This is a genomic window from Longimicrobium sp. (genome assembly GCF_036399935.1).
Taxonomy (GTDB): domain Bacteria; phylum Gemmatimonadota; class Gemmatimonadetes; order Longimicrobiales; family Longimicrobiaceae; genus Longimicrobium.
The window spans coordinates 1-57012 of record NZ_DASWMD010000044.1 but is presented as its reverse complement, the minus strand read 5'-3'; the positions used below and the strand labels follow the sequence as shown (position 1 = coordinate 57012).

Annotated in this window: 50 protein-coding genes; 14 read left to right on the top strand and 36 right to left on the bottom strand. The window is 68.5% G+C overall.

Going from position 1 to position 57012, the window contains the following annotated elements:
• Positions 1–3 precede the first annotated feature (3 nt).
• The 4 genes from VGB24_RS13920 (at position 4) to VGB24_RS13905 (ending at position 3594) form a co-directional block, all read left to right on the top strand.
• Entirely contained in the window at positions 4–831 is an 828-nt protein-coding gene (locus VGB24_RS13920; RefSeq protein ID WP_331073553.1) for a hypothetical protein, read from the top strand.
• Positions 832–888: 57 nt separating this feature from the next.
• Entirely contained in the window at positions 889–1737 is an 849-nt protein-coding gene (locus VGB24_RS13915; RefSeq protein ID WP_331073552.1) for a caspase family protein, read from the top strand.
• A gap of 170 nt (positions 1738–1907) precedes the next feature.
• Positions 1908–3008, top strand: coding sequence for a serine hydrolase (locus VGB24_RS13910; protein WP_331073551.1), 1101 nt, complete (start codon positions 1908–1910; stop codon positions 3006–3008).
• A 31-nt stretch (positions 3009–3039) separates the two neighbouring features.
• Positions 3040–3594: a carboxymuconolactone decarboxylase family protein gene (locus tag VGB24_RS13905; protein ID WP_331073550.1), complete on the top strand. Its 555-nt coding sequence runs from the start codon at positions 3040–3042 to the stop codon at positions 3592–3594.
• A gap of 37 nt (positions 3595–3631) precedes the next feature.
• Here VGB24_RS13905 and VGB24_RS13900 read toward each other — a convergent pair whose 3' ends face one another.
• The 5 genes from VGB24_RS13900 to VGB24_RS13880 form a co-directional block, all read right to left on the bottom strand.
• A complete protein-coding gene (locus VGB24_RS13900; RefSeq protein ID WP_331073549.1) occupies positions 3632–3910 on the bottom strand; it encodes a hypothetical protein in 279 nt (92 codons plus the stop codon).
• A 79-nt stretch (positions 3911–3989) separates the two neighbouring features.
• On the bottom strand, positions 3990–4766 hold the full coding sequence (locus VGB24_RS13895; protein ID WP_331073548.1) for a M90 family metallopeptidase: 777 nt from the start codon (positions 4764–4766) through the stop codon (positions 3990–3992).
• Between the two features lie 48 nt (positions 4767–4814).
• Entirely contained in the window at positions 4815–6242 is a 1428-nt protein-coding gene (locus VGB24_RS13890; protein WP_331073547.1) for a peptidylprolyl isomerase, read from the bottom strand.
• Positions 6243–6297: 55 nt separating this feature from the next.
• A complete protein-coding gene (locus tag VGB24_RS13885) occupies positions 6298–6648 on the bottom strand; it encodes a VOC family protein (protein WP_331073546.1) in 351 nt (116 codons plus the stop codon).
• Positions 6649–6720: 72 nt separating this feature from the next.
• A complete protein-coding gene (locus VGB24_RS13880; protein WP_331073545.1) occupies positions 6721–8082 on the bottom strand; it encodes a solute carrier family 23 protein in 1362 nt (453 codons plus the stop codon).
• 565 nt (positions 8083–8647) lie between these two features.
• Between VGB24_RS13880 and VGB24_RS13875 the strand changes: the two genes are divergently transcribed.
• On the top strand, positions 8648–10060 hold the full coding sequence (locus tag VGB24_RS13875; protein ID WP_331073544.1) for a hypothetical protein: 1413 nt from the start codon (positions 8648–8650) through the stop codon (positions 10058–10060).
• Between the two features lie 306 nt (positions 10061–10366).
• Here the strand turns inward: VGB24_RS13875 and VGB24_RS13870 are convergent, their stop codons facing one another.
• The 9 genes from VGB24_RS13870 to VGB24_RS25480 form a co-directional block, all read right to left on the bottom strand.
• Positions 10367–10714, bottom strand: coding sequence for a hypothetical protein (locus VGB24_RS13870; RefSeq protein WP_331073543.1), 348 nt, complete (start codon positions 10712–10714; stop codon positions 10367–10369).
• Between the two features lie 317 nt (positions 10715–11031).
• Complete coding sequence (locus VGB24_RS13865) at positions 11032–11868, bottom strand: thermonuclease family protein (protein WP_331073542.1); 837 nt, start codon at positions 11866–11868, stop codon at positions 11032–11034.
• A 133-nt stretch (positions 11869–12001) separates the two neighbouring features.
• Entirely contained in the window at positions 12002–14557 is a 2556-nt protein-coding gene (locus VGB24_RS13860) for an excinuclease ABC subunit UvrA (protein WP_331073541.1), read from the bottom strand.
• Between the two features lie 4 nt (positions 14558–14561).
• The gene (locus VGB24_RS13855) at positions 14562–16190 is read right to left on the bottom strand and encodes a sensor histidine kinase (protein ID WP_331073540.1); all 1629 of its coding nucleotides are present in this window, start codon (positions 16188–16190) and stop codon (positions 14562–14564) included.
• Between the two features lie 194 nt (positions 16191–16384).
• On the bottom strand, positions 16385–17440 hold the full coding sequence (locus VGB24_RS13850) for a serine hydrolase domain-containing protein (RefSeq protein ID WP_331073539.1): 1056 nt from the start codon (positions 17438–17440) through the stop codon (positions 16385–16387).
• 201 nt (positions 17441–17641) lie between these two features.
• Complete coding sequence (locus VGB24_RS13845) at positions 17642–19117, bottom strand: protein adenylyltransferase SelO (protein ID WP_331073538.1); 1476 nt, start codon at positions 19115–19117, stop codon at positions 17642–17644.
• A 132-nt stretch (positions 19118–19249) separates the two neighbouring features.
• Positions 19250–20449: a serine hydrolase domain-containing protein gene (locus tag VGB24_RS13840; protein ID WP_331073537.1), complete on the bottom strand. Its 1200-nt coding sequence runs from the start codon at positions 20447–20449 to the stop codon at positions 19250–19252.
• 301 nt (positions 20450–20750) lie between these two features.
• A complete protein-coding gene (locus VGB24_RS13835) occupies positions 20751–21905 on the bottom strand; it encodes a toll/interleukin-1 receptor domain-containing protein (protein WP_331073536.1) in 1155 nt (384 codons plus the stop codon).
• Positions 21886–22086, bottom strand: coding sequence for a helix-turn-helix domain-containing protein (locus VGB24_RS25480; protein ID WP_414676728.1), 201 nt, complete (start codon positions 22084–22086; stop codon positions 21886–21888). The genes VGB24_RS13835 and VGB24_RS25480 overlap by 20 nt, the downstream gene beginning before the upstream one ends.
• Before the next feature lie 210 nt (positions 22087–22296).
• On the opposite strand from VGB24_RS25480, the gene VGB24_RS13830 reads away from it, so the two are divergent.
• Entirely contained in the window at positions 22297–22503 is a 207-nt protein-coding gene (locus VGB24_RS13830) for a hypothetical protein (RefSeq protein ID WP_331073535.1), read from the top strand.
• Between the two features lie 263 nt (positions 22504–22766).
• Here VGB24_RS13830 and VGB24_RS13825 read toward each other — a convergent pair whose 3' ends face one another.
• Positions 22767–24464: a hypothetical protein gene (locus VGB24_RS13825; RefSeq protein ID WP_331073534.1), complete on the bottom strand. Its 1698-nt coding sequence runs from the start codon at positions 24462–24464 to the stop codon at positions 22767–22769.
• Between the two features lie 464 nt (positions 24465–24928).
• Between VGB24_RS13825 and VGB24_RS13820 the strand changes: the two genes are divergently transcribed.
• On the top strand, positions 24929–25459 hold the full coding sequence (locus VGB24_RS13820; protein WP_331073533.1) for a hypothetical protein: 531 nt from the start codon (positions 24929–24931) through the stop codon (positions 25457–25459).
• 21 nt (positions 25460–25480) lie between these two features.
• Here the strand turns inward: VGB24_RS13820 and VGB24_RS13815 are convergent, their stop codons facing one another.
• Together VGB24_RS13815 and VGB24_RS13810 are read right to left on the bottom strand one after the other, a co-directional pair.
• A complete protein-coding gene (locus VGB24_RS13815; protein ID WP_331073532.1) occupies positions 25481–26005 on the bottom strand; it encodes a hypothetical protein in 525 nt (174 codons plus the stop codon).
• 54 nt (positions 26006–26059) lie between these two features.
• Positions 26060–27580 carry a hypothetical protein gene (locus VGB24_RS13810; RefSeq protein WP_331073531.1) on the bottom strand — a complete coding sequence of 507 codons (1521 nt, stop codon included), beginning with the start codon at positions 27578–27580 and terminating at the stop codon, positions 26060–26062.
• Positions 27581–28046: 466 nt separating this feature from the next.
• Here VGB24_RS13810 and VGB24_RS13805 point away from each other — a divergent pair, with 466 nt between their 5' ends.
• From VGB24_RS13805 to VGB24_RS13795, 3 genes are read left to right on the top strand one after another with little or no spacing between them, the layout of a single operon-like run.
• A complete protein-coding gene (locus VGB24_RS13805) occupies positions 28047–29420 on the top strand; it encodes a S41 family peptidase (protein WP_331073530.1) in 1374 nt (457 codons plus the stop codon).
• 5 nt (positions 29421–29425) lie between these two features.
• Positions 29426–30532: a sensor histidine kinase gene (locus VGB24_RS13800; protein WP_331073529.1), complete on the top strand. Its 1107-nt coding sequence runs from the start codon at positions 29426–29428 to the stop codon at positions 30530–30532.
• Between the two features lie 5 nt (positions 30533–30537).
• Positions 30538–31257 carry a LytTR family DNA-binding domain-containing protein gene (locus VGB24_RS13795; RefSeq protein WP_331073594.1) on the top strand — a complete coding sequence of 240 codons (720 nt, stop codon included), beginning with the start codon at positions 30538–30540 and terminating at the stop codon, positions 31255–31257.
• A gap of 81 nt (positions 31258–31338) precedes the next feature.
• On the opposite strand, the gene VGB24_RS13790 is transcribed toward VGB24_RS13795, so the two are convergent.
• The 5 genes from VGB24_RS13790 to VGB24_RS13770 form a co-directional block, all read right to left on the bottom strand.
• A complete protein-coding gene (locus VGB24_RS13790) occupies positions 31339–33264 on the bottom strand; it encodes a hypothetical protein (protein ID WP_331073528.1) in 1926 nt (641 codons plus the stop codon).
• 188 nt (positions 33265–33452) lie between these two features.
• The gene (locus tag VGB24_RS13785) at positions 33453–35093 is read right to left on the bottom strand and encodes an amidohydrolase (protein ID WP_331073527.1); all 1641 of its coding nucleotides are present in this window, start codon (positions 35091–35093) and stop codon (positions 33453–33455) included.
• Positions 35094–35161: 68 nt separating this feature from the next.
• Complete coding sequence (locus tag VGB24_RS13780; protein ID WP_331073526.1) at positions 35162–36433, bottom strand: hypothetical protein; 1272 nt, start codon at positions 36431–36433, stop codon at positions 35162–35164.
• A 106-nt stretch (positions 36434–36539) separates the two neighbouring features.
• Complete coding sequence (locus VGB24_RS13775) at positions 36540–37088, bottom strand: hypothetical protein (protein ID WP_331073525.1); 549 nt, start codon at positions 37086–37088, stop codon at positions 36540–36542.
• Between the two features lie 89 nt (positions 37089–37177).
• A complete protein-coding gene (locus VGB24_RS13770) occupies positions 37178–37438 on the bottom strand; it encodes a hypothetical protein (protein WP_331073524.1) in 261 nt (86 codons plus the stop codon).
• A 200-nt stretch (positions 37439–37638) separates the two neighbouring features.
• Here VGB24_RS13770 and VGB24_RS13765 point away from each other — a divergent pair, with 200 nt between their 5' ends.
• On the top strand, positions 37639–37854 hold the full coding sequence (locus VGB24_RS13765; RefSeq protein ID WP_331073523.1) for a hypothetical protein: 216 nt from the start codon (positions 37639–37641) through the stop codon (positions 37852–37854).
• A 26-nt stretch (positions 37855–37880) separates the two neighbouring features.
• On the opposite strand, the gene VGB24_RS13760 is transcribed toward VGB24_RS13765, so the two are convergent.
• From VGB24_RS13760 to VGB24_RS13695, 14 genes are all read right to left on the bottom strand, one after another.
• Positions 37881–38504, bottom strand: coding sequence for a hypothetical protein (locus VGB24_RS13760; protein WP_331073522.1), 624 nt, complete (start codon positions 38502–38504; stop codon positions 37881–37883).
• A gap of 133 nt (positions 38505–38637) precedes the next feature.
• A complete protein-coding gene (locus VGB24_RS13755; protein ID WP_331073521.1) occupies positions 38638–39342 on the bottom strand; it encodes a hypothetical protein in 705 nt (234 codons plus the stop codon).
• A gap of 3 nt (positions 39343–39345) precedes the next feature.
• Positions 39346–40401: a ParA family protein gene (locus tag VGB24_RS13750; protein ID WP_331073520.1), complete on the bottom strand. Its 1056-nt coding sequence runs from the start codon at positions 40399–40401 to the stop codon at positions 39346–39348.
• A gap of 103 nt (positions 40402–40504) precedes the next feature.
• Entirely contained in the window at positions 40505–43393 is a 2889-nt protein-coding gene (locus VGB24_RS13745; RefSeq protein ID WP_331073519.1) for an FAD-binding and (Fe-S)-binding domain-containing protein, read from the bottom strand.
• Positions 43394–44121: 728 nt separating this feature from the next.
• Entirely contained in the window at positions 44122–45372 is a 1251-nt protein-coding gene (locus tag VGB24_RS13740) for a GGDEF domain-containing protein (RefSeq protein WP_331073518.1), read from the bottom strand.
• A 74-nt stretch (positions 45373–45446) separates the two neighbouring features.
• Positions 45447–46136: a DUF1707 SHOCT-like domain-containing protein gene (locus tag VGB24_RS13735; protein WP_331073517.1), complete on the bottom strand. Its 690-nt coding sequence runs from the start codon at positions 46134–46136 to the stop codon at positions 45447–45449.
• Positions 46137–46270: 134 nt separating this feature from the next.
• Complete coding sequence (locus VGB24_RS13730) at positions 46271–47251, bottom strand: NAD(P)H-quinone oxidoreductase (RefSeq protein ID WP_331026075.1); 981 nt, start codon at positions 47249–47251, stop codon at positions 46271–46273.
• Positions 47251–48879, bottom strand: a complete 1629-nt coding sequence (locus VGB24_RS13725; protein ID WP_331073516.1) for an N-acetylmuramoyl-L-alanine amidase — start codon at positions 48877–48879, stop codon at positions 47251–47253. The genes VGB24_RS13730 and VGB24_RS13725 overlap by 1 nt, the downstream gene beginning before the upstream one ends.
• A gap of 145 nt (positions 48880–49024) precedes the next feature.
• Positions 49025–49390 carry a DUF5615 family PIN-like protein gene (locus VGB24_RS13720; protein WP_331073515.1) on the bottom strand — a complete coding sequence of 122 codons (366 nt, stop codon included), beginning with the start codon at positions 49388–49390 and terminating at the stop codon, positions 49025–49027.
• Positions 49391–49630, bottom strand: coding sequence for a DUF433 domain-containing protein (locus VGB24_RS13715; RefSeq protein WP_331073514.1), 240 nt, complete (start codon positions 49628–49630; stop codon positions 49391–49393).
• A 68-nt stretch (positions 49631–49698) separates the two neighbouring features.
• On the bottom strand, positions 49699–50157 hold the full coding sequence (locus tag VGB24_RS13710) for a hypothetical protein (RefSeq protein ID WP_331073513.1): 459 nt from the start codon (positions 50155–50157) through the stop codon (positions 49699–49701).
• A gap of 3 nt (positions 50158–50160) precedes the next feature.
• Positions 50161–52791, bottom strand: a complete 2631-nt coding sequence (locus tag VGB24_RS13705) for a M1 family aminopeptidase (protein WP_331073512.1) — start codon at positions 52789–52791, stop codon at positions 50161–50163.
• 31 nt (positions 52792–52822) lie between these two features.
• The gene (locus VGB24_RS13700; protein WP_331073511.1) at positions 52823–53005 is read right to left on the bottom strand and encodes a hypothetical protein; all 183 of its coding nucleotides are present in this window, start codon (positions 53003–53005) and stop codon (positions 52823–52825) included.
• 87 nt (positions 53006–53092) lie between these two features.
• Positions 53093–53530, bottom strand: coding sequence for a HigA family addiction module antitoxin (locus tag VGB24_RS13695; protein ID WP_331073510.1), 438 nt, complete (start codon positions 53528–53530; stop codon positions 53093–53095).
• Positions 53531–53612: 82 nt separating this feature from the next.
• Here VGB24_RS13695 and VGB24_RS13690 point away from each other — a divergent pair, with 82 nt between their 5' ends.
• Genes VGB24_RS13690 through VGB24_RS13680 form a run of 3 tightly spaced genes read left to right on the top strand, consistent with a single transcriptional unit; the run spans position 53613 to position 56478 of the window.
• The gene (locus VGB24_RS13690; protein WP_331073509.1) at positions 53613–54428 is read left to right on the top strand and encodes a hypothetical protein; all 816 of its coding nucleotides are present in this window, start codon (positions 53613–53615) and stop codon (positions 54426–54428) included.
• On the top strand, positions 54425–55447 hold the full coding sequence (ligD, locus tag VGB24_RS13685; RefSeq protein WP_331073508.1) for a non-homologous end-joining DNA ligase: 1023 nt from the start codon (positions 54425–54427) through the stop codon (positions 55445–55447). The genes VGB24_RS13690 and ligD overlap by 4 nt, the downstream gene beginning before the upstream one ends.
• The gene (locus VGB24_RS13680; protein ID WP_331073507.1) at positions 55444–56478 is read left to right on the top strand and encodes an ATP-dependent DNA ligase; all 1035 of its coding nucleotides are present in this window, start codon (positions 55444–55446) and stop codon (positions 56476–56478) included. Before ligD ends, VGB24_RS13680 begins: the two co-directional genes overlap by 4 nt.
• Positions 56479–57012: the final 534 nt, after the last annotated feature.

Here is a 57012-nt window from a genome sequence, read left to right as displayed (position 1 = left end):
ACCATGGCCTTCACCCTCCGCATCACCTTCTCGGGGCTCTGCCTGTTCGTTCCCGAGCCCGCCGGCCGCAACGGCACGGGCCGCATGCACGTGCTGATGCCCGGAATGTTCGGGCACGAGCACGGAATGGAACGCCACGTTCCCGTGGTGTCGTACGACGCGGGATACCTGGTGCAGGGCGGGCCCTCGCTCGGGGTTCCGGCGCTGGCATCGCTGGCCGGCCTGACGTTGGCCCCGGTGCCCGGCCAGGCGGCCAGCACAGCCCTGTGCGGCCACATCGTGGACCTCAAGGACGTCACCCGGCGCCCGGTGGACCCCGACCACCTGGGGACCGATTCCAAGAAGAAGCTGGTATCGCGGATTACGCTGGGCGCGGGAAAGATCACGCGCGTGTCGCCCGGAGTGTGCTGGGAGTGGCGTCCCGGCGAGTTCCGCCCCATCGCGCACCGGGTGGAGTGGGAGATCCCCGGGGTGGAGGGAGACCGCCTGGAACTGGTGGGCCAGCCCCTCGGGGGCGGCGGCGTGCCCAAGCGGCTGGGAACCCTCTTTCCCCGGGACAGCCGCATCAGCCTGGACGTTCTTCACGACACGCCCCAGGAGCTGCCGCCGGTACCGATGCCGATGGATCACGGGACGCCGCCGGAGCCGGGCGACCCGCCCAAGCACTTCTCCGCCTACTACGGGGTGTTCGGCGGGCCGGTCCCGGTGGTGCTGCCCCGGTACTGGGGCGCCCTGGCCGATGCTCCCCCGCTGGCCAACGGGTGCGCGGAAATTCCGCCGGAAATGGGCGGCAGGCCGTACACCTGTGTGATGGCGGGCGTGTCGGCCTGACGTATCAGCATTCCGCTCGAAGGAAAAGGCAATCGCTCACAGGGAGAAGCAAACGACATGTCACGGGCCGTTTCCATTCACATCGGAGTCAACCGGCCGCGGGGGCGCCACGCCGGCCGGCCCCTGCAGTACGCCGAGAGTTCCGCCTGGCGGATGGCGGAGCTGGCCAGCCAGGCGGGGTTCGGCTCCATCCTGGTGCTCCGCGGCCGCGAGGCCACGGCGCAGGCGCTGCACGAGGCACTGGCGGGGGCCGCGCAGACGCTGAGCGGGGGTGACCTGCTGCTCCTGTCGTTCTCGGGGCACGGCAGCCAGGTGCACGACTGCAGCCGGGACGAAGGGTTCGGCTGGGACGAGACGTGGTGCCTGGCCGACGAAGAGGTCCTGGACGACAAGATGGCCGGGTACTGGCGGCTGTTCGACGCCGGCGTGCGCATCGTGGTGGTGTCCGAAAGCTGCTACGGCGGAGGGATGGGCCGGGACGACGACGGTGCGCCTCCGGCCACGCCCCGGCACCGCCCGCCGGTGATGCGCGACGGGTGGGGGACCGCGCGCGGCTTTCGGGCAGAGCCGGAGATGGAGGCGGCGGCACCGTGCATCGCCTCGGCCCCGGCCGACGACCTGGGCATCCGCGCGAGCCTGCTGCTGATCTCCGCCTCCAGCGAAGACCAGGTGGCGCGCGACGGGCTGTTCACCCGCTACCTGCTGGACGTCTGGAACGACGGAACGTTCCGCGGCAGCTACTGCGACCTGTACCGCCGCGTTCGCAAGCACGTGATGGACGAGACGTGCAGCCAGGAGCCGCAGATCCTGATGCTGGGCGCGCCCGACCTCGCGTTCCCCATGGAGCGCGCCTTCCGCCCGGGCGAGCGGGCACCCGCCACCCGCGGGGCGCCCGTCTACCGGTAACCGGCGTTTTCCACCGCGTCGGGCGGCATCATCGCAGGACCCTTCATGATCGGCGGCTTCATATCGAGCGGGGCAGGCTCCTTCGGGCGCCTGCCCCGCCGCACATCGCGCCACCAGGCGGGTATCATCCCCCGTTCCCGTCGTTCCGAAGGCCCGGATCTGCTCCGCCCATGATCGCTCGATCGATTCTCCTGCTCTCCCTGCTGCTCGCCGGCTGCGAGCCCCCGCCGGAGCGCGGCGCCGAAGCCGGCACCGCGCCGCCCGCCGCCGCCCGCACGCTCGCCTCCGCGCTGGCCGTGGAGCGTGGAGACACCGTGCTGCTGGCCCGGGCCCTGGCGCGCGCGGCGGAGCTGCCGAACCTGCGCGGCATCGTCGTTTCGCAGCGTGGGCAGATCGTGCTGGAACGCTACACCGGCGGCGCGGGCGCGGACCGGGTGACCAACGTGAAGTCCGCGTCCAAGAGCGTGCTTTCGGCGCTGGTGGGCATCGCCATCGCCGAGGGCCACATCCGCGGCATCGACCAGCCGATCTCCGACTTCTTTCCCGCGTACTTCGCCCGCCCCGGCGTAGACCCGCGGAAGCGCGGCATCACCGTGGGCCACCTGCTGTCGATGCAGTCGGGGCTGGAGTCCACCAGCTTCAACGAGTACGGCGCCTGGGTCGGCAGCCGCCACTGGGTGAACGCCGCGCTGGACCAGCCGATGGTGGACGAGCCCGGCGGGCGCATGCTGTACAGCACGGGGAGCACGCACCTGCTTTCCGCCATCCTCACGCGCGCCACGGGCCGGAGCACCTGGGCGTACGCCAACGAGAAGATCGCGGAGCCGCTGGGCTTCCGCATCCGCCCCTGGCAGCGCGATCCGCAGGGCATCTTCTTTGGCGGCAACGACATGTACCTGACGCCGCGCCAGATGCTGCGCTTCGGGCAGATGTGGCTGGACGGCGGCATGTACCGGGGTCGGCGGATCGTCCCCGAGGCGTGGGTGCGGGAAAGCGTGAAGCCGCGGACCACGTCGCCCTTCAACGGGCACGGCTACGGGCTGGGATGGTGGAGCCGCGAATCCGGCGGGCGGCGCGTGTCGTTCGCATGGGGGTACGGTGGACAGTACGTTTTCGTGGTGCCGGGTCTGGAGCTGGTGGCGGTCTTCATCTCGCGGTCCGACGGCCCCCGCGCACCGGGCCATCTTCCCGCCATCCACAGCATCGTGGACGAATTCCTGGTTCCCGGCGCCGCGGCGCGGATGTTCGCGCCCGCCGCCGGGGTATCGTGAACGCGGGTTCCCCCCAACGCTGACGAGACCCATGCACCTGAGCCCCATCGAAAACCCATCCAGCTCGTGGCTGAAGCTGGCGTACAAGGCGTCGGCGAAGCGGTTCGGAAAGGTGATCGGCCCGCTGAAGGTGATCTACGCCCGCAAGCCGGGGCTGATGTTGCTGGCGCTGCACATCCAGCGCACGATGGAGCACGGGCTTTCGCTGGAGCCGTCGCTGCGCCGGCTGGTGCAGACGCAGGCCGCGCGGCAGAACGGCTGCACCTTCTGCGAGGACATCACGCTGGCCGAGGCCATCCGCCAGCGGGTGGGGGCGGAGAAGTTCGCGGCCCTCGCCAATTATCGCACGAGCCCCGTCTTCACGGAGCGGGAGCGCGCCGCCCTGGCCTTCGTGGAGGAGGCGACGATGCACCGCTCCGTGTCGGCGGAAACCGTGGCGGCGCTTCGGGCCCACTTCAGCGAGGTGGAGATCGTGGAGCTCACCTGGCTGAACGCGGCCGAGAACTACTTCAACCTGCAGGCGGCGGTGCTGGGCATCGAGTCCGACGGGCTGGCGGCGCTTGCGTCGACGCCCCGGAAGGGCTGAATCGGCCTGCGGGGACCGGTCGCGGCGGTGCAGGCGCTCACGGCCCGCACTTGGGGCAGCGCGCGAGCAGCTTTCCGTCGGTCGGCAGCTCGCGGGCGAGCCACGCGCGCAGGGCAGACTTGGTGTCGGCGCACACCTGGCGCGCGCCCTTTGCCCCCAGCCGGCCCGGGTGCACGTCGCGGTCTACCTCCGGGCACGTCGCGCGGTGCAGCAGCGGCGCCGAGCGGGTGCGCACCGCCAGCACGAACCCGTCGGGGTGCGTATTGAGCCACCAGCCGTATTCCGCGTCGTCCGCGAACTCTTCCGTCGCGGTCATCGGATCGGGTGAATCGGTCATTCGTATCCAAGGTAAGGACCAGGCAGATTCGGGGATCCCGCAATCGGACTCCGCGCCGTCACGCCGGCGTCGCCGCGCCGGCCGGGTCCTGGCCGTAGTAGCTCGAAAGCTCGTCGTACAGCTCGGGATGGCGCGTGCGCAGCTGCACCGGGCGCTCGAAGAAGCACTCGCTGGCGACGGCGAAGAACTCGGCCTCGTTGGTGGCGCCGTACTGGTCCAGCAGCGTCTTGCGCCCCGTGCGCGCCGCCTTGCGCAGCGCCAGGTAGTGCTCGCTCAACACCCGTGCCCACGGCGCATAGAACGCCAGGCGCTCCAGCTCCGGGGTGCCGTCCGCGGCGCCGTCTTCCTGGTCAAGCTGGTGCGCGAACTCGTGCAGGATCACGTTCTTGCCGTCGCGCGGATCGGCGGCGCCATGGCGGGCGCTGTTCCACGACAGCACCACCGCCCCGTGCCCCCACGACTCCCCCAGGTGCACCGCATCGTGTTCCCGCACGATCTCGCCGGCCCTCTCCTCGCGCGGCACCTTGTACGCCGAGGGATACACGACGATGGACCGGAGCCGCGGATAGTAGTCGTCATCGTCCAGGCGCAGCAGGAGGATGCAGGCCTGCGCGGCGATGGTGACGCGCACCTCGTCCGTCATCGCCAGCCCGCCCGCGCCCTCGAAGTTCTTTTCCGCGACGAACACCAGCACCCGGCGGAGCAACTCGTCCCGGTCAGCCTCGAGCAGGCGGGCGAACATCGGGACGTTGCGCTGGATGATCGCCAGCCACGCCGGCGGAAACGGCTGCGCCTGGATGCGCGCGCGGCGGCGCCTCTTCAGGAATCCGAACACGATGAACCCTGGTGTGCGGGGCGGATGGAGGCCTGCGCGGGGCGGTGATCAGCGGCGGCGCGCATCCGGCTCCACGCGCATGGACGCGACGACGTCGCCCTCCATGATGCCATCGACCACCTCGATCCCCTCGATCACCTCGCCGAAGACGGTGTACTCGCGCACCAGCCGGGGATTGTCCTTGAGGTTGATGAACCACTGCGCGTCGCCCGTGTCGTGCCCGCGCGTGCTCATGGCCACGGTGCCACGGGGATGCGCAACGGTGCCGAGCTCGTCGCGCAGGTAGTGGTGATGGCCCACGTACTCGTTGGTGCCCGGGGCGCCGCCCTGGATCACGAAGTCCGGCTCCACGCGATGCCAGTTCCCGCCGTCGTAGTAGCCGGCGCGGACCAGTTCCATGACGCGAGCCGCCATCATCGGCGCCACGTCGCCGCGCAGCCGCACCACGAACGAACCGCCGCCCGCGTCGGGGGACATCGTCACGCGGACGCGTACGTCCTGGCCGAGCGCGAGCGCCACCGCGTCCGGCGGGAGATCGAACCACCGCGCGGGCGGGCGGTCGTCGCTGGCGGGGCGCCCGGCGGCTTCGAGCAAGGCCACGCGCACGTCGCGCTCCGACTCGTTCGCGCGCCGCACCCATCGATCGAACGCGGCGTTCGCGGCCTCGCGCACGCCCGGCGCGGGGGAGCCCTTCAGCGCGATGGCGGCGGCGCGGACGGCCTGCGCCTGGTCGCCGTTCAGCGCGGCCAGGTACACGTCGTCCGCCGCGTGGCCCACCAGCTTCGACAGCGCGTCGATCGCCGCCTCCTGCACGTTGCCGTCCGGGTCGCGCGCGAGGGTGCGCAGGCGGGCGGTGTCGGCCTGGATGGCTGCGGCGCGCGCGGCGTAGAGGCGCACGTGCCAGTCGGAATGCGTGGCGAGCCCGCCGAGCCGCGCGCGCGCCTGCTCCGGAGCGATCCGCGCGAGGGCGAACATCGCGTGGGCGCTCGCGTGCCATGACACGCCACCCGCGGGGCGACGGCGTGTGTCGCCCGGCAAAGAATCCACCCATGCGGTCAGCACGCGCACGAAGGCTGGATCGGCGCCGCACGCCGTGTCCGCCACGGTGGCGGCGCGGAGGCGCACGTGCCACACGCTGTCGTCCAGCGCGGCCCGGAGCGCTCCGCAGTCCGCACGCTGGGCGGCGAGCGCACGGTAGCGGAGGCGCCACGCGGGCTCGGGCCACGCGGCAGGCGCGGCGACCGACGGCAGCGAATCGCGCGCGGCGAAGAGCGGGTCGCGGATGCGCCCCAGCGCGCGGCGGGCGATCAGCCGAACACGCGGATCGGTGTGCCGCAGTCCGGACGGGATCGCCATCGTGGAGTCACGCCGGTCTTCCGCGACCAGGATGCGCCCGATCAGCGCCGAGTCGGCGCGCGACTGTGCGAATCCCGGTGCGGGCGGGAGCAGCAGGAGCAGGATCCAAAGCTTTTTCATCGATCGAGAACCCATTCCGGGAGGCGCTTGCGGGGAGGAAGGAGCGCCCCGGGGCTCACTCCGGCTGCCACAGCTCGATCGCGTTTCCCTCCGGATCATGGATGCGCGCGAAGCGGCCGACGCCTGGCATGTTCCACTCAGGCTTGGTGATTACCTCGATTCCCGCCGCGCCGAGCGTCGCGCACAGGCCGTCGAGATCGTCCACGCGCAGGTTGAGCATCCACTGCCGGTCCGCGGCAAAGTAATCGGTGTCGGCCTTGAACGGCGCAAAGACGCTGGGCCCGGCCTGTGTGTCCCACGAGCCGTACGGCGCCGACCCCACGCCGAGATGCTCGGCATACCAGGCCTGCAATGCCTTCGGATCCTTCGCGCGGAAGAAAAATCCGCCGATCCCCGTTACGCCCATTCTCGCCTCGTCGTTGAGTTTTGAAGATCCCGCCGCCCAATCCGGTCGGTCATCCCGTCCCCGTGCTGAACCTCAGTGTAGCGCCGCGGATGGTGCCGTCGCGAGGTCCACGCCGGAATCCGCGGTGGCCAGGGCATCGTGGCGCCCGGCCGGCTCGCGCAGCAGCTGGTAGATGATGATCGCGCCGAACGTCGCGGTGCCGATGCCGCCGATGGAAAAGCCCCCCAGCTTCAGCACCAGGTCGCCCGTGCCGATGATCAGGGTGACCGAGGCCGTCACCAGGTTGCGGTTGTTGGAGAAATCCACTTGGTTCTGCACCCAGATGCGCGCGCCGGTGACCGCGATCAGCCCGAAGAGCACCAGCGACAGCCCACCGAGCACCGGGCCCGGGATGGTCCCCACGAGCGCGCCGAACTTGGGTGACAACCCCATCACCACCGCCGCGACCGCCGCCACCACGAAGATGAGCGTGGAGTAGATGCGCGTCACCGCCATCACCCCGATGTTCTCGGCGTACGTCGTTACGCCCGTGCCGCCGCCGGACCCAGCCACCATGCACGCCAGCCCGTCGCCCAGGAACGCGCGGCCCAGGTAGCGGTCCAGCGACTCCCCCGTCATGGCGCCCACCGCCTTCACGTGCCCCAGGTTCTCCGCCACCAGCACCAGCGCCGCCGGGGCGAAGAGCAGCGCCACGTCCCAGCGAAAGACGGGACGCGCAAAGTTGGGAAGGCCCACCCACGCCGCCTCGCGCAGCGCCGCGAAGTTCACCGCCGGCCCGAGCCCCATGCCGTTGGCCAGCACCAGGTACAGCAGGTAGCCGATGACGCCGCCCAGCAGAATGGGCACGCGGCGCAGCAGTCCGGGCGCGTAGACGGCCACGGCGCACGTCGCCAGCACCGTCGCCAGCCCGATGGCCGTGTCGAAGCCGCTGCCGCTGATGCCGCGCACCGCCACGGGCGCCAGGTTCAGCCCGATCACCGCCACCACCGCGCCGGTGACCACGGGGGGCATCAGCCGCTCGATCCACCGGTATCCCGTCGCCATCACGATCAGGCCGATGATGGCGTACAGCGCTCCCGCCGCGATGATGCCGCCCAGCGCCACGCCGATGTTGGGATTGGGACCCTTGCCGGCGTACCCCGTGGCCGTCGCCGCGACCGCCACGAACGCGAAGCTGCTGCCCAGGTAGCTCGGTACCCTGCCGCCCACCACCACGAAGAAGAGCAGCGTTCCGATCCCCGAAAAGAACACGCTGGTGTTGGGATCGAACCCCATGAGGATGGGCACCAGCACGGTGGCGCCGAACATGGCGAACACGTGCTGCACTCCCACAACCAGCGTCTGTCCCCAGGGCAGGCGCTCCTCGGGGCCGATCACCCCGCCGGCGGCGGGCGTCCAGCGTGGGAAAAAGCTATCGCGTGCGGGCGGGGGCATGGCCGGGCCGGTGTGGGGATGTGGACGGGGCAGGGCGGGAGGCAACAAACAAGCACACCGGAGGCGGCCCGCGCAAGACGGATCGCCCTTCCGCCGGCACGGACGCCCTCGCCGGTGGCGCCGTGGGAATGCGGGTGAAGGACAAAACGTAGACAGCCGGGTTTGCGGCCGTCCTGGAAAGTGGCCGCGGAAGGTTCCTTACGAGCCAAAGCCCAGGCCAGGCTCTGGATGTCCGGAGCCGGAACGTTTCTCACGGCCAGTTTACGGCCAGCGCGTGGTCAACCCTGTAAACCATTGCAGTTGGCGCACTTACGCAGAATTTTAGCATTGCGGAAGCGGGCCGGCTTCTTTACATTGGCATCGTGCGGTACACGATGCGTCGAGCCAGCTAGTGCCCTTTTCACAAACCTTTTCGGACCTAATGTATTATTTGAAGTGCGTTTATCCCAGTGAAGGAAAGGAGGTCGCGGTACCATAGGCCGACGCCTTCAGGAAGCAGAAGGGCCCGCGGCGCCTGACGGCGCTGCTCCGATCCAGCATCCATCCATTTGCACGAGAAAAAGACATGTCGAATTCAAGTAGCTCCATCGCCAGCACGGCGGCTCAGCAGGCGTTCGTGACCGCGCTCGAAGGCAAGGTCAACAGTACCTTTTCCAGCCAGCTCGATGGCGAGTTCTCCGTGGTCGGCTACCCCGCCGGCTTCCACTGGGGCATCCAGTTCGGTCCCAACAACTTCTACAACCAGGCCGCTCTCAACGACCTGGACCTGCAGCTGGAGATGGCGAGCAACGGCGTGCTCGCCCTGGGCGGCTCCAACTTCTCGACGCTGTACATGCAGGTGCTCAACAACGTGACCTACGTGATCTCCGACGCGGACAACGCGGTGATCCAGCAGCAGTCCCAGGCCGCCGCGTCGCAGATCTCGTCCGTCATCACGGAGTGGGAGAACAACTTCGGCACCATCAGCTCCACGCAGATGGCCACGGCGGTGCCGCCCACCAAGCTCGGCTACATCGAAACGCAGGTGCAGACCCTCTGGGGCGGGGACATCAGCAAGATTCCCAGCTCGCTCGCCACCTTCGAGAACGCCTACCAGAGCTACCAGCTGGCCGCCGCGCAGATGAACACCATCATGCAGGCGTCGGCCGCGGCCAACACCAGGCTGGCGGCCGCCAAGGCGAATACCCAGAACCCGACGGCGTCGAACGGCGGGCTGCAGACGGGCGCCACCGCCTTCTACGTGGGGTACGTGGGGATGCCCGCCCAGACGGTGATCAACAGCGGGCTCCAGACGTCCACGAACCAGGTGTCGGTCAGCCTCAGCCTCAGCGACTTCAGCGGGTCCTCCAGCAACCTGTCGGTGAACGGAGGAGCGCAGGGAACCCTCGACGTCGCCGACATCTTCACCGTCTCGGTGGGAGGCTCGGCCTCGTTCGACCTGTCCAAGTACACCTCGTCGTCGTCGTCGGTCACCATGACGATCACCTACCCGGGCATCACCATCGTGCCGGCGGCACCCCTCAACCTGAACGGGGCCGGGCAGATGGGGTGGTACGACAACCTGATCCTGGCCGAGGCCGTGAACAACATGGGGAAGGGCAGGCAGGTCACGGGATACCAGGTGCAGGGCAGCCAGTTCCCCGCCAGCTTCTTCGGCCCGGGCGGGGGCTTCTCCCGCCTCAAGACGTACGTCATCAGCCAGATTCCCACCACCTCCATCACCTTCACGAACGCGGACAGCAGCCGGGTGCAGTCCGATTTCCATGAGCAGTCGTCGGTCTCGGTCGACCTGTTCGGCTTCATCCCGATCGGCGGCGGGTCGCAGAGCTACTCGGTGCAGAGCGTCGATGCCTCTTCGTCGTCCGGCTCGGTCACGGTCATGCTGGCGCCCGCGGTGCAGCAGGGCACCGTCCCCTCGAACCAGGCCACCGCGTTCGTGCTCGGCGGTGTGGCCTCGTACCCGCCGAACAACGGCTGATTCACGCCGCGGCCGGTGACCGGCGGCCCGCGTCGGGCCGACGATGTCGTACTCGCGCGCGGGCGACGCCCCAGCTCGCGCGTGAGGTACGGCGCCGTACGGCTTTCCGACGCGGCGGCACGGTGGCAAGCGGACCAAGGCGGTGCAGGGGGTGCTGGGCTCGTCCAGCACATATGGCGACAGGCCGCGCTGCGTACGCTGCAGCGCGGCCTGTTCCCGCTGACACTACTCGACACTTTCGCGGATGGAACGGCGCTGGACGGTGAAGCTGGCGGCGCCCACCGGCAGCCCACGCGACGACGAGGATCAGCCCAGCGCGAGCACCAGCGCGATGATCACCGCGATCGCGACGGCCAACGCGGCGAACATCCCCGCTCTCGGCTGGGAGGGGGAGGAGGCAGCGGCCTCAGGCCGGGGAATGGCGCCGCCGGCTTTTTCCACCATCACCTCGTAGAGCGGAAACAGGTCGGCCGCGGTGAACTCGGTCGTGTACCCGCCGCGCTCCAGGGGCTCACGAACGTCCGGCGCCTGTAGAATCCAGGCATCGAGCTCCTCCGGCGTGCCCGCCACCGTCCCGTTACGTACGGTGTGGGCGGCCATCTCGCGTGTAGCGGAGCGGACTTCGTCGGGAAAGTGGTACCGCGGCGGTCGCATGGATGATCTCTTCTCTCGGGTTCGCCCCGGCTGCGCGATGGTGGCCGGGTAATCCCGACAAGCAAGAACCCCACCGCCTAAGCGGCGGACTGCCCTCACGCCAACTCCCGCGCGACTGAGCGACGGCGGCGGGCGGACCGGCGGCGACGATGAGGCCGCCTTCCTTGCGGGTGCCGGGCCCAATGTCGATCACGACCAGCTTCTCCACACGGGTGCAGACTGGTGGTGGGGCTGTGCAGCACGTAGAACGAGTAGCCGCGCTGCGTACGCTGCAGCGCGGCCATGCTTCCCCCTGACACCCCTGAGCCGGCGAACTGCTAGCCGACGAACATCAGGTTCTCCGGCGGCTCCGTCATCCGGACGGTGTCCCCGGCTACCTGCACGATCGTATCGAAATGCGTGGCATGCGTGGTAGAAATGATCACGACGCTTTCCTTCTGCGCCGCGAGGAATTCCTTGAACCCCTGCACAGTGCCTCCGCCTTCCAGATAGCTGGCGAGGCGGCGGAACAGCTTGGGCAGGATCACGTGTTCGTCCGTGATCGATTGCAGACCCGCGACGGCGAACCCTGCGTTGGTCCGGTCGTCGGGCCAGAGGCCGCGATTCGCCTGCCGTGCGCCAGCGGCGATCGCGGTGAGCGCGGAACGAAGATCGGAGAACAACCCCTTGTAATACGTGGGATACGCCAGCCCTGAATCCAGCATCTGGGCGTTCACGCTCTGCTGCACACGCGCGACATCCAGGAAGACGCCTGCCCCATCGCTTTCCGGCGGGGTGCCCGTGAACGCGAATGCAACGGGGCGCCGGTTCTTCTCCACCTCGCGGGCGATGATGTAGCCAGGGGTTCCATCGTTCGCCTGGGCGATGGAGGTGCCCTGCGGATTCCACTGCACGCCCGTGATCCCCACCAGCGCCATCAGGTGATCCATCGCCTGTTTGGCGAAAGCAATGGGCTGGTGCACGTTTCCGTAGTGGGTCTCCAGCGTGTCGATGGCCTCCAACCGGAGCTGAACGTGGCCCCGCGCGTTGAGCTTTGCCGGGGGGCCACCCAGCAGCGCCCAGTTGGTGCTCACGTCCGCCTGGAAGCGAATCGAATCACCGTCGGGTGAATATCCCTTGACATAGAACTTGCCGCGGATCACGTGAAATGCCATGACACTGTCTCCAGGAGAGGGGAGGAGGCGAATGACGCTCAGTCCCCGATCTAGATGGACACCGTTTGGCGCTTTCCCGTGGATGGAAACCGTGCCGTATGGGCGATGCTGGCTTGCTGACGGAGGCTCGTTCCTATCCCGTTCGTTGCGCTAGCACCAGCGCGAGGTACGGGGCGGTGCGACTCGCGGGCGAGTGCGCCACGACCCCAGGCGGGCCGGCGGCGACCACGCGGCCGCCTTCCTCACCAGCGCCGGGGCCGATGTCGATCACCCAGTCGCTACCGGCGATCACGTGCATGTCGTGCTCCACCACCACGACCGTGTTGCCGGCGTCCACCAGCCCGTGCAACTGCGCCACCAGCTTCTCCACGTCGGAAGGGTGCAGGCCCGTCGTCGGCTCATCAAGCACGTAGAGCGAGTGGCCGCGCTGCGTACGCTGCAGCTCGGTGGCGAGCTTGATCCGCTGCGCCTCGCCGCCCGATAACTCCGTGGCGGGCTGACCCAGGCGCAGGTAGCCCAATCCCACCTCGCGCAGCACGTGCAGCGAGCGGCGCACGGCATCCTCGCCCGCGAAGAACTCGTAGGCAGCGTCCACCGTCATCCCCAGCACCTCGGCGATGCTGCGGCCCCGCAGACGGATCTCCAGCGTCTGCGCGTTGTAGCGTGCGCCGTGGCAGGTGGGGCACGGCGCGTAGACGCTGGGGAGAAAGAGCAGCTCCACCATCACGAACCCCTCGCCCTCGCACGTCTCGCAGCGCCCCTTGGCCACGTTGAACGAGAACCGGCCCGCGTCGTAGCGCCGCTTCTTTGCGTCCGGCGTGGCGGCGAACAGGCGGCGGACGTGGTCGAACAATCCCGTGTACGTCGCCAGGTTGCTGCGCGGCGTGCGCCCGATCGCCTTCTGGTCCACCTGCACCAGGCGGCGGATGCCCTCCATCCCGCCCGCGATCCGCCCGCCGACGGGTACGGAGGACGGCTGATCGGCATCGTCCTCCTCATCCGCCGCCGTGGGCAGCTCGTGGCCCAGGTGCGCGGCGACGAGCTCCACCAGCACCTGGCTCACCAGGCTGCTCTTGCCCGATCCGGAAACGCCGCTGACGCTGGTGAACACGCCCAGCGGAAAGCGCACATCCAGCTCGTGCAGGTTGTTGCGGGTGACGGCTTCCAGCGCCAGCCATCCCTTCGGCTCGCGAGGTGCGCGCGCGGGCGGCCGCGTGTCGCCAAAGAGGTGGCGGCGCGTCTGCGACTCCTCCACGTTCGCCAATCCTGCCGGAGGGCCGCTGTAGAGCACGCGCCCGCCCCCCTCGCCGGCCGCGGGGCCCACGTCCACGATCCAGTCGGCGTGGCGGATGACATCCATCTCGTGCTCCACCACGAAGAGCGAGTTGCCCGCGGCCAGCAGCCCGTCCAGCGCGCGGAGCAGCGCCTCGGTGTCTGCCGGGTGCAGGCCGGCGGAGGGCTCGTCCAGCACGTAGACCACGCCGAACAGGTTGGATCGCACCTGCGTGGCCAGCCGCAGCCGCTGCAGCTCGCCGGGGGAGAGCGTGGGCGTGCTGCGCTCGATGGACAGGTATCCCAAGCCAAGGTCCAGCAGCACCTCCAGCCGCGCCGCCAGGTCCTGGGCGATGCGCCGCGCCACCAGCGCCTTTTCGGGATGATCCGCATCCGCCGATCCCCCCGCCGTCCCTTGCGCGTACGGGCGGACGAGCGCGGCCAGGCGGGCCAGCGGCAGGCGCCCCAGCTCGGTGATGTCCATCCCCGCGAACGTCACCGACAGCGACGCCGGGTTCAGCCGTTTGCCGCCACACGCCGGGCAGTCGGTGCTGAGCATGTACTGCATCACCCGCCGCCGCATGGACGCGCTCTGCGTGTTGGCGAAGGTGTGCAGCACGTGCCGCCGCGCGCTGCTGAAGGTGCCCATGTAGTTGGGCTCCTCCCTGCGCTTGAGCGCCTTTCGGGTCTCCTCCGGCGTGTAGCCGGGGTAGACGGGGACGACGGGCTGCTCGTCGGTAAAGAGAATCCAGTCGCGCTGCTTCTGCGGCAGATCGCGCCAGGGGCGATCCACGTCGTAGCCTAGGGTGACGAGGATGTCGCGCTGGTTCTGCCCGCCCCACGCCTGCGGCCACGCGGCGACGGCGCGCTCGCGGATGGTGAGCGACGGGTCGGGCACCATGGACTGCTCGGTGACCGTGTAGATGCGGCCATGCCCGTGGCACTCGGGGCAGGCGCCCTCGGGGGTGTTGGGGGAGAACGCCTCGGCGTAGATGATGGGCTGGCCGGGCGGATAGTCGCCGGCGCGCGAGTACAGCATCCGCAGCAGGTTACTGAGCGTGGTGACGCTGCCGACCGACGAGCGCGTGGTGGGCGTGCCGCGCTGCTGCTGCAGGGCCACGGCGGGCGGGATGCCGTCGATCTCGTCGACGTCGGGGATGCCCATCTGGTGGAACAGCCGCCGCGCGTACGGCGCCACCGACTCCAGGTAGCGCCGCTGCGCCTCCGCGTACAGCGTGCCGAACGCGAGCGACGACTTGCCCGACCCCGACACGCCCGTGAACACCACCAGCGCGTCGCGGGGGATGTCGACGTCCACGTTCTTGAGGTTGTGCTCCCGCGCCCCCCGCACCCGCACGAACTCGTGCTGCCGCGCGCCCGCCGCTTCCGCCGTCCCGCCGTGCTTCCCTGCCTGCATGCGGTCAGGCTCGTGGCAGTGTCAGGGTGAAGGTGCTTCCCACGCCTGGGGTGCTCTCCGCCGTCAGGTCGCCTCCCATGCCGCGCGCCAGCTCGCGGCTGATCGCCAGCCCCAGCCCCACGCCCTCGTGCTGACGCGTGAGCCCCTGGTCCACCTGTACGAAGGGCTCGAAGATGCTCGCCAGCTTCTCGGCCGCGATCCCCACCCCGGTGTCGGCCACCGCGATCGCGACGTGAGCTTCGCGCTCGGCGCAGGTCACGCGCAGCTCGCCTCCGGTCTCGGTGAACTTCACCGCGTTCGTGAGCAGGTTGAGCAGCACCTGCTGAAGCTTGTCGGGGTCTGCCCGCGCCACGAGCCCGGGCGGGCATTCCCCGAGCGTAAGGGTGAGCCCGCGCGCCCGGGCCTGCGGGAGAACGAGTGCCTCCGCCCCCACGAGCGCGTCCGCCAGCGGCACCTGGGCCAAGTCGTAGCGCACGGCCCCCGCGTCCACCCGCGTGTAGTTGAGCACCTGGTTGATCAGCCCGAGCAGGTGCTTCTGGCTCGCCTGGATGCGCGCGAGGTCGGCCCGCTGCGCGTCGGTGATCGGGCCGCGGATGCCCAGCTCGAGCAGTTCGGCGTAGCCGCCGATGGCGTTGAGGGGCGTGCGCAGCTCGTGGCTCATCACCGCCAGGAACTCGCCCTTGGCGCGGTTCGCGGCCTCCGCGGCCGCCTGGGCGCGCTCGGCCGCCGCGCGCGCCTCGCGCTCGGAGGTCACGTCGGCGTTCGTGCCCACCCAGCGCACCACCCGTCCGCTGGCGTCCCGCAGCGGCACGACGCGCGTGAGGAAGGGGCGGAACTGCCCGTCGGCGCCGCGGAGCGGAAAGGTCATCTCGAACACCGCGCCGGTCGCGATGGAGGCCTGCCAGCGCGCGATCACGCCGGGGAGCGCCGCCGGATCGTGCACCGACTGCCATCCCCAGCCTTCCATCTGCTTGGGCGTGGTTCCCGTGTACTCGTACCAGCGCGCGTTGTACCAGTCGATGTAGCCGTCGGCCTGCGCCGTCCAGGCCAGCGTGGGGATCGCGTCCGCCAGCATACGGAACTGCACCTCGCTGGCCGCGAGCGCCGCCCGGGCGGCCTCGGCCTCGGCGCGGGCCCGTTCGCTCCGGGCGAGCAGCTCCTCGACCGCGCGCCGCGCTCCCACCTGCTCGGTGACCTCGACCGCCAGGTTCAGCACACCCACCACGCGTCCCTCCGCGTTGCGCACCGGCTCGAAGCGCAGGTCGAACCAGGTGTCCATCACGCCCGTGCCGTCGCGGTCGAAGCGCACCAGCGTCTCGGGCCCCACCCACGGCTCGCCGGTGGCGTACACCTGGTCGAACACCTCGTGGATGCCGCTGCCCGCCAACTCGGGAAACGCCGTGCGCGGCGTGAGGCCCGTGACGTCGCGCCCGCCGCCGCTGATCTGCTTGTACGCCTCGTTGACGAGCGTGAACCGGTGGTCCGGGCCCTCCGTCAGCGCGAGCGGCGCCGGCGTGTGCAGGACGACGGCCCGCAGCCGCTCGCGCTCGGTCGCGAGCTCCGCGACCAGGCGCGCGCGCTCGGCCGCCTCCTCACGCCCGCTGCCGTCTCCTTCGGTGGTGGTGCGTGGCACGTCTCCCCGCCGTCCGATTGGCTCTGGTCTGTGTCCCGCCGCCGGCACCTCCGGCTGGCTGCCTGGACCGCCGCCGCGACCCTATGGCATGCCCGGCCCGCTCGCGATGCGCACGAGGCGGGCCGCCGACGCTTACGGAACCCGCATCCCGAGCTGCCTTCCCGGCCCGGCTCGGGGCTTCGCTCCGATGACGGTCAGGGGGCGGAGAGGATGATCCGGAGTGCTCCACGGCTTACCTGGCCGGCGAGCTCTTCCGGGGAGTTGGAAAGGAGCACCAGCGTCAGGCCGCTGGCGGGAAGCACGTACACCCAGCCGTAGTGGTCCAGTCCAGTCTCCGCGCCGGAGTGGGTGACCAGAGGAACGCCGCTTCGTTCCGCGAGGAACCAGCCGTATCCGATGTCCGAGGCGTCGCCGGACCGGTCCACCTGCGTGCCCATGGCGCGGGCCGCCGACCCCGGCGAAACGATGCGCCCACCGCGCAGGGCACGGGTGAACGCCAGCAGGTCGTCCACGGTGCTGTACATCCCGGTGGCGCCGCGATACCCCCAGTTGGGCCGCGCGATCTCCGGCCGCGGCATGCTCCCAACCGGCGCGATGGAACTCGCGGGACCCGGCCAGAACCCGCTGTGCGCCATCCCCGCGGGGTTCAGCACCGATTGCTCCACGAACTCCTCGTAGGGGCGGCCCGACGCGATCTCCACGATCGCGGCCAGCAGCGTGAAGGCGTCGTTGCTGTAGGAGACCTCCGCACCCGGCCGCGTCTTCAGCGGAAGGGCAAGGATGGTCCGCACCGCTTCGCCGCGGTCGGTGATTCCCTCTGCGGCGTAGGCGTGGGGAAGCCCGGAACTGTGCGTGAGCAGGTGGTGGATGGTGATCTCCCGCTTGTCCGCGGGCACATCGCCCAGGAACCGCCCGATGGAATCGTTCGTCGAGAGCCGCCCTTCGTCCACGAGCTTGAGGATGGCGGACGCCGTGATGGGCTTGACCAGCGATCCGATCCAGAAGGCGTTCTCCGGAGTGATCGTCCCACCGGGTGAATAGCCCGCCCTCAGCACCGTCTCGCCCTCGCGCGCGACCAGCACCGCGCCAGAGAACCCGGAACGGGCCGCCGCCTGGAAATGTGCATCGAGCCTCGTCCGGAGGTCGGTGGCCGGCGCCGGTTCCACGCGGGACGCCACGTCCGCCGCGGGTGCCGAGCAGGCCGTGACCGCCAGCGCGCAGGCGAGGGTGATGAGGGAGAGACGCCGCATGCTTTCACTCCAGGAGGAAGCTCGAACCAAAGGACGCCCAAGATGCCGGGATTAGGCGTGGCGACAACCGGTGTGCACCAACTTCAGGTAGCGCCGCTGCGCCTCCGTGCACGGGGCTGCCGTACGCGAGCGACGACTTGCCCGACCGTTTCCCGCGTTGCCACCGTTGCCGCTGGCCAGCGCTCGTCCCCTGGTGCGTGCCTACGTGCCGCAGAAGGTCTGGGCCACCCGCTCGTGCGCCGCCGGAGGTTCCATGTAGTGCGCGTAGGCCGGCTGCGAGTCGTACGGCTTGGCCAGGACCGTCAGCAACTCCTCGAAGGGAGCGAAGTCGTCCCGGTCGACGGCCGCCCGGATCACTGCCTCTATGCGATGGTTGCGCGGGATGAAGGCGGGGTTCACGGCCAGCATGGCTTCGCGGCGCGCGGCGGCGTCGACCGGCTCCTCCCCCAGCCGCTGCCGCCACCGGGGCGCCCATGCGTCGTATGCGGCGGGGTCGTTGAAAAGGCTCCGCACCTCCGCATCTGCCGCCTCATCCGCCGCCGCCTCGCTCAGCCGGCGGAAGGTGAGTGTAAAGTCAGCGAGGTTCGCCGCCATCGCCGTCAGCAGATCCTCCGCGAGCGCGGCGTCACCTTCGCGTTCGGTGAAGAGGCCGAGCTTGCGCCGCAGGCCGCCCTGGTAGGCCCGCTCGAACGCCGGGCCGAATGCCTCCAGCGCCTGGATGGCATCCGCGGCCGCGGCGTCGGCATCGTCCCCCAGCAGCGGCAGAAGGCACTCCGCAAGCCTCGTCAGGTTCCACTGGGCGATCGCCGGCTGGTTGGCGTAGGCGTAGCGTCCGTACATGTCGATGGCGCTGAACGCCGCCTGGGGATTGTATTCGTCCAGGAAGGCGCACGGCCCGTAGTCGATGGTTTCGCCGGCGACCGACGTGTTGTCCGTGTTCATCACGCCATGGACGAAGCCCACCAGCAGCCACCGGGCGATGAGTTCGGCCTGCGCGCGGACCACCGCCTCGAGCAGCGCGAGGCGGGGGCGCTCGGCCTCGGCGGCGTGCGGATAGTGCCGCGCGATGACGTGGTCCGCCAGCGTGCGTACGCCCTCCACGTCGCCACGGCTGGCGAAGAACTGAAAGGTGCCCACCCGGATGTGGCTGGATGCCACCCGCGTCAGCACCGCGCCCGGAAGCATCGTCTCCCGGATCACCCGTTCCCCCGTGGTCACCGCGGCCAGTGCGCGGGTGGTGGGGATGCCCAGCGCCTGCATGGCCTCGCTGACCAGGTACTCGCGCAGCACCGGGCCCAGCGCCGCCCGTCCGTCGCCGCGGCGCGAGTAGGGGGTGGGGCCCGCGCCCTTGAGCTGCACGTCGCGCCGGGTGCCGCCCCGGTCGATGACCTCGCCCAGCAGGATGGCGCGGCCGTCGCCCAGCTGCGGAACGAAGCCGCCGAACTGGTGCCCGGCGTACGCGGTGGCGATGGGCGTGGCGGTGTCGGGAACGCGGTTCCCCGCCAGCACGGCCACGCCTTCGTCACTGGCGAGCCAGTCCGGGTCGATGCCCAGCTCCGTCGCTAGCGGCGCGTTCACCCGGATCAGCCGGGGTGCCTTCACCGGCGTGGGCGTGACCCGGGCGAAGAACCGGTCCGGGAGCCGCGCGTAGGCGCTGTCGAAAGCGGGTTGAGCCATGCGAGGAGCGTTGCGATTCGGGTGCCGGGCTCACACCGCTCGATTCCCATCGGACGGTGCGGAATGCCGGGTTCCCTCGCACAAGCCACGCCTAACGTGATGCACGGCGCGCGGTTCCGCCTCCTCGCCGTTCTATTCCCTATTTCCCAACGCGGAGTAGACCAGCTCCTGGAACGTCGCCTCCAGCGGAACGCGGCTTCCGGGGGAGAGCTGCGTCCAGACCATGGCGATCAGGTCGTTTTCCGGGTCCACCCAGAAATACGTTCCCAGGTACCCCGACCAGCGGAAGATGCCGACGGGTCCCGGCCGCGTCGCCCGCGCGGTGTCTACCTTGACGGCCACCCCCAGCCCGAAGCCGTACGTAGGGTCGCGCAGCACGCCGCTCGGCACTGGGGTCAGTTCCGGCGGCAGGGTGTTGTGGGTCATCAGCGCGACGGTCTCCGGCCGCAGGATGCGCGTTCCGCCAAAGACGCCGCCGTCCAGGAGCATCTGCGTGAACCGGAGCATGTCGTCGGGCGTGGAAAGCAGGCCGCCGCTCCCCCAGAAGAAGCGCGCCTCCGGCTCGAACATCGCCATGAGCCCGTCGCCGCGGACGGGCTGCAGCGTGCCGTCTGGGCCGGTGGTGTACACGGTCGCGAGGCGGTCCCGCATCTCCGGGCGGATGCGGAAGCCGGTGTCGCGCATGCCCAGCGGCCGAAAGAGCTGCTCATCCAGAAAGCGGTCGAGCGTCTGCCCCGAGGCGACCTCGATCACCCGTCCCGCGACGTCGAGGCCGGAGCCGTAGCTCCACTGCGTTCCCGGCGAAAAGAGCAGGGGAATGCGTGCGAGGCTGTCGGCGAACTCCTCGAGCGTGCGGCCCGCATCGTACAGCTTTGCCCGGCTGAAGATGGTATCGACGGGCCCGGGCGTCAGTCCGTAGGGCAGGCCGGAGGTATGGTTCAGGAGCTGGCGGATGGTGATCGGCGAGTCGGGCGCGCGGAGGATCGGGGCATCCGCCGTTCCCCCGGCGAACACCTTCACGTCCGCGAACGACGGGATGTACTTCGACACCGGATCATCGAGCCCCACCCTGCCCTGGTCCACGAGGCGGAGGACACCGACGGCGACCACCGGCTTGGTCATGGAGTAGATGCGGAAGATCGCGTCGGGGCGCATGGGCCTGTCGCGAGCCACGTCCATCCGGCCAAAAGTCCGCTCGTAGCGGATGCGGCCGTGGCGGGCGATCACGGCATAGATGCCGCTCACCTTCCCCGAGTCGACGAACGCCTGGAGAGCGGGGTCGATCCGGTCGAGCGCCGCCTGCGAGAAACCGAGCGTTTCGGCGCGCGCCATGGGGAGCGCGGGCGTTCTGCTCGCGGCGCAGGAGGCGAGCGCGCCCACGCACGCGATCACCACAGCCGTCCTCAGAAGCCGGTTGGCGATGCCTCGGCGCGAATTCGGTTCTTGTGTCACTCGTCGTGCGCCTCGACGCGGATGGCTTTCTGTTTCCCCCTACTCACCCCAACTCCTGCTCGAACTCATACCTGCCGCGGATGATCCGCCCGTCCGCCATGCCCCCCGTTCTTTCCTGCCTTCATCCACCCATTCGCCCATTGTGTTCTGGTCATGAGGAGTGCGAAAACCGGACAAGTGATTAGTCTTGCCGCCTGTCTACCTTCTGCCGAATCAACTCTGCCAGCTTCGCCGGTGTGAGTACTCGCAAATCCAAATATCCAACTGTGGACGGAAGACCAGGGATCTCAGTGTCATCAAAGCGGACAGGTAGAACGCGCTCCTGCCCAGTGCTGATCTGACTTGCCAGGGCGAATTGCTTCTCATGACGAGGCCAGGCTTTCGCCGCGTACGCTCTCGACAAGAAGAGCACGACGAACCGGGCGTCCGATCCGTAGACCTTGCCCAGGTGCTCGGCCAAGTCTTTGCCCCAGAGCTCGACCTCCTCAAAATGATCATAGAAGACAGTCACGCCCAAGTTCCGAAGTTCTTCCGCTACTTCCTCCACGTAGTCTCTGTTTTCTCCAGCGAAAGAGAGAGCTACATCATAGGTGCGTCTCGCTGTCTCTCGTGTTCTCGCCCTCTCTTCAGTTTGTTCTCGACGAGACGGTGCTGTTGGTTTCGGCGCTTGCTCTGGCGTTCTCACTTTGAACCCAAGCGAACTGAGATCGTCCGCCGTCTGCTCCAACTCACGTCGTCGCTGAGCAACACGGTTGCGGGCAGCCGCCTCCACCGAGGAGTTATACGCTTCAACCTGACTATTCACCCATGGAAGCCATTCCTTTACTCGGGCAAGTTCTTCCTCGAACGACCGCTTCGTGCTGGCAACGTCGCGATCTGGTTGTTGAACAGGGAAGCGCAGTTCTCCAGGCGCGATGACTGCTTGTGGCGGATTGAACGTGAATCGGCTGGGCAGGCACTGCAGCAGCTTTTTCTCTCCCCGAAAGGGGACGTGGTATGTTACCTCGATGCCATCAACGTAGGCCGGACGACTGCGGTCAAACACGGCGCGCCGAAAGTCTTGGCTAACATCTACTTTTACATCACGCGACGACACCGAGATGTCGTCCTCAACCAACTCAAGTGGGGCGACGACCAGTTCAGATGCGATGTCCGCGGCCAGCATCTCGTCTGACTCGGCTCCGAAACGGCGCTTATCGAGCTTAATAACTCGATCACTAACCGAGCGTAGCAGTTCCTCCAGCATAGCCCGAAGGTCGTACTTAGAAAAAAGGAGATCTGGTTCTCTCACGGTCAGGTAGAGTGAAGGTGAGTCGCTACTGAGGATCAGCGGCACGGCGAAGTCGCTCCGCTAATTTGCGCAACGCATCAGACCGACTTTCCAGTCCCTCAGCCAGTTGAATGAGGCTGTCTGTCCTTGGCGAGCGCGCGCCGATGATCCAGGCGTGCAACGCCGCGTAGCTCAACCCCGCATCGCGCGCGAGCTGAGCCTGCGAAATCCCGCTTTCCTCAACCACGCGCCGGATCAGCGCTTGGGAATCCTCTTCTGAGCTGTTCAGGGTGCACTCCTCCGCGTAACTAATAGACCTTGACGTGCTTCGTCAAGTAAATTAGGTTACACACAGACGCGAGTAGCGCTGTGCGAGCGCCCAAGGTAGGCGGAGGAACAGCAGAGGCGCAACGAAGCGCGGAGAATGATTGCCACGCTCAGGAGAAGAGGAAAAGCCATGAGAGAGACGAATGCCTCACCCGCGCGCCTGCTGGAGATGCTGTCGGACCGCTTCGGCGCTCTGGAAGCCGTCGCGTACTCCTCGATCAAGCTCTCCCGCTACGTCTCCGAGTGCGAGATGTCGATGGATCTGCTGGTCGCGGAGGCGGTGCTGGAGTTCGGCGACGACCTGCGCGAGGCGTGCAAGGCGATGGGAGGTGGATAAACACGCACGTCTTTCAGAGCTGGACGAGAGCGGGACAGCGCGGATGCGGTCCGCCCGAATGTGAACGCCCCATCGGCGCGTTTAGGGGAAGGCTATTGGAACGCTTCCGCGCCAGTAGCGTCGCGTACTCCTCGGCCCGAGCACTCCGCTACGTCTTCACCACGAGCTGGCGATGCTGGTCGCAGATCAGCTAGTGTTGAGATTTCAGACGATCTGCGGAATCAACAGCAACATCAGCGCGTGAGAGGATCCTCACCACGCGATCAATACCCAAAGCGGATAAAGTGACTACAGAAGGTACCGAGAACGTGGGGAGGGATGCCCTCGACCAAAACTTCGGCATTTACTCCCCTAATCGAGGTGCTCTGCTCTTGGGCCCACTCCCTAAATCGCATTACACTTAGCTCTGAACAATGGATCATAATCAGATATTTGCTATCAACTTGAGAAAGCACCATGAGAGTTGTGCTCCAGTGGTCTGAGCGGATTACACTCCACTGAACGTCCGTGCGGGCGGCCAATCCAGATGCCAATTCGATGATGTCATTCGTCGTGCCTGCTCGAGGGTATAGAAATACGTGGTTGCTGTCGGTCAGTTTCTCGACAGCGAGCGCCCGGATCTCGGCATCCGCGTGTGATTCCCTGTCATCTTGAGGAGGAGCCAGATCACTGAACACGTCGTGCAACGCGGCGGATATTGCTACGCGCCCACTGAGCAGTGGATGCGCAACCAGTTCTGGGATGGCGCCACCTTTCACTCTAACGATGAGTTCATCGGAAGTGGTTGCTGAATGGTTAGGAGCATAAGGTCGAATTATGATAACATGATCGGCATCTTCTTCGTATTCGCGGTCGATCGGAAGTTTCAGTAGGCGCTCAGGTAAGAATACATGAATGTAAAATATAGTCTGTGGTCCCATTTCTTCGAGGTAATGAAAACACCAAAGTAGAAGGTTCTTAGGATCTTCTTCGTCAAACGCACGATTAAGTAAGGGAAATTCATCTGGGACGTAATGGATCTGCGCTTCTCTCTCCAGGGCCCAGTCCCATGCTTCGTCGTGCGCTTCTGGAACAAGATTGAGAGCGAAGCTGAATCCATTTAGCTGGAGTTGTTTGCGCTCGCGTTCCAAGGCGTCGACGACACTCTGAATCTCCCGGCGGAAAACAATAGGATACTCATCACTTCCATACACCGTCAGGTTGCAGCACGCGTCTATCTCCTTCAGCAGAATAGCCCACGCATCCGCATATTCGACCGATCTTTCCGGAAAGGGGTGCGTCTCATGTTTGTCCCGTAATTTCTCCTCTATTTCCTTCAAGTAGGGCTCTTGTGCAAGGCGTTCTGAAATACGCTGAAACCGACGATTAGGGCTATCATTGGTCATTGCTGCCGCGACCGTGGCTGTACCGTGCGAAAGGAACTCGGGAAACACGTTCCAAATAGTGGTATTCAGTGCTGCTTCAGCCAACAACAAACCCACCGCACTTGGAGTAAGGATGCTAATAGCAGCATCATTTACTGCAGTCCGGAACGCTGCGCAGGCAGAGCGGTAGAAGTTGTTCATTCCACCGACGTAAGCCTCGGCAGCGTCCTGAGATATCGTTAGGCGAATCCACTCATATTGGCGAAAAGTTGCTGCACCCTCGTGAACGAAGAGACTTTCCCGTTCGGCGACATCCAGTAAGTCGCGAGCAATGCCGTTTAAATGTGGCGGAACGGCGGTGTGCTCGTGAGCAACGAAGTACAGGGTTTGCTGTACAAACCCGAACGTTGTGCTTCCAAAGAGATAGCGATGGGTGTTTTCGTGGATCACAGTTGACTCAAGCGTTGCCTCCTGTGACATCCCAGGAAGCATGATCTCAACCCGCCCGCCTGGTGAATACCGACCGCGCGTACGCCGCTGTTCCGCATCGTAGATCTTACCACGTATGGATTCCGGGATTTCAGGAAGGTCTCTCATCGTCCTTGCATGTTGGGGTTAGTAATCAAGCTGGGGGTCTGGGTACGCTGTTTTCGCAGAGAGTCGGCGATCTGTTGGGGGCATCTGAAGCAGGCGGCCACATCAAGGCATCCGCCGCGTCCCCCCATACCGCCGATGCGCGCGTCACTCAGGCCCGACTCACCTCGTAGTGGGCGCCGGCTCTTAGCCAAAGCTGCCTGCCGTCCCACAGCATCCGCTACCCAGGACCGTAACTCCGGCCGCTCCACCTTCGGACAGCAACATGGCGTGTGCGCGCCATGCGGCCAATCTATCATCCCCGATCCGCTCCGGCGACACGCCGATGTCGCGCCCGCCACCGAGCGCCGATACGGCCCGCTCGGGCGCGCGGGCGGCCGGTTGGGCGAACGACGCTTGAGCACGGCGCGGGGACACGCCACCGTTGGCGCACGTGGCCGTTCCGATCCCCGCACCCGTTGAGACCGATGATGAATTCTCTCAGCCGTCTTCTGATCCCCCTCCTGCTCACGCCCGCGCTGGCGTCCGCCGCCCCTGCGCAGGAGCGCCCCGAACTCGCAGGCAACTGGCTGGTGCGCGTGGCCGGCCCGCAGCCGTTGACGACCGTGCTGTCGCTGGACGACCGCGGCGGCGTGCTCACGCCCCGCGCCTTCTCTTGGCAGCAGATCGTCGTGCCCACCTCCGCCGTACGGACGGACTCGGGGCTCGTGGTCGCCATGACGGCGAGGGGAGTCGAGTCCGTGCTGGACGTGGCCGTGCGAGGCGATTCCCTGCGCGGCAGCTGGCGCGCCGCTGGCCAGGCGCCCCGCTCCGTGTCCGGCATGCGCCTGCCGCGAGAGACGCTGGCCCCGTTGCCCGGAACGGCGGTGTTCGACAGTGTTGTGGGGGTGCTGCAGCGGCACTTCTTCGATCCCGGGTACAACGGCGCCGACTGGACCCGCCTGGTAGCCGAGGCGCGCCCCCGCGTCGCTGCCGCCGGCTCCGACGGCGAGTCGTAGTCGGCGGAACCTGCCCCGTGGTCAGGGAGCGGTGGCGCCGACCACCAGGGGACGGGCCGCCGTGCGCAGGTCAGCCGACTCGTTGGTATCCACCAAACCGTAGACGGAATAGGTGCCGGGGGGTACCGGGCGCCCCGTGTTGTCGCGTAGATCCCAACGGTCGGTAAAGCGCATCGTGCCGCCGGGCGGCACAGTGCGCTCTATGAGCACCAGCGGGATCTCCTCAATGGCGTGCAGCCGGTTCCACACCACGCGGCCGCCGCGGCCGGTGACCACGAGGTCGAACGTCGTAGCGCTATCCCCCGTCCCCAGCGCGGCAGGCGCGCGCCCCACGTTGCGGACCACCAGCTCCAGCGGCACCGGCCGCCCCTGGACCACCGGCGGATTGTGGAGCTCCACCCGTAACGGCGCGGGTGGCGTCGCGGGCGCCCCGGCAACCGCGGCGATCTCCACCGCGGCCGCGGGCTCGTGGTCCTCCACCGCACCGCAGCTCAGGCAGGCAAGCGCCATCACTCCCCAGCAGCTCGGCGGGATACGCACTGTCATTGCAGGATCAGGTGGAGAGGCGGACCGCTCTGCCGGGGAGCGGCCCTCGAGGGCTCAGTAGGTACGCAGGTCTCCGGCCTGCGCTCCGGTGGCGTTCAGGTACGTGCGGATCTGGCTCATGGGGTTCATCCAGAAGCCACCATCCGCCTTGGCGTACACCATCCCCACCAGCAACACGCCCTGGTTGGCGCCGTACCAGCGCAGCACGGGTGCGCCGCTGTCGCCGTGATCCGCGCCGGCCTGAACCCAGGTGGCGCAAGAGTAGGTGCTCGTGTCGTAGCACACCTTCTTGGCGTACCCCGCCGTCCAGCCGGTGGTGGCGCCCACCTTTTCGAAAACGTAGTTGTACCGCGGCGCCCCCTCGCCGGTGATGCGGAACCAGGGCTCGGTCGTAGAGACCAGCGTATCGCCCTTTACCGCGTAACGGCCACGCGGGTGCGCTACGTACCCGAGGTACACGTTGGTTCCCGACACCGCGCGCCCCAGCGCCAAGTCCGCAATCCGTCGGCTCCAGGTGCGGCGGTACGAGTCTACGTACTCGCGCGCTACCTCGGCGTGGGACCAGCTGGGCTGGTAGAACGGCGAGTTGTCGTTGTACTCCTCCGTGAGCGTGCAATGCGAGTTGGTGGCGATGGCGGCCACCCCCTTGTAGATGGCGGCAAAGCCCAGCGTGCACGCGGACGGCTTGCCGTAATTGCGGATGCGCATGGCCCCCCCCAGCCCGGGGAACTTGGCTCCGAGCGAGTACGTGCCCGTATTCCCCGGCCGCACGATCGAGTAGCTGGGATCCCCCGGAGTGATGATGTAGGAGGGGTCGGTGGGCTCCACGGGGCATTCGGTGGTGCAGGGTTCCGGGTCGGGCGCCGGGCAGCTGGACGGATCGATCGCGCACGGGTCCGTTTCGCAACTGGCGGGATCGACGGTGCACGGATCGCAGCTTTCGCTCTGCACGGGGCAAATGACATCGGTGAGCGCGACCAGGATGGCGTCATCCGGAATCCCGAGGGATGCCGCCGTGCGCATTACGTGCGCGCGGACGGACTCGCCGCGCTTCCGGTCTACGCCCACCTCCAGGACGTTGTCCGGCTCGTTGAGCCCGTTGTAGACCACACCCGGCACCTTGAGCACAGGCTCGGTCAGTCGGTTGCGCCAGTCCGCCAGCTGCGTGAACTCGAACTTCGCCGCGTGCACGATGATCTGCGGGTTTGCGGCCGGCCCCTCGGCGGCGGCGCCCCTGGCCTCGCGGCGCGACTCCGCCAGATCCTGCGCCACGGCCGCACGCGCCAGCCCTTCGTTGGCCATGTCGCGCACATAAACGTGCAGGTTGCCGCCCTCGTCGAAGTAGAACCCGCCGAACCCGGGCACCTCGCGCGACAGCGCGGCAGATCGCGCCTCACTGGATCGGAAGCGCTCGTCCTGAATCACGCTGGTAGCGGGGTTGGCGCTCTGCAGCAGCGCCGTCGTTTCGGTGGGTACGGCTGCCATGGGCGTGTCTGCCTGGTCGCGGCAGGCACCGGCCAAGGGCAGGAGCAGCGCGAGCAGGTGCACGCTGCTGCGGCTTGCGATGGGGTGCATGTGCATGTCTTTCAGGGAGAGTGTAGATGATGGTGGGACGGAGTGCTGTGAGGACTGTGTGCTGCTCCTTTGCTGCCGACGTGGGCAGGGATGGGGAGGAACAAATGAGTTCTATGCCTCAGAGCATGAAATTGTTCCCGACATAAATCGCAGAACCCGCATGTGGTCGTATCCGACCCGCCCCGGGCAACGTGGCGCATGTCGGCGCGCGCGAGACCGCAGCACGTTCTCGCCGCAGCGTCCCACCCCGCACCTTCGACAGCGCCTGCCGAATGGGCGCTATGCGGCCAATCTGTCATCCCCGGTCCGCCCCACCCACCAGAGATGATTCCCCTGCCACCCGGCGCCGATACGGCCCGGTCGGGCGCGCGGGTGGCCGGTTGGGCGAACGACGCTTGAGCCCGGCGCGGGGACACGCCACCGTTGGCGCACGTGGCTGTTCCAATCCCCGCAACCGTTGCCATCGATGATACATTCTCTCAGCCGTTTTCTGATTCCCCTCCTGCTCACGCCCGCGCTGGCGTCCGCCGCCCCTGCGCAGGAGCGCCCCGAACTCGCAGGCAACTGGCTGGTGCGCGTGGCCGGTCCGCGGCCGTTGACGACCGTGCTGTCGCTGGACGAGCGCGGCGGTGTGCTCACTCCCCGCGCCTTCTCCTGGCAGCAGATCGTCGTGCCCACCTCCGCCACGCGGACGGACTCGGGGCTCGTGGCCGCCGTGGCGCTGAGGGGAGTCGAGTACGAGCTGGACGTAGCGGTGCGAGGCGATTCCCTCCGCGGCAGCTGGCGCGCCGCTGGCCAGGCGCCCCGCTCCGCGTCCGGCGTGCGGCTGCCGCGGGAGGCGCTGGCCCCGTTGACCGGGACGGCGGTGTTCGACAGTGTTGTGGGCGTGCTGCAACGGCACTTCTTCGATCCCGGGTACAACGGTGCCGACTGGGCGCGGCTGGTGGCCGAGGCACGCGCACGCGTCGCCGCCGCCGGCTCCGACGGCGAGGCGTACGCGGTCATCAGCGGGCTCCTTCGTGCGGTGGGTACCTCGCACCTGGGCTTCACCCCCGTCGTGCGCCTTGCGGCGCCGCCGTCGGCGAACACTGCGGCCCCGCCGGCCCCCGCCGCGCCCGTCCCGTCCGTGAGCTGGCAGGTGCTGTCGCCTTCGATGGGGTACCTGCGCATCGCGAGCTTCAGCCCGTCGGGCGCGGCGCTGATGCCCGAGGTGATGCGGATGGACAGCGCCTTCGCGGCGATGGCGGGGCTGCCGGCCATCGTCATCGACCTGCGCGGAAACGAGGGCGGCTCGGTAGACCTGGCCTACCGGCTGGGGCAGCACCTGAGCGCCAGGCCCGTGCCCGCAGGCTACTTCGTCGTTCGCCGCGGCTACGACAGCCGGGGCATGCGATCGGCGGCCGCGCTGGACCCGGCGACGATCCCTCCGCTGCCCAGCGACGGCTCCGTGAGCGGCGCCATGCTGACGGGCGCGGTGGATGCCGCCGGGGGCGCGGCCATGCTGTACATCGGCGGCGGCATCGCGCGGCCGTACACGGGGCGCATCGCCATCCTCACCGACCAGAATACCGGGAGCGCCGCGGAGGCCGTGGCCGCCATCCTCAAGGAATCGCGTGGAGCCGTCATCATCGGCGAGCGCACCGCGGGCGCCATGCTCTCGGCGGTGGACGTGACGGTGGCGCCCGGATGGCGGCTTCGGTATCCCGCGATGGACTTTCGCACCGCCGCCGGCGTCCGCGTAGAAGGGAATGGCGTGGCGGCGGACGTGCCCGTTCCCCCCGCAGACCGCGCCGCGCTGCTCCGCGCCGCTGCCCAGGCCCTGCGCGTTCCCGCACCCTGATCCGCATGACCGTGGCAATGACCACCGGCTCCGGCCGGCGCCGCTGGACGCTGTACGCGGTGGCGTGGCTCCCCATGCTCGCCGCGTACTTCGGCGCCATCATGGCCGCTGGCGGCCCCGTGGGCCCCATCTTCATGCTGGCGGTGAGCAACACCCTTCCGGCCGCACTGGTCGGGATCGGAGTGGTGCACGCGTGCGCGCGCATCCCGTGGGGCAGCCGCGGCCGCGTCGCGTTCTTCGGCATCCACGTTGGGCTGGCCATCGCCTATTCGCTGGCGTGGTGCGGCGGAATGCTGGCCGTGCGCACCCTCGTGGAGTCGCTGTGGATGGGGCGGCTGCAAGTCGCCACGCTCACCTTCGAGGAGCTTCGCTGGCAGTTGGGCGCGGGCGTGCTGCTGTACGTGACCATCGCGGCCGTGCGCTACGTGGCCGAGGTGGGCGATCGCCTCCGCCAGCAGGAGGCGCGCGCCGCCCGGGCCGAGGCGCTGCGGACGCGCGCGGAGATGCAGGCGCTGCGCGCGCAGATCAACCCGCACTTCCTGTTCAACACCCTGCATTCGCTGCTGGAGCTGGTGAGCGCGGGCGACGGACGGGCCGAGGAGGCCATCGAACGATTCGGCGCGCTGCTTCACCGCACCTGCGACGTTCGCCTGGACGCGGCCGACGACGTGCCGCTGGATGAGGAGATGCAGCTCGTCCGCGACTACCTGTGGATCGAGCAGCTTCGCCTGGGCGCGCGCCTGATCGCCGAGCTGGAGGTGGATGACGACACATTGCGGTGCACCGTGCCGGCGTTCGTGCTGCAGCCGCTGGTGGAGAACGCGGTGAAGCACGCGGCGTCCCTGCGCGTGGCGCCGACGTGCATCCGCGTCCGCGCGGCGCGGGACGGCGGCCGGCTGCAGCTGTCGGTGGAGGATGACGGGCCGGGCGCCATCCTCGAGCAGGTGGAGCGTGCGCCGGGCGCGGGGCTGCGGCTGGTGCGCGGCCGGTTGGAGGCGCGCTACGGAGACGGCGGGCAGATTCGGATCACCACCGCGCCCGGGGCCGGGTTCCGCGTCGATGTGGGGCTTCCCGCGGCCGCTCCCGCGTTGGCCGCGGCGGGGCAGGGGTGAGCGCGATGGCGCTGCGGACGGTGATCGCCGAGGACGAGCCGCTGGCCCGGCAGCGGCTGCGGCGCTTCATCGAGCGCGACCCGCGCCTGGAACTGGTGGGCGAGGCGGAGAGCGGGATGGCCGCGGTGGAGCTGATCGATCGGCTGGCCCCCGACCTGGTGTTCCTGGACGTGCAGATGCCGGAGTGCACTGGGCTGGAGGTGCTGGAGCGCGCCGCGCATCGCCCCGCGCCGGTGTTCACGACGGCGTACGCGGAGTATGCGTTGCGCGCCTTCGAGGTAGAGGCGTACGACTACCTGGTGAAGCCGTTCGGATGGACGCGCTTTCAGGCGGCGGTAGACCGGGTGGCGCGCCGCCTGTCCGCCTCGCCGTCGACGCCGGCCCCCGCGCCAGAGCCGTACCTGGACCGGCTGTTCGTGCGCAGGCGCGGCGAGATGGTGCCGGTGAGCATGCGCGACGTGCACCGCGTCGAGGGCGCGGGAGACTACGTGACGCTGTGCACCGACGCCGGCCAGGTGCTGGCCGACATCAGCCTGAACGAACTGGAGCGGCGGCTGGACCCGGCGTGCTTCCGGCGCGTGCACCGGGCGCACATCGTGAACCTGGACCACGTGTCCGCCATCCGCCCGTACGACGAGCGCCGCCTGTCCATCCGCTTCGCCGACGGCTCGGAAGTGGTGGCCAGCCGCGCGGGCTCGCAGACTCTGCGCGAAATGGTGCGCTGACGGGCCGGTCCGCGTCGCCCCCGCAAGCGCACGGAGCTCCGCGGGCCGTCGCGAAGCCTGGCTCGGGTGGAGAAACCCGGTTCAGGAGGATGTCTCGGCCCAGGGCCACGCGGGGGGCTTGGCGAGGCCGATGAAGATGACGACGCCGTCACCACCCGGGTTGCCCGTGTCGGGCGGAAAGTTCGTGCGGAAGCGCGGCTTCCAGTTGTTGACCACCCACACGTTCCCCGCCTGGTCGATCTGGCAGCTGGTGGCGCGCATCAGCGGGCTGTAGCACTCCGTTCCGTCCTTGTAGACCGGATCGCCATCGTGCAGCAGCACGGGCTGCCCGGCGCTCGGGAGCGTGTAGCCGGTGAGGGGAGAGATGGGGTCGCCAGCGTTCAGCCCCGCAGGACGCGTGGCGGGATTGGCGCCCGCCAGCCGGGTGAGCCCGGCGTACGTGTAATCGCTCTCCAGCCCCAGCGCGCCAAAGTTGCCCACCCATACCTGGTCGTCCCCGTCCACGCAAAGGCCCCACGGCGCGTCCATCCCGCCGACGCCCCTGTACGCGCCGGCCACCTCGCCCTCCGGGTTCAGCTGGTACACCGTGCTGTCGGCGCCCGAGGCGAGCCACGCATTCCCCAGCGAATCCGTCGCGATCACCTTGCACCCGGCGCCCACCGGAACGGCGTCCAGCGTCTGCGTCAGCGCGCCGTCCTCCAGGCGGTACCGCGTAACGCTCCCGGCGTCCACCTTGGGCCACCCCAGGCCGCCGCTGTTGGAAACCCACGCGCTGCCGTCCGGGCTCAAGGCGATGCCGAACGGCTCGTCGCCACTGGGCAGCGAAACCGCCTTCTGCGGGTCGCCACCCGGAAACACCACCACGTCGCCGCTCCCGAAGCTGGCCATCCAGATGTTCCCCTCCGCGTCCGCCACGGTGGCCTGCGGGCGCTCCAGGCCGCCGCCGCCGTAGCCCGCGTCCCCCGACAGCGGCGTGCCGTCGGGACCAAAGGCAGACACGGTGCCGTTCACGGGGTACTGCGTGTCGGGATCGCCCCATCCAAAGTTGCCCACCCACACGTTACCGTCCGGCGCGATGGTGATGCCCCAGCCGGGCCCGATCAGTCCGCCGCCGGAAACCGGCGACTTGGCCGTCCCGTCCCGGCCGTCCGCCGGCGTTCCGTCCGGCTTGAGCACGATGATGAAGTTTCCCGAGTTGGGTGTGCCCTGCACCACGTTGTTGGCGATCCAGGCGTAGCCATTCCGGTCGAATGCCACGTTGGCCGGCCCGCCGAACATCCGCTCGTCATCCCCGGAATCGTTCACCTTCACGGCCAGCGTCCACGCATCCGGCGCGCTGAACAGCGGTGGCGAATACACCGTGGGCACCCCCTGCGACTGGTTGAACAGCGCGCCCGCGTTGTTCGCGGGATGCTGGGCGATGCTCGCCAGCGCCTGGAAGGTGTTGCCGGGCCGGGCGCCGCCGCCGGGCGTGGCGAGCTCCATCAGCCGGTCTTCCGCGCCGGGCACGCCGCGCACGCACGCCGCCACCAGGTTCGCCAGCGAGCGGGTGGAGCGCAGCGCGTTGGTCTGGTCGGCGTTGGGCGGGGACAGCAGCACCCGCGACGACGCGCCCGTCCGCGGATCGACCAGGTTGTCGTTCATCATCGCGGCAATGCGCAGCCCGAACGCACTTCCCGCGATCGAGGTCCCGTCCGTGAACTGCGCCATGCTGAACGCCGCGGCCACGGTGGTGAGTTCGTTGATCACGGCCTCGTCCCCGGTCCGCGGCCCCACGATGGTCGCCAGGACGGCCCCCTCCCGAACGGCCGTCGCGTACAGGATGCTCTCCGCCCCGTCGTCCTCGAGCGGGATGGAGAAGCTGCCGTCCGCGCCCGTCGTGGCGCTCCCCAGGCGGGTGGGGGCGCCCGGGGTGGCCCGGTACAGCGTGACGGTGTAGCCCGGCAGGGGCGCGACGGCGCCCGTGCCGCCCGACTGGACGGTTCCCGCGAAGTTCGGATTGGCCATGGGGAGTGGATCCCGGAGGGTGGAAGCGGAGGCAATCAAGCCGGCTGGCTCAACAATCGTCGCGAATGAATGGCGTCGCGCCATATGTAGGGCAAGCGCCATCACGCGCACCCGACGCGATGTCCAGCCGTGCGACGAGTTCCGGAACCGTGGCGCGCGCCCGCTCCACCGCCGCATTCATCGGGTCGTCACCGCTCAGGCCGGCTGATCCGCGCGGCTCTGGGCGCCGCCGCCGGGAAGCCGGCTGCCTGGTACGCCACGCGGCCCCCGACGATGGTCAGCACGCTCACCGTACGGGGGAGCGCCTCGGCGGGGACCGTGAAGATGTCCTGGGACAGGACGGCCAGGTCCGCGAGCATTCCCGGCGCGAGCCTGCCCTTGTCGCGTTCGGCGAATTCCGCGTACGCCGCGCCCAGCGTGTACATGGTCACCGCCTGCTCGCGCGAGAGCGCCTCCCCGGCGTCGGACGGCGACGTGGCGACCATCAGGTTGTGGAAGGGGCTGGCCACCCCGTCCGATCCGTAGGCCAGCGGAATGCCGGCCGCGCGCCACGTGGCCAGCGGCGCGCCCGCCCGTGGCTGGGCGATGATGATCCCCAGCCGCCGGGCGCGGTCTACCTGCGTGCCCACGATCCCGCGCCCGTGCTCGAGGCGCACCCGCCGCGCCCGCCACGCCGAAGCCGGCGCGAGCGCCTCCATTTGCGCCAGCACCAGCTTGGTCGCGCTGTCGCCCACCACGTGCAGGTGAAGCTGCGGCGCGCCGGGCCGGAGCGCTTCGGCAAGGATGGAGCGCACGGTATCCAGCGGAAAGTTCAGGCGGCCGTGCCACCCGGGACGGCCCGGATACGGCGTGCGGCTCAGCGCCAGTTCTTCGAGGGGCGTGCCGTCGATCACCCACTTGCGCCCGGATACCGTCACCCTCGGCCCAGGGTGCGGGTCGGCCGCGTCCCACTCCCGCTCCAGGCGGCCGGTGGCCGAGGGAATGGGCCAGCGGATGAGCCGCACCCGGATGGGAAGCGCCGCCGCGCGGAACACCCGCACCGTCTGGGCGGGCTCGGCGTTGCTCGCCATGTTCTGCACGGTGGTGACGCCCATCCGCAGCGACTCGTCCGCGAAGCGGCGCAGGCTGGACACCAGCGCGGTGTCGGGGAGGAACGAGTACAGCCGGCGGAGCGCGCCGTACTCGGCGTACTCGTCCATGCGTCCCGTAAGGCGCCCCTCGGCGTCGCGCTCGTACCAGCCCCCCGGCGGATCGGGCGCGTCGTCCGCGATTTCCAGCATGCGCAGCGCCGGTCCGTTGGCCACGGCACCGTGCCCCCACCACGTCCACAGCAGCACCGGGTGATGCGGCGCCGCGGAATCCAGCGCGGCCCGGCGCGCGGCCGGGTCGTTCAGCATCCGCAGGCCGATGGTGGTCTGGATCCACGTTCCCCGCGGCGTGCGCGCAGCGAGCGCGCGGATGGAGTCGAGCACCGGCGCGAGCTCGGGATTCGGCGTGGGCGAGGGGCCGGTGCGGAACGCGCCGGGCAGTGCCACGTCGGGCACGTGCTCGTGCGCGTCGTTGATGCCGGGGATGACCACGCGTCCGCCCAGCGCAATGCGGCGCGTGCCTGGGCCGGCGAGCCGCTCCACCTGCTCGCTGGTGCCCACCGCCACGATGCGCTCGCCGCGGATGGCGAGCGCCTGGGCCCACGGGCGCGTGGAATCGGCGGTGAAGACCCTTCCTCCGGTCAGAATGAGGTCCGGCGCTGCCGCACCGCACTGCGCTGCGGCGGGGATCGAAATAGCGGCGGAGAGCGCCAGGCACGCGGTGCTGCGGGAGAGGGTCAAGGAAGTCTCCGGTAAGGCGGACGGGGTCTCGGTGCTGTGCCCCCGGGACGAGTGCGCGAGATCGTGCCTCAGGGCCGGAATAGCGCCGCGTGCCCAAAGGCTTCGCCGGTGTCGCCGTGCGGCCAGCGCTCACGGCGGAAGCTCACGCCCAGGCTGCCGTCCCGCGATCGGAACGACTCGTCCCACGACAGGCGCCCGGTGGCGGGATCCACCCGCGCCATGAGCATGCGCTCCTCGCCCCGGGTCTCCGCGCCCACGATCAGCCGCTGCGAGCCCGGGTCCTTCGCCAGCCAGTGCGGCCTGAAGAGGGTATCCGCCACCAGCCGCGAAACCTCCACGGGGCGTGCGGGGTCCCGCACGTCCAGGGTCACCAGCATGTTCATCCGGCCCACCGGCATCACCCAGTAGGGGCCGACCACGACCGGAATGCCGCAGGCGGCCCTGCGGTCCGCCGGCACGCCGGTGACCTCGACCGTGTAGACGCTCCGGAGCCGCGGCGCGTCCGTGCCGATGCCCGTCAGGTGATACAGGCCGCACCCGAACGCGTTCAGCAGCACGCTCCCGTCTGGCATCGCCCGCGGCTCGAAGGGCAGCTCGTGCCCGTTCTGCAGCACGCTACCGTCCTGTCGCCGGGCGGGGGGCACGGCCAGCGTGTGGAGCAGCGCGAGGTCCGAGAGCCGCCAGACCTGCACCACGTCGGCGCTGCTGTGCTCCATCATCCCGGCGCTGGTGGTGACCAGCCGGTCCGCTTCGGGGAGCACCGCAAAGGCGTAGGGGCGGATGGGAATGGTCCAGGCCGGGTCCGCCGCGCTGGCGGTGCGGAGCGGGCGGCCCTCCGGGTCGAGTTCCGCGATTCCGCCGTGCCCGCCCGGCATGGTGGTGTCGCCCGGCTCCGGACTGGGACCCTCGCTGCGCAGGTAGCCCACGAGCACGTTGCCGTTGGGCAGCCGGTAGAAGTCGTGCGGGTAGCGCAGCGGCGCCGGCGGCGGCAGCGAGCGGGCCAGCCGCGGCCGCTCCGCCTGCCGGGTGTCGAAGAGCAGGATCTGCTCGTGGTGGTGCGCGTTGGCGAACAGCAGCCGGTGGGATCCAGGAAGCTCGTACTCCAGGTGGTGCGGCATGGAACCCGTCAGCCCCACGGGCTCGGTGGCGATCACCTGGGCGTAGGTGGCGCTGCCGGGCTGAACGTCGACCACCGCCAGGAAGTCCTGGTGCTTCTCGTCGGTGTCGCCGGCCCACACGTACAGGTAGCGGGCGGGCGCGGATTCGGGGGCGGGCTGGCCTGCCTGCGCGGCGTGTGTACAGCCGGCCGCGCACAGCAGCAGGGGGAGCAGGACTTTCATGCGAGTGGTTCCTGCTGCGGGAGGAGGGGACCGCCGGCGAGACAGGTAGTATACGGGTGCGGCACTCGCCTCACCACAATGGCGCGCTGATCGTGCGCCCGGTGGGCTACTTTTGCGGGGCGGACAACGTGAACTCGTTCGACGTGCGCTCCTCCTGCGGTAGCGGGGTGGCGAGCGGGGGAACGTCGCCGTGATGGGACACCCCGTGCCAGACCAGGCGGTACGTGCCGTCGATATCATCCACTCTGAACTCCGGATACATGTCCGGCGCCGCTAGCACCTGAACCGTGTCCATGCGTTCTCCGCCCGGTGGCACGACCACGGGCAGGCTCCGGCAGGCGGGCGAAGCCCCGGTCCAGACCGAGGACCACGTATCGCCAATCCGCTTCTCGAGAGATGGGACGATGATCTCGTTGCAGTTGGTAAAATAGACCGAGTCGCCGGTCGTGTTGCGATAGACGTACGGAATGTGGATCTCGATCCCATCGCCGACGCGTCTGGCGTTGTAATGGAGCCGGGAGGTGCGAAAGCCTGGCATGGTTGCGCCGCGGTAGTCGGCCGGGGCGCCGCCGGAGTCGCGCGGGGCCTCGGAGGAGGAGCAGGCGCCCGCGGCGGCAACGGCCGCGAGAAGCACCCGGCGAAGAGTCCGATTCATCAGCGGCACCTCATAAAGTACCGTCCTTCCATCCGATTCGCCCTCCCCTGGCGTTGCGTCGGTAGACAGGGCCCGTCTACTTATCTGCCCTACGCTTGTTCGCCAGCCTCGTTCATCTGCTCCCGAAGCGCAAGCAGCCGTACGGCGAGGTGCTGCAACTGATTCGCGCGTCGCATCAGTCCATTCGCGAGTTGCTCAACGCTTTCGGATTGCGGAGTGCGCGCCCCTACTACCCAAGCTTCGAGCGCAGCGCGGCTCAGTTCCGCGTCACGCGCGAGCAAGGTACGCGGAAGCTCGCTCTCCTGGATTACTTCCCGAACGACCTTCTGGATTCGCTCCGGGCTGGCCACACGCGTCTCCCTTTGATGCGTAGAGCAGGGTAGTTGACAATCATCCGCTTACACATTACATATACACCCTAAGCCGAAGGGCAGCCGCTCACCCCGCCAAGAGTTCGCGACTGCCCTTAGAATCCACCCGCCGCGAGGCAGCTGGGATGTCTACACGATAGGCATCCTCCGCCGGAGGCGCAAGCAACGAGGAGGATGCAATGAACACGACGGGAGCCTCACCCGCGCGGCTGCTGGAGATGCTGTCAGACCGCTTCGGCGCGTTCGAGGCAATCGCCTACTCCACGATCAAGCTCGCGCGGCACGTGTCGTCGGACGAGCTATCGATGGATGTGCTGGTGGCGGAGGCTGTGCTGGAGTTCGCGGATGACCTACGGAACGCGGTCGGGGCGGTGAGTAACTCGACACCCCGCTAAGGGTAACGGCGTTGGTCGGCGGCGAGCTACTTAGGCCGGCGGATTTTGTACCCTAGTGCATTTACTTGGTCCTCAGTGTGCGCCACCACTTGCCTTCGCTCGGCCACGCTTCTACGGGCGGTGTCCGCTAACGATCCGTTGAAGGCGACGACCTGCTGATTCACCCTCGAAGTCCACTCCTTAGCACGGGCGAACTCGTCCTCGAACGTCGGCTTCAGGTTCGCAATGTCCCGTCCCGGTTGTGCATAGCTGAAGGCGAGTTCGTTTTTTCCGACGACTGCATGGGGCGCGCGCATTGAGTAAGGATTCGGTCGGCACGAAAACAGTTTCTTCTCGCCGGTGAACGGGACATGGAACGTGACTCGGATCCCGTCAACGTACGCTGGTTTGTTACGGTCATAAACAGCGCGGCGGAAATCCTGACTTACGTCGACCTTATCCTCCCTGTGCGAGACGGAGATTCCCTCCTCGTCCAGGTGGATGGGCTCAATGGTCAACTCCCTTACTATCCGGTCAGCCAGTTCGTCGTCCGAGGATGCCGAAAAATGAGAATTGCTCAACCGCAGCACACGGTCGTGCACCTCGCGCATCTGACTGCGGAGCACGTCGTCAAGATCGTACGTCGAGAAAAGCACATCAGAGTTGCTCATCCGTATTTCTCCACCAAGGTGGGGTCTCCCCATCGGCTATCGTGAGCGTGTAAATGCCCACTGCCGAAAGATAACCGAATCCGTGGGGACGCTCAAGATTGCCTCGACGCGATTACCTCGCAACGTCGGCTGCTCAATCGGGGTACGGGGTAAAGCCCAGCGGGAGACCTTCCGGCGAAGACTCTGGAAGGCCGGCCAACCTCGCTACATGATTATGATAGTCGAAGAGCCATTGGATTTTTTCCAGCACCGTTCCTTGCTGCAGTCCAACAGTCTTGGCGTAGTCCCGGATCAGAGTCTCGTGTGCGGGAATAAAGGCGTTACTAACGTAGTTCAGGAATATCTCACCGTCACGGTCACGGAGTAGAAGTTCCGATAGTGTCCCCCGTTGCGCGTCTCCCGTATCGGGGTCATTCCAGAAGTAATCAAGCGTATTACTATCTATAAGAATTCGAGGGAACCGGGCCCGTTTGCTTTCGAGCAGGTACGCTCCGATTAACGATGATGAAAAAAGAACACGTTCATCCTCATAATGCTTCCCGAACGCAATTCCGCCGCGCAGTAGTACGCAGCGCTCAAGAAAAAGCCGTTGGAGGTTAGCGCAACTTTGGATCAACGCTAGAATCGCATCGGGATTGAGTGAGGCTGAGATGATAATCGAATCTGAGAACACGCGCAGTTCCACCCCGGAGCCGGCGAACGTCTGGTGTACTGCGTCTGTCACCTCCAAGATCTTCGGGAGATGGACGGGCACAGCGGCACGGCTGTCGCGTTCTACCATCGCGCCAAATCCGAGGATGTCTAAAAACGCGGTGACAGCGTAGTGCATCTCAGCCACGGATCATGCTCCGGCAAGAGTGTCGTCGACATAAGCCGCCAGCCGAAAGAAGCGGTCGCGGAATCTCTCAATCTCCTCCTTTCGGTCATCCCATACTTTGCCTTGCCATTCAGTCTCTTCCTTTGTCAAACGCCACACGGGCTTTGCAAACGTAAGCATCATTGGGCCTAGGCTCGCGAAGTCCGGAATCTCTGAAGCAGTCGGATTGGAGAGGCATGCGCCGGCAATAACATCCTGAGTGCCCGTAGCTGCGATAAGCTTCGGAACAAGCTCCTCCCGAACGCGCTGCGGAATTCGGTCCATCCAAACACGGAAACCAGGCTTTGGTTTTCCGGCATGTCGCTGAAACCGCTGAACGACCAAGCCCAGCAGTTGAGGCTGGCCTTCGGATACATTCAACTTCAACTTCCGAAAGTCATCGACAATCATCCGGTGCTCCGTAATCCACTTGCGCAGAATTTCTGACAAGGACCCGATGGCCTGGAAGTTAAAACGATCGGGTGCGACAGGGACTAAGTAAGCATCACATGACAAGAAGAAGCTGCGCGTGAGCGCGCCCGCGCTCGGACCGACATCAACAAGGATGTAGTCGAGTTCATGGAGGTCTCCTAATCGGCGAAGCATGTCATGGATTGCAACGTAGCTTCGGCGCTGATGTAAGTCGCTTGTCAACCTTTGACTGTGCGCATAAGATAATTTGTCTTCGGCTTCGTTAAGGCTAATGTCGCCGCGCAGTAAAAACACAGGAAAGTTCTCATCGGCGGTTGCCAAAACAATGGCGTTAACGTCAACGTCAGGACGTTCTCCGGTGAGCCGGGGGTTGAGCGCATCAGTGATGGTACTGCCCGGAAGCTCCGTATGTGCACCAATGCCTTCTTTGGCGTCCAGTTCCTCGATAACACGCGAAAGAACCAACTCCGTGAGATTGCATTGGGGGTCAGCATCCACGACTAGTACGCGTCTTCCTCGTGCCTCTGCGAGAGCATGAGCTAGATTAAACGTCGTGGTCGTTTTGGAGACGCCACCTTTGTGGTTGTAGAGCGTGATGATCTTCGTCATTTGGTGCCCTCAATGAGAAGTGGCGGCTCAGTCCGGCGGCTAGCATAGCGCGCGCTCGGCGAGAACGCAACGCAGATGCAGTGATCCGGCGGCCCTGCCTAGGCTATGTGCTATTCATTCGCCCGGCCATCGCCAGGAGCTCCGGCGTGGACACCGACCGCCGGCCGTCGCAGAAGTCGGCGATCTGGTGGCGGCAGCTGAAGCCGGGGGCGACGACCAGGTCATTGGCCGAGGTGCCGCGGACGGCCGGGAAGAGCACGCGCTCGCCACAGGCCTTGCTCACGTCGTAGTGGCCTTCCTCGTAGCCGAACGAGCCCGCCATCCCGCAGCATCCGCTGTCCAGGATCTCGAACTCCAGCCCCTCCACCCGGCTCAGCACCTGGCGCGTGGGCTCCATGCCGACGAGCGCCTTCTGGTGGCAGTGGCCGTGGACCACGGCGCGCGCGTCCAGCCGGCCCGGCTTCCAGTCCGGCAGGCTGGCCAGGAACTCCTCCAGCGTCACCGACGCCGCGGCCAGCGACTTGGTCCGCGGGTCGCGCACCAGGTCGGGGAGCTCGTCGCGCAGGGTGAGGATGCAGCTGGGCTCCACGCCCACGATCCACGCGCCGGCCTCCACCTCCGGCGCCAGCGTGTTCAGCAGCGTCGCCTGCAGGTCGCGCGCGTGGTCCAGCAGCCCCTTGCTCACCGCCGCGCGCCCGCAGCACACCTGCTGCTTCGGCAGCTGCACGTTGAAGCCGGCGCGCTCCAGCACCGTCACGGTGGCCTTCAGCGGCTCGGTGCCGAAGAAGCCGTTGAAGGTGTCGTCGAACAGGATCACCCTCGGGCGATCGGCCGCGGCGGGCTGGGGGCGGCGCTTGAACCAGCGGCGGAACGGCTCCGGCGCGAAGGTGGGCATGTCGCGGCGCGGGTCGATGCCGCCCATCCGCTTGATCATCCCCGACAGCACCTTGTTGCCGAAGTTGGCGAACCCTGGCGCGATGGACGCCGCGCGCGCCACGTCGTGGATGCGCCCGAAGAACTGCGCCTTGCGGTCCACCCCGTGCTCGCGGTGGTGCTGGGCCAGGAACTCGGCCTTGTAGCGCGCCATGTCAACGCCCACGGGGCACTCCGTCTTGCACCCCTTGCACTGCAGGCACAGGTCCAGCGACTCCAGCACCTCCTTGCTGCGCATTCCCGGCAGGCTGCCCGTCATCGCCTCGCGCAGCGCGTTCGCCCGGCCGCGGGTGCTGTGCTGCTCCTCCAGCGTCACCATGAACGACGGGCACATGGTCCCCGCGTCCAGCTTGCGGCAGACGCCCATGCCGTTGCACTTCTCCACCGCCACGGCGTAGTCGCCGCCGTCCTCGGAGTAGTCGAACCACGTCTGCGGGGGATGCGCGCGATACGCCTCGCCGAAGCGCAGGTTCTCGCTCATCCGCTGCACGGGCGGCACGATCTTCCCCGGGTTCATGCGGTCTTCCGGGTCCCACGCGCGCTTCACCTGCCGATGCAGCTCCATGATCTCCGGCCCGAACATGATGGGCAGGAACTCGCTGCGCGCCAGCCCGTCGCCGTGCTCGCCGGAAAGCGATCCACCGAACTCCACCACGAGTTCCGCCACCTGGTGCGCGATGGACTGCATCCGCCCGACGTCCTCGCCCCGCTTGAGGTTCAGGTCCACGCGGATGTGAAGGCACCCCTGCCCGGCGTGCCCGAAGAAGCCCAGCGTGGTGCCGTTGCGCGCGACGATCTCCTCGAAGCGCCGCGTGTAGGCGCCCAGCTTTTCGGGCGCGATGCCGGTGTCCTCGACGAACTCCTGCGGCTTGATGTCGCGATGCGCCGTGGTGCGATACAGCAGCCCCGTCGCGGCCTGGCGCAGCGCCCACGCGGCCGTCTGCTCCCGCGCGGAAAGGTAGACGGCCGGCGTGGGCCTGCCCGGCAGCCCCGGCGCGCGCCGCGCGAAGTCGTGGGCCAGCTCCGCCACCTCGTCCGCCGTCTCCCCGCTGAACTCGCAGAACAGCACGCCCAGCGCGTCTGGCGATGCCATCAGCGCCGTGGAGCGGAAGTCCAGCAGCTCGCGCGCGCCCTGCATCACCCGCGAATCCACGATCTCCAGCGCGGAAAGGCCGGCCTCGTCCAGGATGTGCGGCGTGGCGTCGAAAGACGTGAACCGCTCGCGAAAGCTCAGCAGCACCAGCGCGCGATGCGGGGGCACGGGCACCAGCCCCAGCTCCGCCTCCACGACGGTGGCCAGCGTTCCCTCGGACCCGACGACAAGGTGCGCCAGGTTCAGCTCCGGCGCCTCGAGCATGGCGTCGAAGTTGTAGCCCGACACGCGCCGCGGCACCTTGGGATACCGCGAAAGGATGCGCTCGCGCTCCGGCTCCAGCAGCCCCAGGACCTTTCGCGCCAACTCGCCCTCCACGCCCGCCATCCCCTCGACGCTGTCGCGCCCCACGGGCCCGAAGTGCGCGGCGCCGGCGTCGTGAAGCACGCAGTCCAGCGAGTGGACGTGGTCGCCCGTCTTACCATAGACGAGGGACCGCGCGCCGCACGAGTTGTTGCCGATCATCCCGCCCAGGCAGCACTGGCGGATGGTGGCCGGGTCCGGCCCGAAGGTGAGCCCGTGCGGCGCCGCGGCGCGGTTCAGCCGATCCAGCCGCACGCCGGGCTGCACGCGCGCACGCCGGCGGTCGGGGTCGATGTCGATCACGCGGTTCATGAACTTGCCGAAATCCAGCACCAGGGCGGGCCCCACGGTCTGCCCGGCGAGCGCCGTCCCGCCACCGCGCGGAAGCACGGGCACACGGTTTTCCGCCGCCAGCCGCACCGCGTTCTGCACGTCCTGCGCGTCGCGGGGCACCACGACGCCCACGGGGAGGATCTGGTAGAGCGAGGCGTCGGTGCTGTAGAGCAGGCGCGACTTGGCGTCGAAGCGAACCTCGCCGCGGATGCGCTCCTTGAGGGCGCGCTCCAGGCGGGCTCCCTTTGCGTCGGGCTGAATGACGAGCATCAGGACTGGGCTGTGTGGATGACGGCTGGCCGGCGATGGATCGCGGTGCATGCTGCGGGATGCGTGCCGGGCGCCCCACCCCGGCCCCTCCCCGCACGGTACTGCTGTGCGGAGAGGGGAGAACGTCGGTTCCGGTGAGGTTCGACTGACTGCCGGTGCATGCCGCGGCAGCCCCCTCTCCCCGGCCCTCTCCCCCGCTTCGCAGGGGAAAGGGAGAATTCGATCGCGCTTCGGCCGAGTCACGCGCGAAACCCTGGACAGACGCGAAACCGGCCGAGTCACGCGCGAAACCCTGGACAGACGCGAAACCGCCCGAGTCACGCGCGAAATCCTGTCATCCTGAGGCCCAGGCGCGCCAAACTTGCCCGCAGCACAGGCTTCGCGGGCCGAAGGATCTAACCGCGGACACCTTTCAGCCTGGGCGCGGCAGCGGGCACGTCAGTGTGGGACCCGGACCCTGCACGGGCGGTTGAAACCGCTGCAACAAACACACGAAGTCCGCCTGCGCGGACTGACTTGCCTGGATGTGTGTTGGAGTCCGTGGCGCGACCGTGTGAGATGCCGGCGCGCGTTCGACCTGACCGCGGCAGGCGAGGTGCAGGTGTGGTTGAAGCCCCGGACGGGACGCGACAGCGGCCCGGGCCGGGGCTTACCGCTTTCCGAGCGGCGGGTTCACCCGCTCTTGGGCCGGGGCCTCGGCGGGATGGTTCACCGGCTCCTGCGCTGGGCTACGCCACGGGTACCCGCGCGGGAGCCACGGCCCGGTTGCGCGCCTTTTCCTCGTACATGGCCTGATCGGCGCGGTGGACGGCGGCGGGCAGGTCCTCCAGACCACCGAAATCCGCGGCTCCCATGCTGGCTTCGATCGCCAAGCGCTCGCGCTCCCCCGCATCCAGCGCCTCGTTCGCCTCGCGAAGGGCCGCGCGGATCCGCGGCATCACGTCCTCCACGCGCGCCGCGGGAAAGAGCACCAGGAACTCGTCTCCCCCCAGCCGGTACACGCGGTCCAGCGGGCGGACGGACTTGCGCAGCGTCTCCACCGTGCGCCGCAGCAGGTCGTCGCCCGCGGCGTGGCCGTAGGTGTCGTTGATGGACTTCAGGTTGTCCATGTCCATCACAAGCGCCGTCCCGAAGCGCGCGCCCACCGCCTCCAATCCCACGCCCTCGTCGTACGCCCGGCGGTTCAGGGCGCCGGTGAGCGGATCGTACAGCGACACGCGACGGAGGTGGTCGTGCGCCACCGCCAGCTGCGCGCGCGCATCGTCGGCCTCGCGGCGGGCATCCTCCAGCAGCACCACCACCATCCCGAACCCCAGCAGCATCTGGGCGAGCAGATCGAAGTAGCTGTTGTACTGCAGCACGAAGTTCAGCGGCCGCGCAACGCCCGCGACGCCGTAAATTTTCACCATCGCCAGCGCGACGCCGTACAGGGCCCACAGCCCCGCGATGCTCCCGAACACCACGCCGATGGCCCTGCTGCCCAGCGTCGCGCGCGACCGGGGCAGCCGCAGGAAGAGCAGGGAGCACGCGCCGAACGCGGCGACCACCACGGGCGCCTGCATCAGCATCACGTAGTTCAGGTCCAGCCCCGGGATCAGCGAAGTGACCAGCGCGAACCCCAGCGCGGACGGGAGCGCCACCCGGCGGAACCGGAGCGGGTCCAGCCCCAGCAGGTAGTTGAGGGTTCCCCCGACCAGGTAGGCGATGAACAGCAGCTTGCCCACCTGGTAGATCACCCCGGCCGCACGCACGATCGGCGTGGGATCACCCGTGGGCAGCACCGGCAGCAGGTAGAGGATGCCGACGCCGGCGAGCGCGGCGACGAGTGCCGCCCAGCCGCGCGTCCAGTACGCGAAGTACGGCCGGCGCTGGTTGGCCCGCAGCAGCACGGAAAACAGCACCAGCATCAGAACGGCGCCGCCGGCCTGGGTCAGCAGGCCGATGGTGGAGATGAGTGCGCCGATGTCCTCGGGTGTCATGTCGGGCGGGAAACGCGGGGAGGGTGGAACGGGCCAGGGACGGGGCGTGCCCTGGCCGTCGGATGGGGGCGGAGCTACGAGCCCAGGCTGCGGCGGCCGGAGGCGAGCTTGGCGGCTTCGCGCGAAAGGCGCTCGCGGCGCTTGGCGTCGCTCGCCTTTTCGCCGGGGTAGCGCACGCTCACCTCCACGCCGCCCATCAGGCAAAAGCCCCCGATGCGCAGGATGGGCGCGCTGCCGTCGCCCGGCGCCTCGGTGTGCCCCTTCTGCGTGAAGCCGCCCATGATGGCGACGCCGCTCATGTCCAGGTGCACGCCGGGCGGAATCACGATGTTCGCGCCGCCCATCATCGCCAGGATGTTGATCTCCGTCACCCCGGGCGCGAACCGCGCCTCGCGCAGGTCCAGCTCCACCCCGCCCATCACGGCGATCACGGTGGTCATCCTGGCGGGCGACCAGGCGCCGTTGCGCTCGGCGCCACCCATGATCCCCACGATGATCTGCGAGTCGGCGTTGTACGACCCCAGCTCCGCGGGCGCGTATGCCGGCGACTGCGCGGTGGCCACGCTCTGCGCCGAGTGCAGCACGGGCAGGTCCGACACGAGCGAGCGAAGCTCTTCGAGCGAACCCGCGGCGTGCGCGCGGTCCAGCCGCTCTTCCAGCCCCGCGTCGGTCAGGTTGTCGACCGCGTAGTGCTGGCAGAGCTGCTGGATGGTCTGCTCACGCGTCCGCTCCAGCGGTACGGGAACGGAACTGGGCTGGGACATGGACTCACTCACCTGCGAGGGAACGATCTGCACCGAGCCTCGAGCGAAGCCCGGTACGCAACAACAAGATGGCGAACGAAACGCCGGACGGGAAGTTTCAGATGCGCCGGCCCCCGATCCCCATCCCCCGGCCCCTACCACGTCAGCACGATCTTCCCGAAGCTCTCGTTGGCCTCCATCCGCGCCTGCGCCTTGGCCACCTGGTCGAAGCGGAAGACGGAATCCACCACGGGCTTGATGCGCCCCGCCGAGATCAGCGGGATCACCGCGTTGGAGAACTCGCGCGCCAGGGCGATCTTTTCCTCCAGCGGCCGGCTGCGCAGCACGGTGCCGAACAGGTGGATGCGCCGGCGCAGCAGCAGTCCCAGGTCCACCTCCACCTTGGAGCCGCCCGTCGTGCCGACGACGACGACGCGGCCGCGCAGGGCGACCACGCGCAGGGACGCCTCCAGCAGCTTGCCGCCCACCAGGTCCAGCACCGCGTGCACGCCGCTGCCGTAGGTGGCCTGGTTCACCGCCTCGGCCAGGTCTTCGCGCGAGGTGTCGACGCCCGTCTCCAGCCCCAGCTCGGCCGCGCGCTTCAGCTTGGCCGCCGTCCGCGACGTGCCGATCACCGTGGCACCCGCCGCGCTGGCCAGCTGCACCGCCGCCGTCCCCACGCCGCTGCCGACGGCCAGGATCAGCACCCGCTCGCCGACCGTCAGGTCCAGCTGGCGGAACAGGGAGTCGTACGCGGTCAGGAACGCTTCGGGGATGGCCGCCGCGTCCTCCCATTCCAGGTTCTGGGGAATGCGGATGCCCTCGCGCTCGTGCACCACCACGTACTCCGCGTGCCCGCCGCCGCCCACGATCCCCATCACCCGGTTGCCGACGGCCCACAGCCCGGCGCCCTCGCCCACCGCGTCCACCTCGCCGGCGTACTCCAGCCCCGGGATGTCGGCCGGGGCGCCGGGCGGGGCGGGGTAGGCGCCCCGGCGCTGCAGCAGGTCTGCCCGGTTGAGCGCGGAGGCGTGCACCTTTACGCGGATCTCTCCCGGCCCGGGCTGCGGGACCGGGCGGTCCTGCATCTCCAGGACTTCGGGCCCGCCCGGCTTGGTGATGACGAGCGCCTTCATCAGCGAGCCCCGCCCGCGCGCTCGCGCAGGAACGCCTCGATGCCGCGGAGGTGCGCGTCGGCCAGGCGCTCCACGAATTCGGGATTGCGCAGCGCAGCCTCCTGCTCCGGGATGGGCATGAACAGCGATTCCGTGAGCGCGGTGGGCATCCACGTGGGCCGGGCGAGCGCCAGGTTGCTCACCCGCGCGCCGATGTCGGGAATGCGCGTGACCCCCACGATCTCGCGGTCCAGCGCGCGGGCCAGCGCCGCGGAGAACGGGTGAAAGTAGTACACGCTGGTGCCGTGCGCGCGGAACGGATTGGCTCCCTCGCCGAACGCGTTGTTGTGCACGGAGATGAGCATCTCCGCATCCCGCTGGACGGCGAGCGCCACCCGTGCGCGAAGCTCCGGCCCGGACTGGGTGGAGCTGACCATTCCCTCGCGGTTCGTGCGCGTCATGATGACTTCGGCGCCGGCGGCGCGGAGCTTTTCCGCCAGCGGCAGCGCAATCGCCAGGTTCGCGTCGCCCTCGTACAGGCCGGTGGGCCCGGTGGCGCCCGCGGGCGGGTGGCCGGGGTCGATCACGATCCGCCTTCCGCGCAGGGGATTGGCGGGATCGATGGCGGGCGGCCGGCGCACGCGCACCACCAGCGTTCCATCACCCTCGTACCACGCCTTGTATCCCCAGGGCGCGCTCGCCAGCTGCAGCGCGTACTGCGTCGATGCCCCCGCCGCCGTGGTCGTGGCGCCCCGGTACCACGCATCCGCCGGGGCCTCGCTGCGCGCCTGCGCGCTGCTGGCGCCGTAGACGGTGATCGTCGCCCCCGTCTCGGACGTCTCCACCAGGAACGGCCGCCCGCGCGCCGCCACCCTCACGTCCAGGTTCTGCCCGGAGCGAACGACGCGCGCGGCCGCGATCGGGGTGGCATCCGGCGGCGTGGCGGTCGTATCCGCCAGCCCGATGTTCTCGGCATCCACCCACGCCTCGGTCGCGCCGTCGAGCTGCACGCGGTACTGGTTGCCGCGCCGCTCCAGCACGCTCAGCCGGGCGCCGCGCGGAAAGAACCAGCGGTAGGAGCCGGTCGGCGTCGGGCGGGCGTAGATGGCGTCGCTGCCGGTGGCCAGCGTGTCGGCCCCACCGGTGACGGTGCCCAGCCGCGCGCGGCTGTAAACGGCGTTCTGCGACGGAGTGGCGGGTGTGGCCGCGCCGCCGCCGGAGGGGGCCGCGTAGGCCACCTGCTCGGTGTCTTCCTGCCCGTCGGCCATCGCGCGCAGACGCCACACGCCATCGCTCGGCGTGGGCAGGTAGCCGATGAACGCGCCGTTGCGGGCCACGGGAACGGGCACGCCGTTGATCTCCAGCGCCACGCCGCCCCTGCCGACGGAGCCGTAGATGAAGGTCGAATCCACTCGCGGCCGGCCCTGCGTGGGCGTGGGATGGATCACGCGGATGTTCAGCGCGCCGTTCGCCTCCGGGATGGGCGGCAGGGCCGGGCTGATCGGCTGGTATTCCAGCGCGCGCGGGGCGGCGGGTCTCCCCGGCGTGGGGTGGGGCCTGGGATCGGGCGTGGGACCGGTCGCCGGTGCACCGGGGGTGCAGGCGGCCAGCAGCGCGGCAAGCGCCAGGGGCGCGAAGATGCGATCCATCACGGCAGTATCGGGACGGTTGTGAAACGCGGGGGAGCAGCCACTCCCCCGCGCGTTTCATCTCACCCGCCCCCTACTGCAATCTGCGGGCAAGCTGTGTTGGATATTGGTGGATTCACCGCCTGCACTGCTCGTCCGGCACTGTTCAGCGGGGCCGAATCAGTGCGCGCTGCCGTACCTTTTCGGGATCGACCACCGTGAATCGTCCGACGAGTTCAATATCTGGGCTGTCGATCAGGTTGATGAGGATCGAGGCGATGGGCCCTGGCATCGCGCCCCGCAGGCGTAGATAGATGATCCCCGCCGGCACCGGCGCCCCGCGACCGTAGACTAGTTCGCCAAAGTCCCTATCGAACGTAATGAGGACCTGTCCACCCAGCCGGGCGCGCTGCAGGACCGCCTCATCTGGCGTGCCGGGAGCGAGTTCCGACATCGACTCGATGTCATGCCCAGCCGCGCGCAGGAGAAGGATCGTAGGGCGGGCAACGTTCTCGTCCACGAGGAAGCGCATTCACCGCGCTCCCAGAGGAACAGCGTAGAACGATTCCTCGCGCATCGACTCCGCAGCGAACGCAAATACGGCCCGAATCGCGTCCGACGTGAGTTGCGGATAGGATGCCAGGACTTCGTCGGAGGTCCACCCCGCCGCAAAGAGTTCCAGAAGGAAATCAACGCCTAAGCGCGTCCCACGAACGACGGGCTTGCCGGTGAGGACGGCTGGATCTGAGTGAACGTATTCGCGCCAGTTCATCGCATCCTCCGCTGCCAATCAATGGTGAATCGACCCCGTAGCCCTGCGAGCCACACTCGTCGCTTACTTCAAAAATGGAACCCGCCTTTGACGAGTTGCGGCACGGCCACGATCACGCCGAAGCGGACCAGGCGCCCGAGCGATCCCAGGACGATGAACCAGGCGAGGTTCATCCGGGCCGCGCCAGCCGCGACGCTCATGATGTAGAACGGCGGGAGCCCCACGCTCGCGCTGGCGAACACGAGCGCGCCGCCCATCCGGGGGTGCTGCTCCATGTGGCTGTTCACCTTTTCCATCGCCACCTTCCAGCGCGTCCCCGGCAGCTTCAGCGCGCCCATTCCCATGTAGTACATCGCCGTTTTACCCAGCATCTGCCCCGCCGTGGCCGCGATCAGCAGCGGCACCATGAAGGCGGACGGAGCCAGAGCCGAAGCGCCCAGCAGGTAGATCTCGATGTTCACCACGGGGACCAGGGCGCTGAGCAGCGCCACCCCGAACGTCGTCAGCCAGGTCGCGAGCAGCGACATCCGCTAGCGCGCCGCCGCCGACGTGCGGACGCGGACCGTCCGCTCCAGCTCATCCCGCGACTGCAGCACCTTGCGGCGGATGTCGATCGGCAGGGCCGGGTTCTCGGCCAGGAAGCGGTCGACGATGGCCAGCGCCTCGGGGCCGTCGTGCCCGCCGACGAAGGCGCTGATCCAGCGCGGAAGGAAGAAGATGCGCCGGTTGTCGCGAACCCACTCCAGGCGGTCCAGCGAGGGACGCAGGTACTGGAGCGTGAGCCCGGAATGCAGCGGCGTGTTGAACGGGCCCGTGGCCGCCGTCACCCACTCCTCGTTCAGCCGCGGATCGTCCAGGAACCGCGCGAAGTACCCCGCCTTCGCTTCCGCCGTGGGGATACCCGCCGCGGCGATGAACGCGCGGCGCGGGCTTTCGGGGGTGGTGTCGCGCGCGGCCTCGGCATCGATCAGCACCTGCGGGCCGGGCTCTCCCAGCGCGATCAGCCGCTCGACCATGGACCAGCGCGTCGGCTGCTTGATCGCGCCGCCCTCGAACGTGCGGGTCTCCGCCAGGAACTCCAGCAGCAGCCCGCGCCCGAACGCGGTCCGCGCCGTGCCGGCCAGCATGTCGAGGCTGGCCTTGCGTGCCCCGTAGGTCAGCGATCCGTCTTCGGAGCGCGCCAGCAGCAGCCGCTCCCAATCGCCCATCAGCGGCGCGGCGCGGTCCTCCGGCAGGTACGCCGAGAGCGCCGTCCAGGCGCGGCCCATGTTCAGCCCGGCGATCTGCTCGTCGCGCTCGCGCGGCAGCTCGCGCATGGCCGTCCGGGCGAAGGCCGCCGGGTCCATCCGCCCCTCGCGCACCTCGTCCCAGAGCGCGCCCCAGAGCATCGCGCGCCGAAGCCCGTCCTCCTCCTGCCCAATGTTTTCCGCCACGTACGACGCACTCGCGGAGTCCAGCAGGAACAGGCCGTAGCCGTAGTCGCCCTCGTTGCTCCACACGTAGTCGGGCGCGGGCAGCCCCTCGGCCGCCGCGACGCGCGTCACCTCGCCGGTGAACGTCACCGGGATCACCCTGTCTTCCTCGTCGTGGTACGCCAGGCGTACGAGCACGCGCCCGGGCCACCATCCGCCCGGGTCGCCGGCCAGGTCGCGGGCGGGGCGCTGGTGCAGCGTCAGGCCGGTGATCCGCCCGTCCACGATCTCCATCCGCGGCTGCACCACCGGCATTCCGGCGCGCTGGATGTACTGCTCGCCGAACGCGTCCAGGCTGGTTCCCGACGTCTCCTCCAGCGCATCCAGCAGGTCCCGCCACGTCGCGTTGCCGTACGCATGGCGGGTGAGGAAGCGCGTGAGCCCCGCCTGGAACGCCGAATCGCCCACCAGGAAGTTCAGCTGCTTGATGATGGACGGCGCCTTGTTGTAGACGATGGGGCCGTAGTTGCTCTTCGCCAGGTCCAGGTTGGGCAGGTCCTGCCAGACGGGGGTGGTGCCCGAGGTCTGGTCCGTTCCGTAGGCCAGCGGCTTGTTGCGCAGGTAGAACGTCTTCCACGCCTCGCTTTCCGGGTCCAGCTCGTCCTGCATCCGCGCGGCCATGTAGGTGCTGAAGCCCTCCTTCAGCCACAGGTCGTCGAACCAGCGCATGGTCACCAGGTCGCCGAACCACTGGTGCGCCACCTCGTGGTAGATGGTGGACTTGCGCCCGATCTGCTGGCCGAGGGTGGGCGCCTCGCGGAAGATGAACTGGTTCTCGTTGTAGAAGATGGCGCCCACGTGCTCCATCCCGCCGAACGGAAAGGCGGGCGCGAGCAGCATGTCGAACTTGTCGAACGGATACGGCACGCCGAAGTAGCGCTCCAGCCACGCCACCGCGCGCCGGTTGACGGCGATCAGCGTGTCGGCCTCCACCTCCGCGGCGCGGCTGGCCCGGGCGAACAGGCCCACGCCCCCGGCCGACTCCGGCCGCCACACCTTCCACGGCCCCGCCGCGAAGGCAGCCAGGTAGGTGCTGATGGGGTCCGTCTCCGCAAAGAACCAGCGCCGGGCCTCACCCACCGGCTCCACGCCCGTCGCCGCGCCGTTCGCCAGCACCTGCCACTCCCGCGGCGCGGTGATGCCGATGGTAAAGCGGGCCTTGAGGTCCGGCTGGTCGAAGCAGGGAAAGAGCTGATTGGCGTCTGCCGGCACCAGCAGCGTGTACAGGTACGTGGAGCCGTCCGCGTCGTCCTTGAAGCGGATGATGCTGGCGCCCGATGCCGCGATCCGCGCCGTGAACTCGGCCGTAACCGTGTTCTCGCCCGCGCGCAGGTGCCGTGCGTGAATGCGCAGGTGCCCGTTCCTCCACTCCCGGTCCGCCACCGTCCGCCCGTTCGCCGTCACCGCGCCCAGCGACGGGCCGCGGAAGTCGATCACCAGGTCGCCCGCATCCCCGGCACGGGTGAACGTGGCCGCCACCCGGCCCGACGCGGCGGAATCGCGCGTCACGTCCAGCTCCAGGCGATAGCGCACGTCGCGCAGCGTGGCCGCACGGTGCCGCGCCAGCGCGGCGGACACGCCGGGGCTCATCATCTCGCCCACAGGCGGCGCGGCGGCCTGCGCCGCGAGCGGGGGCACGGCGGACAGCATCGCGAGGGCGAGGAGGAGAAAGGCACTTCGGGAGATCATCGTCAGTCCAACGTTGAGTTGCGCATCCGCCTCACAGGCCCTTGAGCATGCAGCCCAGGATCAACAGTGCGCCGGCGAGCAGGAGTGCCCATCGCCCCAACTCCCACGGCAGCTGGATACCCGCGAGCATCTCCAGCGCTCCCACCAGCCACAGGACGAACGCAACGCCCAGCGTGGCGCCGCGAGGGGACTGCGGGCGGATGTAGAAGGCCATGCAACGCTCCGGGCAGGGGGGCGCGGAAGGGAGATCGCAAGTTAGAGGCGCGCCGCGCCGGGGGACAAGCGGCACGGCGCCCGTAGATCAGTCGGTAGCCGTCTGCTCGGACGCGGCGACGAATTCGTCTTCTTCCTCGATATCCGCCTCGTCCATCTCTGGCCACATCGGCTCGATCTTCTCGATGTCAGCGGCCACGGGCGAGTAGATCACGTGCCACATGTCCCACAGCATCTGCCCCGTCATCCAGAACTCCACGCTGACTCCGAATAGCCGCGCAAGCCGAAGAGCGGTGTCGGGCGTGAGGCTTCGCTTTCCGTTCACCAACTCATTTACGTGCGGGTACGACACGCCGATCCGCTTAGCTAGTTCGACCTGGATCATCCCCGTCGGCTCAAGAAATTCGTGCAGCAGCATCTCACCCGGGGAACTCGGAGCCCTACCGATCGGGAGCATGTGGTGGATGTGCTTGCTCAGGCTTTCGGCCGCCGCCGTCCGGTGTGAGTGTCGTTTGATGGCCATCATGGCTCCTCGTCAGTGGTAGTCGACGATCTCAACGCCCCCCGCGCCCCCTTCTTCCCAACGAAAGCAGACACGATACTGAGCGTTGATCCGGATGCTGTACTGTTCGAACCTGTCCCCGCGTAGCACCGTGGACGGCTGGCCGCGCAACGTTGTGGCCTGTATCCATCCGGCGCAACCCCATGCACTTAACTGGTACCACGCGTGGCGGGATGTGAACGGGGTGCACAGCCCGGCACGCGTTCTGCTCGGCTGCGACCGTATGGACTTTCCTCGAATTTTCCTGCTGTCGCCCGCGTACTGCGGGGGCAAGCGCGGGCAGATGGTGATGCGCGACGCGGCCTCCTTTCCGCTCGCGCAGAAGCTGCGGGAGCCGGGCGGCGCCCCGCTGGGCGATGTGTTCAGCTTTCTGAGCGGGTTGTACTTCCGCGGCAAGATCGCCTACTCCCGCGCCTTCGCCGCGCCGCCGGCGGGATTGCCGGGCGCGCTCGTGATCACGCCGACGCGCGGCCTGGTGCCCCCGGAGTCACCCATCCCGCTTTCCGTGCTGCGCGAATTCGCCGACCAGGGTGACGTATCAGTGACCAACGCCGGCTACCGCGGCCCTCTGGAAGAGCACGCGCGGGCGCTGAACGAGGCGGCCGGGCCGGGAACGGCATTCGTTCTGCTGGGAAGCGTGGCATCCGGCAAGTACGTCGACGTGCTGGCGGGGATCTTCGGGGAGCGGCTGCTGTTTCCCGTGGACTTCGTGGGGCGCGGCGACATGAGCCGGGGCGGGCTGATGCTGCGCGCCGCCGCCGACGGGCCCGAACTGGAGTACGCGCCCGTGCTGGGCGCGGTGCGCACCGGCAGGCGCCCGCCCAAACTTTCACCTCGATCGTGGAAGAAATCCGCCCCATGACGCCACGCGCCGCACACGCCGCCGCTCCCCGCGCCAAGCCCCGGGCGGCCCCGCGGTCCAGGCCCGTCACCACCAGCGTTCCCGACGCCGAGGCCACCCCCGACATCATCCCCCAGAAGGGCAAGGCGTGCGAGGTGCGCGTCGGCGGGAGGGCGGTGAACCTCACCAACCTCCACAAGCCGTTCTGGCCCGAGCTGGGCATCACCAAGGGCGACCTGCTGCGGTACTACGTCGCCGTTTCGCCGTACCTGCTGCCCCACCTAGTGGACCGCGCCATCGTGATGAAGCGCTATCCCAACGGGTGGAACGGCAAGTTCTTCTTCATGAAGCGCACGCCCGAGAACGCGCCTTCGTGGCTGAAGACCTGCTCCATCGAGCACGCGTCGGCGAGCGTCATCGACTTTCCCATGGTCAACAACCTGGCGTCGCTGCTGTGGCTGGTGAACCTGGGATGCATCGACCTGAACCCCTGGTACTCCCGCTGCGACGACACCGATCGGCCGGACTACCTGCACTTCGACCTGGACCCCGTTCCCGGCGCCGACTTCGCGAAGGTGCGGCAGACGGCGCTGATGGTGCGCGACAACCTGCGGAAGCTGGGGATGACGTCGTATGCCAAGACCACGGGGTCCAGCGGGATCCACGTGTACGTGCCCATCGTCCACGGGCCCACGCAGAAGCAGGTGTGGAGCTTCGCCAAGGAGTTCGCGCGGGCGATGGAAAAGATCGATCCCGCGCTGGTCACGGCGGAGTACCGCGTCGCCAAGCGGCCGCACGGGCGGGTGCTCGTGGACTACAACCAGAACGCGTGGGGCCGCACGCTGGCCTCGGTCTACTCCGTTCGCGCCAAGCCGGGAGCGACGGTTTCCATGCCGGTGACGTGGGAGGAAGTGGAGGGCGGCGTCGAGCTGGCGGCCTTCGACCTGCGGAACGCCCCGGCGCGGCTGGCGAAGACGGGAGACCTGTGGAAGCCGCTGACGCAGAAGCGTGGACGCTTCGACCTGGCGGGGCTGCTGTGAACCTGCCGATCGCCACCGACTTTCCCGTTGCCGAGAGCGAGCAGTGGGACGAGCTGCCGACGGGCGACGAGTGGCAGTACGAGCCCAAGTGGGACGGCTTCCGCTGCCTGGCGTTCCGCGACGGCGACGAGGTGGAGCTCCGCTCCAAGGCCGGCAAGCCGCTGGGCCGCTACTTCCCGGACGTGGTCGACACGCTCCGCGGGCTGAACGCCAACCGCTTCGTCCTGGACGGGGAGATCGTCGTTCCCGTGGGTGACGCGCTTTCGTTCGAGGAGCTTCAGCTTCGCCTGCACCCGGCGGCCAGCCGCGTGAACAAGCTGGCGGCGGCGCATCCCGCGATCATGGTGGGCTTCGACCTGCTGCTGGGGGCACGCGGCGGCCCCCTGACGGACCGCCCCCTGCGCGAGCGGCGGGAAAAGCTGGAGGCGTTCGCGGGGCAGTTCTTCGGCGGGGCCGTGCGCCTGTCGCCCGCCAGCTGCAGCGAAACGCAGGCGCGCGCGTGGCTGGAGCAGGGTGAGCGGGGGCTGGACGGGGTGATGGCGAAGCGGCTGGACCTGCCGTACCTGTCCGGCGAGCGCACGGGGATGGTGAAGATCAAGAACGTCCGCACGGTGGATTGCGTCGTCGGCGGGTTTCGCTACGCGCAAAAGGAGCCGATCGTCGGATCGCTGCTGCTGGGCTTGTTCGACGACCAGGGCCTCCTGAACCACGTGGGGTTCTGCTCGGCGATGAGCCGCGAGGAGCGCGAAGCGCTGACGCCGCGGCTGGAGGCGCTGCGCGGGCCGCCCGGCTTCACGGGCTCCGCGCCCGGAGGCCCCAGCCGGTGGACGCGGATGAACGAGCGGTCCACCGAATGGGAATCGCTGGCACACGAACTGGTCGTGGAGGTGGGCTACGACCACATGAGCGGCGGCCGGTTTCGCCACGGGACCAAGTTCGTCCGCTGGCGCCCCGACAAGGCGCCGGAGCAGTGCACGTACGCGCAGCTCGGCGTGGCGGGCCGATCGTCGCTGCGGCTGCTGGCTGGGTAGCTGAAACAGGTGTGAGCGTATTCCGTGTGCGTGGCCTCGGCTGCCGCGGGGCCCTCACCCGGCCGCGCTGACACGCGTGCCACCCTCTCCCACAAACAGCGTGGGCGAGGGGGTACACTTCGACTCTGGCGCGACCAGCCAAGCCCGGTGCTCGGGCTGGCGCCCCCCATCCCCAACCCTTCCCCCGCAAACCGCGCGGGGGAAGGGAGCCAGTAGCGCGCGCGGGGCCGGCCGAAGCGCGATTCAGGTCTCCCCCTACCCTGCGCAGCGGGGGAAGGGGGCCGGGGGGAGGGGGCTCCCGCAGCATGCGGCGAAGCCAGCCGAAGCGCAGTCGAATTCTCCCCTCTCCGCATGCGCAGCATGCGGGGAGGGGCCGGGGGAGGGGCCACCCGCGGGTACAAACCGGGTAGATTGTTGACAATCTAAACCGGGAGGATCGTTGACAGTTAACGTGCATGGCAACCCCCTTCAGGAGGCGAGCCGTGCCTTGGCTGGAAACGAATCCCATGGACGAGCGGATGCGGTTCATCGTGG

Excerpts from the sequence above, each read along its gene's own strand:
- VGB24_RS13910 (WP_331073551.1), top strand. The coding sequence starts at position 1,908 with ATGATCGCTCGATCGATTCTCCTGCTCTCCCTGCTGCTCGCCGGCTGC.
- VGB24_RS13750 (WP_331073520.1), bottom strand. The coding sequence starts at position 40,401 with ATGACGAAGATCATCACGCTCTACAACCACAAAGGTGGCGTCTCCAAA.
- VGB24_RS13900 (WP_331073549.1), bottom strand. The coding sequence starts at position 3,910 with ATGACCGCGACGGAAGAGTTCGCGGACGACGCGGAATACGGCTGGTGG.
- VGB24_RS13710 (WP_331073513.1), bottom strand. The coding sequence starts at position 50,157 with ATGTCGCTGCTCGCGACCTGGCTGACGACGTTCGGGGTGGCGCTGCTC.
- VGB24_RS13705 (WP_331073512.1), bottom strand. The coding sequence starts at position 52,791 with ATGATCTCCCGAAGTGCCTTTCTCCTCCTCGCCCTCGCGATGCTGTCC.
- VGB24_RS13815 (WP_331073532.1), bottom strand. The coding sequence starts at position 26,005 with ATGACAGTGCGTATCCCGCCGAGCTGCTGGGGAGTGATGGCGCTTGCC.
- VGB24_RS13830 (WP_331073535.1), top strand. The coding sequence starts at position 22,297 with ATGAGAGAGACGAATGCCTCACCCGCGCGCCTGCTGGAGATGCTGTCG.
- VGB24_RS13870 (WP_331073543.1), bottom strand. The coding sequence starts at position 10,714 with ATGCGACCGCCGCGGTACCACTTTCCCGACGAAGTCCGCTCCGCTACA.
- VGB24_RS13890 (WP_331073547.1), bottom strand. The coding sequence starts at position 6,242 with ATGAAAAAGCTTTGGATCCTGCTCCTGCTGCTCCCGCCCGCACCGGGA.
- VGB24_RS13790 (WP_331073528.1), bottom strand. The coding sequence starts at position 33,264 with ATGGCCAATCCGAACTTCGCGGGAACCGTCCAGTCGGGCGGCACGGGC.
- VGB24_RS13865 (WP_331073542.1), bottom strand. The coding sequence starts at position 11,868 with ATGGCATTTCACGTGATCCGCGGCAAGTTCTATGTCAAGGGATATTCA.
- VGB24_RS13780 (WP_331073526.1), bottom strand. The coding sequence starts at position 36,433 with ATGAAAGTCCTGCTCCCCCTGCTGCTGTGCGCGGCCGGCTGTACACAC.
- VGB24_RS13695 (WP_331073510.1), bottom strand. The coding sequence starts at position 53,530 with ATGATGGCCATCAAACGACACTCACACCGGACGGCGGCGGCCGAAAGC.
- VGB24_RS13795 (WP_331073594.1), top strand. The coding sequence starts at position 30,538 with ATGGCGCTGCGGACGGTGATCGCCGAGGACGAGCCGCTGGCCCGGCAG.
- VGB24_RS13920 (WP_331073553.1), top strand. The coding sequence starts at position 4 with ATGGCCTTCACCCTCCGCATCACCTTCTCGGGGCTCTGCCTGTTCGTT.
- VGB24_RS13860 (WP_331073541.1), bottom strand. The coding sequence starts at position 14,557 with ATGCAGGCAGGGAAGCACGGCGGGACGGCGGAAGCGGCGGGCGCGCGG.
- ligD (WP_331073508.1), top strand. The coding sequence starts at position 54,425 with ATGACGCCACGCGCCGCACACGCCGCCGCTCCCCGCGCCAAGCCCCGG.
- VGB24_RS13720 (WP_331073515.1), bottom strand. The coding sequence starts at position 49,390 with ATGCGCTTCCTCGTGGACGAGAACGTTGCCCGCCCTACGATCCTTCTC.
- VGB24_RS13765 (WP_331073523.1), top strand. The coding sequence starts at position 37,639 with ATGAACACGACGGGAGCCTCACCCGCGCGGCTGCTGGAGATGCTGTCA.
- VGB24_RS13735 (WP_331073517.1), bottom strand. The coding sequence starts at position 46,136 with ATGTCCCAGCCCAGTTCCGTTCCCGTACCGCTGGAGCGGACGCGTGAG.
- VGB24_RS13820 (WP_331073533.1), top strand. The coding sequence starts at position 24,929 with ATGATGAATTCTCTCAGCCGTCTTCTGATCCCCCTCCTGCTCACGCCC.
- VGB24_RS13805 (WP_331073530.1), top strand. The coding sequence starts at position 28,047 with ATGATACATTCTCTCAGCCGTTTTCTGATTCCCCTCCTGCTCACGCCC.
- VGB24_RS13730 (WP_331026075.1), bottom strand. The coding sequence starts at position 47,251 with ATGAAGGCGCTCGTCATCACCAAGCCGGGCGGGCCCGAAGTCCTGGAG.
- VGB24_RS13775 (WP_331073525.1), bottom strand. The coding sequence starts at position 37,088 with ATGAATCGGACTCTTCGCCGGGTGCTTCTCGCGGCCGTTGCCGCCGCG.
- VGB24_RS13850 (WP_331073539.1), bottom strand. The coding sequence starts at position 17,440 with ATGCGGCGTCTCTCCCTCATCACCCTCGCCTGCGCGCTGGCGGTCACG.
- VGB24_RS13845 (WP_331073538.1), bottom strand. The coding sequence starts at position 19,117 with ATGGCTCAACCCGCTTTCGACAGCGCCTACGCGCGGCTCCCGGACCGG.
- VGB24_RS13715 (WP_331073514.1), bottom strand. The coding sequence starts at position 49,630 with ATGAACTGGCGCGAATACGTTCACTCAGATCCAGCCGTCCTCACCGGC.
- VGB24_RS13800 (WP_331073529.1), top strand. The coding sequence starts at position 29,426 with ATGACCGTGGCAATGACCACCGGCTCCGGCCGGCGCCGCTGGACGCTG.
- VGB24_RS13840 (WP_331073537.1), bottom strand. The coding sequence starts at position 20,449 with ATGGCGCGCGCCGAAACGCTCGGTTTCTCGCAGGCGGCGCTCGACCGG.
- VGB24_RS13825 (WP_331073534.1), bottom strand. The coding sequence starts at position 24,464 with ATGAGAGACCTTCCTGAAATCCCGGAATCCATACGTGGTAAGATCTAC.
- VGB24_RS13725 (WP_331073516.1), bottom strand. The coding sequence starts at position 48,879 with ATGGATCGCATCTTCGCGCCCCTGGCGCTTGCCGCGCTGCTGGCCGCC.
- VGB24_RS13745 (WP_331073519.1), bottom strand. The coding sequence starts at position 43,393 with ATGCTCGTCATTCAGCCCGACGCAAAGGGAGCCCGCCTGGAGCGCGCC.
- VGB24_RS13810 (WP_331073531.1), bottom strand. The coding sequence starts at position 27,580 with ATGCACCCCATCGCAAGCCGCAGCAGCGTGCACCTGCTCGCGCTGCTC.
- VGB24_RS13760 (WP_331073522.1), bottom strand. The coding sequence starts at position 38,504 with ATGAGCAACTCTGATGTGCTTTTCTCGACGTACGATCTTGACGACGTG.
- VGB24_RS13880 (WP_331073545.1), bottom strand. The coding sequence starts at position 8,082 with ATGCCCCCGCCCGCACGCGATAGCTTTTTCCCACGCTGGACGCCCGCC.
- VGB24_RS13915 (WP_331073552.1), top strand. The coding sequence starts at position 889 with ATGTCACGGGCCGTTTCCATTCACATCGGAGTCAACCGGCCGCGGGGG.
- VGB24_RS13700 (WP_331073511.1), bottom strand. The coding sequence starts at position 53,005 with ATGGCCTTCTACATCCGCCCGCAGTCCCCTCGCGGCGCCACGCTGGGC.
- VGB24_RS13885 (WP_331073546.1), bottom strand. The coding sequence starts at position 6,648 with ATGGGCGTAACGGGGATCGGCGGATTTTTCTTCCGCGCGAAGGATCCG.
- VGB24_RS13875 (WP_331073544.1), top strand. The coding sequence starts at position 8,648 with ATGTCGAATTCAAGTAGCTCCATCGCCAGCACGGCGGCTCAGCAGGCG.
- VGB24_RS13740 (WP_331073518.1), bottom strand. The coding sequence starts at position 45,372 with ATGACACCCGAGGACATCGGCGCACTCATCTCCACCATCGGCCTGCTG.
- VGB24_RS13905 (WP_331073550.1), top strand. The coding sequence starts at position 3,040 with ATGCACCTGAGCCCCATCGAAAACCCATCCAGCTCGTGGCTGAAGCTG.